We start from the raw sequence: 55,961 nt of genomic DNA on the forward strand, positions 1-55,961 counted from the left end.
TTTCCTGCTCGTCGCCTCGTTGATCAGCACTCAAGTGGTGATGCTGATGGAGCGCGGACGCCCAATGCGAAAGCGGTTGCGTGATTTGAGCTGGGGCGGCGATGCGAGTTCGCTCTTGCTGGTCGCTTGCTCATGACCGGCGCTGTTGGCGCGGTGGTGGGCAGCCTTCGCGACGGTGCTCTGCTCGGCGGGGGTGTGGGGGCAGTCGTCGCGTTGCTGGTGTGGACGGTCGCTGTCGCGTGGGCGCATCGAGAGCCACAAACACCGCCACACCACCGACAGCCACAGCAGTAGCCACCTGCGCCGCCTGACGTCCTCGCGGTCATCAGGGAGACGGGACTGCCCCGGCTTGGGTACGGCGGTGGCAGTGGGCGCGGAGCCCATCCCAGATTGTCCGGGCGATCGCGACGTTCCCAACCGCAGCAAGCGTCCACAGCACGATGAGGAGTGGCGCCAGCGCGTTGGCGTCGACCCGGTCGGCAAGGCCCAGGAGGATCAGCGGAAACGATGCGCGATAACTGACGTAAGGCGTGCCCGTCGAGCGTTACGGCGGTCGTTTAAGCGGCTCGACTGCGATTACACACCCGCGCGGTCCGCGGGTGTCTTGCCGGAATCCACCACTTGGCTGCGATCACTCGGTTGATGGGAGGCAGTTTGTCTCGCGGACGGGCGGTTGGCTGGTGGTCGATGGCGCGCGACGCAGGAGCGCGCAGGTGCGGGCGGTAGCCCGCAGGGTGCCTGCGATAGCACGGCAGGGAAGCACCGGCGATTAGCCGGGGGTGGGTGGGAGCGGGCGTAGCTGTCGCGACGGAGCGGCTGCGTAGCACGCATGGGTCGACTCCAGTACTTACAGGCGGATCAGGTAGACGGTGGGTGGGCGGCCGGTTCGGCCGTGTTGTTGGCTGCCTATGGGGTCGGCCAGGCCGGCGCGTTCCAGGCGCTTGAGGACTCTGCGGGCGGTGCGGAGTTGGACAGCCAGGTGGTCGGCTACGTCTTGGGTGGTGAGGCCGTCGGGGAGGGTGGCGACCAGTTCCCGCATGCGGGCGAGGGTTTGGGTGTTGAGGCCTACTCGGCGGGCGAGGAGGGGGAGGCTTTCGGGGCCGCGGGCGGTGGCGGGTTGGTCGCCGGTGGGTTCGATGACGATCTCGACGTCGTCGGACATCGAGACGACGCCGGCGACGGTGCCGATCGAAGCTGCGCGGCTGACTGCGCGACGGGCGAGGGCTTCGGCTTCGGCCGCCGTACGGCCGACTCCGAAACCGACGTACGCCGTACTGTGCCTGGCTGCGAGGTGGTCGAGCAGGGGCATGCGGGTGAACTGTTCGGTGGCCTGCTCGAGGACGCCGCGGGTGGTGACGACGAGGTGGCGGCCGTCGGGGAGGGCAGCGAGGCTGGCGCCGAGGGTGATCAGGTCGGCTGCCAAGCCCTCGTCCGGTTCCGGCAGGTCGATGATGCCGAGCGCTACCTGGGCGTCGCCGACGTGCTGGCCGGTGGTCGTCAGGACCAGAGCCTGCAAGGTCGAGCGGATCGAGTAGCGCGACGGTGCGAGGCGCACGGACGGCATCTCGTTCTCGATCAGGTGGAAGGCCGAGCCGAGGCAGCTGATCGCGACCTTGGTGTCGTGCTTGTCCCGCGCGTTCCGGTGGAAGGCGACGATGTCGTCCGAGGTGAGGCCGGGGCGGTACGGGAGCACCTGGATCTGGTCGGTCGGCAGCTTGGCCTCGATCAGCGTCTCCATCACCTCGCTGCGCCGCAGGGTGTCGATGGAGAACTGGGTGACGTTGTGGCCGAGCCGGAGCAGCTCGACCAAAGCGCGCAGCAGGGTCGCGCCGTCGTACGAGACGTACATCGCCGGGCGGTCGATCACGCCGGCTTCGGTGGCGATCGTGTACGGGACGACGCCGGTGAACAGGATCGCGTCGACCTTCTCGTGGGACTGCTCGACCACCTCGACCGCTTCGGTCTCGTGGTGGTAGGGCAGCGGGACCAGGGTCGCGCCGCTCGGTGGACCGACCGCGATCACCCGCTGGACCAGGTCCTCCGGGCCGATGACACCGACCGTGAGGGCCATCAGGCCACCGCTGGATTGATCTGCACGACACTCCTTATGGTCGGGCCCTTAACTCGCAGGATAGTGGCTGAGCTCCTCGAGGCAGCGGATCACGACGTCACGCTCGGCGGCGGGCAGGTCCGGGCCGTACGGGTCGTGGGCGGCGTCCTCGGGGATCAGGCCCTCCCAGACCGCGGCCCAGTGCATGCGCTGCACGTAGCCCTCGATCGGCGCGTAGAAGGTCGCGGCAGCGAAGCGGTCCAGCCGGTCGGAGGCAGTCAGGAAGCCGCTGTGGTCGCCTGACGTCCAAGCACGCAGTACGGCGGCCGATAACTCGACCTGTGCAGCGGCAATACCCACCAGAGCGGTGTCGGCGCCCCACATGAACGACGGCCCGTACATCCGGTCCTCACCGGTGATCAGCAGCTTGCCGGTGTCGCGTCCGGCCCAGATGGCGTCCTGACAGCCGATGGCTCGGTCCAGCGTGGCTGTCTTGACGCCGAGCATGGCGTCCAGGCTCAGCAGGTCGCGGATGAGCTCAGGCGAGTACGGGTACCCACCGGCTTCGCCATGCAGATAGAAGCCGACCAGAGGCAGCCCACTCTCGGCGGCCACGCGCTCATGCAACGCAACGGCCTGTGCATGGCCGTCCGGTTGCTCGCCGAGGGCTGCCAGCGGGTAGACCATCACTGCATCGGCTCCGCCCGCGGCAGCCTGCAAAGCCATCGCCACAGTCGCGTCAGCAGCCTCTTGGAGTGTCTCTGCGGCCTCAGCGCGCGGTACGCCGACCCCTGCGACGATCGGGACGTCTGTCGCCTCTCGCCACGTCTCCAGGACCTTGGAGCGGTCCGCAGCGGACAGGTAGAGCCCACGGCCGGTGTGAGCCCACATAGCGACCCCACCGATGGGTTCTGTCGCCATGCGGCCGGCGTAGGCGGTCAGAGCGTCGTACGCGATGACACCGTCGGTGTCCATCGGCGTGACGACGGCAGGGAGCAGCGTGCCGCGGAGTTGCTCGACGAGTGGATGCATCGGACCTCTCAGACGTCGTGGCCGAGGCCTGGGCGCTTTGGTACGTCGATCCAGCCGTCACAGTCGGCGAACACGGTCGGAGCCAGCGGGTCCTCGTGCACCATCAGCGGCCCGACCAGGTCCGCAGCGACGGTCGCACCGGGTACGGCGGCGGCCAGGTGGACGGCGGCCAGGGTGGCCACGCCCAGCTCGGGCATCGAGCCTACCTTCACCGCCAGGCCCGCAGCCTCGGCTACGTTGGCGATCTGCAGGGCTCTGTGCAGCCCACCGACCTTGAGGATCTTGATGTTCAGTACGTCGGCCGCACCGCGCCGGGCGATCTCCAGAGCGTCCTGCAGCGAGTGCATGCTCTCGTCGACCATCAGGCGTACGTCGAGGCGCTCCCGCAGCCGGACGAGTCCCGCCAGGTCCCACCGGGGCAGCGGCTGCTCCAGCAGGGTCAGGCCGGCGTCGGCCATCTTCGCCAGGTACGGCAGTGCGGTCGAGGCGTCGTACCCCTCGTTGGCGTCGAGGCACAGCTCGGCGTCCGCGGGGATGGCCGCGCGGACCGCTCGTACCAGCTCGAGGTCCTTGGCCGGCTCGTGGCCGCCCTTGACCTTCAGGTGCCGAAAGCCCCGGTCGGCGTACTCGGCGGCCTCAGCCGCCATCTCGTCGAGTGTGCCGAGCCCGACGACCCAGGTGGTCTGCACACGGTCCCTGATGCTGCCGCCGAGCAGTGCGTGCACGGGCCAGCCGCTCAGCCGTCCGGCCAGGTCGTACAGGGCGATGTCGAGGCCGGACTTGGCCACGTGCTGCCCACGGAGAACGGAGTCCATCACCAGGTGGGCTCCGGCACGGTCCAGCGGGTCGCGGCCGATCAGCGCGGGGGCGAGGTGCTCCTCGATGGCAGCCTGGACGCCGGCCAGCGTCTCCCCGGTGTACGCCGTCATCGGCGAGGTCTCACCGATGCCGAGCGCGCCGTCCGCGGTGTGCACCTCGACCACGAGGCTGATCAGTTCGGTGCTGATCCCGCTGCTGATCTGGAACGGACGCCGGTACGGCGCACTGACCACGCGGGTCTTGATCGCACTGATCGGCCCTGCCGCGCTGACCGGCTCGGCTGCGCCGGCCGGCACGGCCCCGGGTTCGGCCGGCAACCCGACCGGATGCGGTACGACACTCAAATCCGGCTCCTCAGGGTCGCATTCTGGCGAGAAAGGACTTACGGTCAAGACCGTAAATACCGCGAGCGCTCTCTGTCAACGGAAGGTGGCACCCCGATGCGCCTGGGCCTCTATCTGAACCTCTACGGCACCCCGGACGAGCGGCCGCGACTCGAGGACGCCGTCGAGCAGGCACGACTGGCCGAGCAGGCCGGGTTCGAGTGGATCGTGCTCGGCGAACGGCACCTGCACCGGCCCGGGTACCACGAGATCCTCACCACACTGGCCTACCTGGCCGGCAAGACGGACCGGATCGGCCTGGCGACCTCTGGCATCGTGGCGCCGCTCTACGACCCCGTCGTACTGGCCGAGACGCTTGCGCATGTCGACGTGCTGTCCGGTGGGCGGCTGACCGCTGGGTTCGTGCTCGGGTATCGGCCGGAGGAGTTCGCCCTGTACGGCGTGACTCAGGCGGAGCGGGTCGCGCGGTTCGAGGAGTGCCTGACGATCCTGACTCGGTTGTGGACGTCGGACGAGGTCACGTATGACGGGAAGTTCACGTCGATCAGCGAGGCGTTCCTGTCGCCGCGACCGGTGCAGAGTCCGCGGCCGCGGCTGTGGAACGGTGGGCGGGTTTCCGCCGTACTGGAGCGGACGGCGCGGATGTGTGATGGGTGGACCACGTCGTTCAACGAGTTGGACTCGGATCTGCCGGCGAAGATTGCGGAATATCAGTCGTATCCGGCCGGCGAGGGGACGTTGGGGCGGGAGGTGATCCTTTGCCGGGAGGGGTTCTGTGCGCCGACGTCGCAGGATGCGCGGCTGGTGCTGGAGGAGCCGCTGCGGGATCTGTACGACGCTTACACGGGGTGGAAACGCACGTCCGCGGATGCCAGCCGCTACACGCAGGGCTGGGACGACATCGCCGCCCGCAGCGTGATCGGCTCACCCGTCGAGTGCGCGGAGCGGCTGGCCCACTACGAGCAGATGGGTGCCGACGGCATCATCCTCCGCATCCAGCCCCCCGGCCTCTCCCAAACCGACACCCTCCGCTCGATCGAAGCCTTCGGGGAATTGATCTAACGCACGGACTCAGGCTTTCAGGCCGGACATGGCGATGCTGTCGGTTAGGTAGCGTTGGAGTAGGCCGAAGACCAGGAGGCTGGGGACGACCGTGATGGTGGCGCCGGCCATGATTTGGTTGATGGGGACTGCTTGGGTTTGGAGGGTTGCCAGGCCGACGGTGAGCGTCTGCATCTGGGCGGACTGGCCGATGACGAGTGGCCACAGGAAGTCGTTCCAGTGCCAGAGGAAGACGAAGATGCCTAGGGTGGCCAGGGCGGGGCGGATCAGGGGGAGCACGATCTGGGTGAAGATGCGCCACTCGGGGGCGCCGTCGATCTCGGCGGCTTCGAAGAGTTCGTCGGGGAGTTGGCTGATGAACTGGCGGAGCAGGAACACCGCCTGTGAGTTCGCCAGCGTGGGCACGATGAGTCCCCAGTAGCTGTCCACCCAGTCGAGTCTCGAGACCAGGATGTACGACGGGATCAGGGTCGCCTGGAACGGGACCATCAGCGTGGCCAGGAAGGCCCAGAACATGATCTCGCGGCCGGGGAAGCGCTTCTTCGCGAACGCGTAGCCGGCCATCGCCGCGAACAGCAGGACGAACACCACCGACACCAGCGAGTAGAGCAGCGAGTTGACCGTCCAGCGGGGGATGTCGGAGCTGGACAGCACCCGGGCGAAGTTGTCGAAGGTGAAGCGGGTCGGGTCAAGCGCGTCGGGGAAGGTCCGGCCGCTCGGGGGCGCGAACGCGACCAGCACCATCGCGGCGAACGGCACGATCGTGACGATCGCGGTCAGGGTCAGCAACGTCGGCAAGGTGAGCCGCGCGAACGGGCGCTTGTCCGCCTTGGGCGGTGGGGTGGTGTCCCCGGCGCGTGGTCGTTCCAGCAGGTTCACCATCAGTCGTCCCTCCCGACCAGCCGTCGCTGCACGAGCGAGACGATGAGCACGATCGCGAACAGCACCAGGCCGATCGCGCTGGCGTAGCCGAAGTCGAAGTACTTGAAACCGCTGTCGTACAGGAAGTACACGAGAGAGTAGCTGGACCGGACCGGGCCGCCGCCGGTCATCACGTACATGGCGTCGAAGACCTGGAACGCGCCGATGGTCTCGATCACCAGCACGAAGAACAGCACCGGACGCAGCTGCGGCAGCGTGATGTGGCGGAACCGCTGCCAGGTGCCGGCGCCGTCGATCATCGCGGCTTCCAGGTACGAGCGGGGCACTGCCTGCAAGCCGGCGAGCAGGATCAGCATCGAATAGCCGAATCCCTTCCAGGCCGACGTGACCGCGATCGACGGCAGCACCAGGTTGGACTCGGCCAGGAAGTCGATCGGGCCGATCGAGACCAGCCCGAGGAGTGCGTTGAGCAGGCCGTCCTGGGCGTCGTAGATCCACTTCCAGATCACCGCGGCGAGCACGATGCTGGTCACGTACGGCAGGAAGAAGACGCCGCGGAAGAAGCCGCGGCCCCAGACCACCTGGTGCAGGAGTACGGCGGTGCCGAGGGAGAGCAGGACGGTCAGCGGGACGAAGATGACCGTGTAGGTGAGGGTGACGAGCAGGGCCTGGTGGAACAGGGTGTCCTGCAGCAGCCGGGTGTAGTTGTCCATGGCAATGAACGACCAGCGGCCGCTGAGCCGGTAGTCGGTCAGCGAGAGCAGCCCCGCGCCAACCACCGGCAAGAACCGGAACAACAAGAACAACACCAGCATGGGTGCCACAAACAGCAAACCCACCCAAGGTCGCCGAAGCGACCGCCGCGTGCTGCGCTGAGGAACAGAGCGAACGCGAGAACCGGTGGTCGTGCTCGAGTCGGGCCCGGCCCCGGCGCCCGGGCTCGTGGTTGAGCCCGGGGCCGGGGTCGTGGTGTCGGCCGCGGTGTCTGCTCGGTCCGTGGCCTTGGCTTGGCGGGCCTCGGTCAACGTTGTCTCGACAGGAGGTCGTTGGCCTGCTTGGCGGCGTCGTCGAGGGCCTGTTGGGGGGCCTTCTTGCCGGTGAGCACGGCCTGGATCTCCACGCTCAGCAGTGACATCACCTGGCGGGCGGACTGGTTCGGCTCACCGGGGAAGGCGTACTGCAACTGGTCGGCGAACTTCTGCGCCACCGGATCCGTGGTCTCCGACTTCGCGTCGGTGCGCGCGGTGAAGAAGCCCGACGCCTTGCTGAGCGCCTGCGCCTGCGCGGGCTGGATCATGAACGACACGAACTTCTTCGCCGCGTCCACGTTCTCCGAGGCCGCGTTCACCGCCAGCCCGCCGGGCAGGCCGAACCCGACCTGCTTCTGACCGGTCAGCGGCGTGCCGATGACGACGTTGGCGGCCCCCCAGGTCGCCGCCACCGTCTTGGCGTCGGCCGGCGTGCTGGTGAACGCCATCGCCACCTGCCCCTTGCCGAGCGGCTGGTCGGCGACGAGGTTGCCGTTGGTCAGCGAGCTCTTCGGGATCGCGCCCTGGTCGTACAGGCCCTTCAGGAAGGTCAGCGCCTCCAGGCCCGGCGCCTGGTTGAAGGCGACGGTCTTGCCGTCGTCGTTGAACACCTTGCCCCCTGCCTGCCACAGCAGCGGGTAGAAGTTCAGGTTCAGCGACGCCTCCGGGGACGCGGAGTAGTCCAGGGTCGAGAAGCCGGCCGCCTTGATCTTCGGCGCGGCGGCCTTGATCTCGTCCCAGGTCTCCGGCGGCTTGCTGATCCCCGCCTTGTCCAGGATCGTCTTGTTGAACATCGTCGTGGTCACGGTGTGGTAGATCGGCGCGGCGTACACCTTGCCGTCCACCGTCAGGCCCGGAACCGCGGCCGGCAGGAACTTGTCCTTGTCCGGCTCGACCACGTCGTCGATCGCCTCGAACGAGCCGTTCTTGACGTACTGCGGCAACTGGTCCGGGATCTGCAGTACGACGTCCGGACCCTTCTTGCCCGCGAACGCGGCGGCGAGCTTCTGGTCCCGCTCGTTCCAGGTCTGCGCCTCGATCTTCAGGTCGATGTCGGTGTTCGCGGACTCGAAGTCCTTCTCGACCTTCTGCCAGTACGCGTCACTGGTCGCCTGGTCGGCGATCACCGGATACATCCAGAGCGTGACGCTCTTCTTCTCCGACGAGCCCGAGCTGTCGTCGCCTCCGCAAGAACTGAGAGCGGCGGCCAGCACGAGTGCCGTGAGTGGTGCCGCGATGCGGCGGACGCTGGAATTCATCGCACCCCCTGGGTGTCCGGAAGTCAGGGCCGGAAAGCAGTGGAACCGAATAACGGTCAGGACCGAAAGTAGTCCTGTCGAATTTCGGCTGTCAACGGCTGATATCAACTCGGAACAGCTCGGCGCCGTAGCTGAGCACCAGTTGGTGGTCGTTGCGGACGCCGAGCCGGCGGTGTGCCTTCGAGACGAGCAGTGCCGGGGCCTTGCCCGGTGCGATCCGGAAGATCTTGTTCAGATCGATGCTCACGTACACCGCCTCTCCGGTCGCGACGATGTCCCCGCTGGACGTCGTCGTTCCCAGAACGTAGGACTTGACCACCTTGCCGCAGCGCGGGTCCATCGCGAAGACGGTCTTGCCGGCCACGCCCCAGAGCAGGCCGTCCGGGCCGAACGTCACCGACGACACCGTGATCGCGCCGGGCACGGGCACCGTCTCCCAGAGCTTGCGGGCGCGCCGGACGTCCCAGGCGAACACGGTGCCCTCGGTCCGGCTCGGTGGAGTGGTGGCGAGGCCGCCGGCGATCGACGTCCCGCCGTACACGATGCCGGCGCGCGCGGTCAGGCCGAAGACGCTCTCGTCCTGGACGACGTTGCGGTACTTCTGCGACGTGCCGGTCTTCGGGTCGTAGATCACCAGCGCGCCGCCCAGGCGGTCGCCGTCGGGGATCGTGCCGACCGCGAGCTTGCCGTCCACCTCGACCAGCGCCCGGGCCCGGGTCTGGAAGATGTCCGCCTTGAGGTTGAGCACCTGCTTGGGGTTGTCCGGTGTGCCGGGCGGACCGGGCGAGTACTCCGGGCTGCTCCACGGCCGGCTCAGGTCGTAGGTGTACACCCGGGCGTCGGGATAGGCGCCGATCCAGAGCTTGCCGTCCTTGCCCTCCAGCAGCGCCTCGGTCTGCGAGAAGCGGTTGAACTTGGCCGCGCCGGTGTCGGGGTTGACCACCGAGACTCCGCCGTTCAGGAATCCGCCGGCGTAGAGGTTGTCCTTGCCTCCGGCCACGGACAGGATCTCGATCGGCTCCCGCCGTACCGAGGTCTGGAAGATCTCCGACTTGCCGGTCTGCGGGTTGTAGCGGAACTCCTCGCCCCGCCAGAGCGTGCCGACGATGCTCTTGCCCGGGTAGTCTGGCAGGTCGAGCTCGGCCCAGCCGATCGAGCGGGTGTTCTGGATCCGGCCGGTGAAGGTCAGGCCGGTGCCGGTGAGCGTCTTGGTCGCCGGGTCGTACTTCTTCAGCTCACTGGACTGGATCAGGTAGATCTCGCCGTTGTCGCCGACCGGGGAGACGTCCAGGCCGTGCGCGTTCGGGATCTCGTCCACCCAGGTCCGGCTGGCGATGTCCCAGACGTACATCGGGCCGGGGAAGGCGGTGCTGATCCGGACGTACGCCCGGCCGGCCCGCGTGTTCAGGTCGAACACGGTCTTGTCCGACGGGTCGCCCAGTCCGGGCGGCGCCGGCAGCTCGGTGACCGCGCCCGACGCCACGTCCAGCTCGAGAACGTGGGCGTCCGGCATGGTGCCGCCGTAGATCTTGCCGTTCCAGTAGTCGATGCTCTTGACGTACGTCTGGCCGGCCTTGAGCTGACCGTAGTCGCGGACCGCGCCGGTCGCGTGGTCGAAGCGGAACACCTTGCCGTTGGGGAACGTGCCGCCGTACACGTTGCCCTGCTCGTCGGTGGTGATCCGCTGGATGAAGGTCTCGGTCGCGATCGGGCGGCCGAGGTCCTCGACGGTGTTCCCCGATCCCGGCTTCCACCGGTACAGGTGCCCGTTGTTGTAGGTGCCGGTGTAGATGGTGCCGTCGGGCGCCGCGGCCACGGCGTAGCTGCCGCCGGCTCCGGGGAGCGGGGCGGACACCAGCGGGGTGCCGGTGGCCGGGTCGATGGCGTTCAGGTACGCCGGGTCGCTGCTCGAGACGTTCCAGATCGCGGCCTTCCCGTTCGGGCCGGGCGCGACGGTTCCTCCGATCAGCAGGACGTCGGACAGCGGTGTGCCGAGTGACGTGACAGTCGCCGTGGGCGGTCCGGCCGGTGCCGGCGGCGCCGGTGGATCGGCCTTCGCGGGAGTGGTCAGAGTGGTGACGAGCAGGGCGGCAAGTGCCACCGCGATGAGCGAACGGGCTGATCGCATTCGATTCCTCCGGTGGATGACCTATTTACGGTCCTGTCCGAAAGTAAGCCCCGGCCGCATGCCGAAGTCAACCACTCGGCCGGATTTGCCACTTCTGCCAGCTTTACGGCCTCGACCGTTAAACGGCCGATCGCCGGGCGAGCAGCGTCGCGGTGCAGTCAGAGTTCGCCGGAGGCGAGCGCCGCCAGGCTCGCAGCACCTCGGTACGGCGCTCGGCCTCGGCGGGACAGCGCGGGCGTGGGTAAGCGGTTTCCGGGGCGGCTGAGGGAGTGGTCCGGTTCAGACCGGGGTGACCGCGTCGGCCTCGCGGCCCTTGGGGCCGTCGACGATCTGGAACTCGACCTGCTGGCCGTCCTCCAGGGTCTTGTAGCCGTCGGAGACGATCTTGCTCCAGTGGACGAACACGTCGTCCTGGCCTTCGACGGCAAGGAAGCCGTAGCCCTTGTCGGCGTTGAACCACTTCACGGTGCCGCGCACCATCACGAACTCCTGTGACAACGGGACCCGCTTCACCCGGACCCCTCGGGTAGCGCAGCAAATCTTAGCGGAGGTCGTCCGCGGTACGGCGCACTGTCCGCGGAACCGTGAACGCGGCTGGCGCAGCTCTGCCCCCCTTGTGGTGGGTCAGCCCATCAGAGGGTGGGTTCGCCTACCAGACTGCGGTGGTGGAACCCACACTCTGGTTGGCTGACCCACCGCAGTCCGACCGGCACTGGTGCTCGATTGAGGTCTGCGGTACGTCGGAGACGGTCAGCTCTACGTGTCGCGGCGGGCCCGAACTCGGGTGGTGCACGCGAGGATCAGCGCCATGCTGACCAGGATGGCGCTGAGCCAGAGTGGGGCGCGGTAGTCGGTCAGGGTGATGGCTGCGCCGCCGAGGGCGGGGCCTAGGGCGGCGCCGACGTTGAGGGAGGCGGTGGCCAGGCCGCCCGCGAGGACGGGGGATTCTGGTGCGGCGTAGAGGGCGTACGAGATCACCGTCGAGCCGACTGCGAAGGACAGCAGGCCCTGGACGAAGACCAGCACGACGGTCGTGGGCGCGAGGGACGCGGTCGAACGCGGCCCAGCCGACCAACAAGGTGCTCGCAGCAACGAACACCAGGCGGACGTCACGACGATCGGGCAAAACGTTGCCCCGTTGACCAAAGCCCCAAGGAGCAGCAGTACGACGAGATGCCGTTGTGGACGTAGTCCGTGCGGCGCGGACGGGCTGGTGATCCGGACTGCGGGGACCGCACGCAGGATCGCGATCAGCGCCGGGAGCGAGATGATCGCGACTGCCCAGAACGCAGCCCGCCAACCGAAGTGCTGGCCGAGCACGGCACCCCCTGGTACGCCGGCGATGCAGGCGAGCGTCGTACCCCCGAGCAGTACGGAGGTCGCGCGACCCCTGGCGTCGGGCCTCACCAGGCTGGTCGCGGTGGCGAGCGCGATCGCGAGGAAGCCGGCGTTGGCCAACGCCGCGAGCACGCGGGTGACCAGCAGCACGGTGAAGCTCGAGGTGAGCAGCCGGTGGCGGGGATGGAGACGCCCAGATCGTGGGCGATGTCATCGCCGGCAGTTCGGGTGCGGGACGTGCCACCGAACAACCGGTGGCTACGGTCTACTGGCCTCCGGGCTGGACATGCCGATGAGCCTGGAGAAGGCCCTGGACGAGGTCCACCGAGTTAGCTGCGGTGGGAGGCAGCCAGGCCGATCGCGCCGGCAGCTACCAGCAGGAGAGCGCTGGTCACGCCGAGGTCGTCGGTCTGCAGGACGCCGTTGTCGGTCAGCATCCAGATGGTGGCGGCCCCGGACAGGACGGTGCCCGCGATGATGCCGGGAACGTCCGGTTTCGCCCCCTTCTTCCGCTGCTTCATCCGCGCTCCACTTTGATGCTGCCGAGTTTCATGTCCAGGTCCAGTGTGACAGTTTCCGGGCCGGGCTTGCCGTCGGCGCCGAGGTCCTTGAGGGTCAGCTCGACGTCCTTGCCGCCCTTGTTCTCGTTCAGCCAGACCAGTTCGCCCATCTTGGCGGACAGCTGTCCCTCGATGTCGACGTTCTGCGGCACCTTGACGACGACCTCGCCGACGCCGCCGTGCACCTCGACCTTGGCGCCCTCGGCGAACGTCGCCTTGGTCAGGTCCAGCTTGACCGTCCCGGCGTCGAACACGTACTTCGTGTTGGTCGCCGTGATCGACGACCCGGCCGGCGCGACGTAGTTGGTGTCCGCGACGTTGCGCGGCACCTCCGGGAACACCGTGCTGGCCGCGGCGCCCGCCGCGAGCAGGATGCCCAGCGGCAGCAGCGCCAGCGTCTTGCCCAGGAACCCGCCGATCAGCATCCCGGCGCCCAGGGTGACCAGGCCGATGATCAGCATCGTGGCGGTGGGCGCGCCGGCCGCGTGGGCGATGACGATCGCGATGCCGGTCAGTACGACGATGATCGACTTCACGCCCCGCATGCCCTTGACGGGCGGCTCCGCCGGCTTGGTGGTCGTCGGCGGACGTGACGTGGGCGGCTCGTCGACGTACAGGCCGAGAGGGTCGTCCTCGGTCCACACGGGCTGGACCGGTTCGACGGTGCGGTCCTGGGGCCGCGGTGTGGCCGAGGACGACGGGCCCGCCGGGGGAGCAGACGGGCCGGTCTGGGGAGGCATGTACGTCGACGTGGTCGGCTGACCCATCGGAGCAGTCGGCTGCTGCGGGTTGGGACCTGCCGGTCCGGCCCACTGCGGGCCGGTCCAGTTGCCGTCGGGCGTCCAGTTCGCCTTGTTCTTCTTGAGCCGGCGACGCTGGGACGCGACGAGCCAGATCACCGCGAGCACGATCAACGGCCCGGGCACGAACCGGCCGAAGTCGAACGACGACATCATCGCGATCGCGAAGAACACGCAGACGCCGATCACGACCGGCCACAGCCACGGGTGGTCCGGACGGACCCGGTCGCCGAGCAGACCCTGCGCCGCGGAGCGGTCGCTGCCCTCGTCGGGCATCAGCACCCAAGCGGCGATGTAGAAGATCACCCCGGGACCGCTGAGGATGAGCACCGCCATCACGACGCGGATCAGCACCGGGTCGATGTTCAGCGCGCGGCCGATGCCGCCGCAGACGCCGGCCACCATCCGGTCCGACCGGCTGCGCTGCCAACTCTGCACGTTCTGCAGGTTGCCGCGGTCGAACCCACCGGGTCCACTCGAGTTCTGCTCCATGCCATCGATAGTGGCCCCGCACCCGCGCGGACAACATCGGGGATCCCCCTCTCGCGACCCCGGGTCGGCTCCCGGGGCGCCCGCCGCTCGGGGTTCTCCCCGGTACGACCCTGAGCCCGCCGGCCGGGGGCTGAGGAGACGGCTAGGGACAAGCCTGCTGGTGTCGGCCCGGTCGACATGTGACGATCGAGGGGACATGACTCAGCCAGCCAGCGCCGCGCCCACGGGCGGGTCCTCCACGCCGGGGACCCCTCCCGGGCCGCCGCACGGCCGTGGTGACCAAGACACCGGCCAGTGGCAGTACAAGGGCTGGGGGCCCCAGGGCCCGAGGCAGTACCAGGGCCCCTACGCCGCGTACGCCGGCCAGCAGGCACCGCCGTACGGCCCTCAGCAGCCACCGTACGGCGCTCCGCAAGGCCCACCGTACGAGCAGCCGCCGGTGCGCCGCGCCTACCGCCGTACCGACGGACGTGTGGTCGCTGGGGTCGCGGGCGGTGTGGCGGACCACCTCGGGGTGTCGGACACCGTCGTACGGCTGGTGCTGATCGCGGCCACGGTGTTCGGCGGGTTCGGCGTACTGATATACGCAGCGCTCTGGTTCCTGATGCCGCTGGGCACTCCCGCGATGCCGGCCGCGCCTGGGCTGGCGGCGCACACCCGGGGTGGCCTACGGACCGACCAGCCGCCGCCACAGCCGGTGACCGAGGCCAAGGAGCGGAAGAAAGAGAAGAGCCGCGGCCAGGTGACCGCCCTGGTGGTCGTCGGCATCGGTGTGCTGCTCCTGCTGCAGGTCGCCGGGCTCGGGATCGCCGGGAAGATGTTCTGGCCGCTGGTGTTCGCCGGCACCGGTCTGGCGCTGATCTGGCGGCAGGCCGACGAGAGCCAGAAGAGCGAGTGGGCGCAGTCGGTCCGGGTCCCGATCCTCGGCCTGGTGCTCGGCAAGGGCGGCTGGAAGTCGCTGGTCCGGATCGCCGTCGGCCTGATCCTGATCGGCACCGCGATCACGGTGTTCCTGGTCCAGAACGGCCGGCTCTCGATGGTCGGCGACGTACTGGTCGCGCTGCTGCTCGCCGTGGTCGGGATCGGCGTGATCGCCGGGCCGTGGGTGCACCGGCTGACCCGGGACCTGAACGCGGAGCGGGCAGAGCGCGTCCGGTCGCAGGAGCGCGCCGACATGGCCGCTCACCTGCACGACTCGGTGCTGCAGACGCTGGCCCTGATCCAGAAGCAGGCCAACGACCCGAAGGCCGTCGCACGGCTGGCCCGCTCGCAGGAGCGCGAGCTGCGGACCTGGCTGTACGACGAGGACGACAAGACCGACCAGACCCTCTCCGGCGCCGCCAAGCGGGCTGCAGCCGAGGTCGAGGACTCGCACGGGGTGCCGGTCGAGGTGGTGACGGTCGGGGACTGCGAGCTGACCGAGCCGCTGTCCTCGATGGTCCGCGCCGCGCGCGAGTCGATGGTGAACGCAGCCAAGCACTCCGGTGCGGCCAAGATCGACGTGTTCGTCGAGGTGGACGGCGACCGGGCGGAGATCTTCGTCCGGGACCGGGGCAAGGGATTCGACGTCGACGGCGTGCCGGAGGATCGGCTCGGCCTGCGGCACAGTGTGTTGGGCAGAATGGAACGGCACGGCGGCCGCGCGACGGTGCGGTCCGATCCGGAGACAGGGACCGAAGTGCGACTGGAGATGGACAGATGACCCAGAGGCGCGTTGTCGTCGTCGACGACCACGACATGTTCCGGGCCGGGGTGCGCAGCGAGATCGGCGCCGCGGTCGAGATCGTCGGTGAGGGCGCCGACGTCGACAGCGCCGTGAAGGCGATCGTCGGGACCGAGCCGGACGTCGTGCTGCTCGACGTCCACCTGCCCGGCGGCGGTGGCACCGAGGTGATGAAGCAGGTCCACCAGCGGCACCCGGACGTGAAGTTCCTGGCGCTGTCGGTGTCGGACGCCGCCGAGGACGTGATCGGCGTGATCCGGGCCGGCGCCCGCGGGTACGTCACCAAGAACATCAGCGGCGCCGAGCTGGTCGACGCGATCGGGCGGGTGGCGGACGGCGACGCGGTGTTCTCGCCGCGGCTGGCCGGGTTCGTACTGGACGCGTTCTCCGGTGCGATCGACATCGCCTCGGTGGACGAGGACCTGGACCGGCTGTCGCAGCGTGAGCGTGAGGTGCTGCGGCTGATCGCCCGCGGCTACGCCTACAAGGAGGTCGCCCGCGAGCTCTTCATCTCGGTGAAGACCGTGGAGACCCACGTCTCGTCCGTACTGCGCAAGCTCCAGCTCTCCAACCGGCACGAGCTCACCCGCTGGGCGACCGACCGCCGCCTGGTCTGAGCCCACCGGCCAAGACCACCACGTTGGCGGTCAGCCTCGTCGAGCGGACGTCAGTTCGGCTGCCAGGTGCTCGACGTACGTCGGACCGACTTGGGGAGGCCGGTGGCGCTGGGCGCGCCGAGCGCGACCTCACGCAGGCCGAGTCCGCGTGGTGCGAGGGCGGCGAGCTCCCACAGCCACAAGCCGATCCGGTAGCGGCCGTCGTCTTCACGTTCGAGCGCGCCACCCTGCAGGAGTTCATGGACCAGCCGGTGCGTCGTGGTCAGCGGCAGACCGGACCGGCGGCTGATCTCGGACAGCGTCTGCAGCGGCGTGCGATGGCTGAAGGTGCGGAGCACCGCCAGCAGCCTCGAGCTCACACTCGCCGTCATCCCGGCAGTATGGCGCGCCTTCCACTGAGCGGAAACCGCCCACTTCCGGAGAGCGGAAGACCGACCCGTTCAAGCGCTCGCTAGGGTTGCGCCCATGGACTTCCTGCACGACGTGCTGACCCTGCTGCACCTGGTCGGCTTCGCGGCCCTGTTCGGCGGGTTCTTCACCCAGCTGAAGTCGAAGGCGCCGGTGGTCAACGCGGCGATGCTGCACGGGGCGCTGACCCAGCTGGTCACCGGGGTGCTGCTGGTCGGGCTCGCGTCCGGTGTGAAGGACGACGACTTCACCGTCGACAACACCAAGATCGCGGTCAAGCTGGTCGTCGTGCTGGTGATCAGCGGGCTGGTGTTCGCGCACCGCAAGCGCCCGGCGATCAGCCGCGGCGTCTTCTTCGGGATCGGTGGCCTGACGCTGCTGAACGCGATCATCGCCGTCTTCTGGAACTGACCTACCGGTTGGACGACGTGTACGGCAGCAAGGCCATCTCGCGGGCGTTCTTGATCGCGCGGGCGACCTGCTTCTGCTGCTGCACGCTCAGCCCGGTGACACGCCGGGACCGGATCTTGCCGCGGTCGGAGATGAACTTGCGCAGCAGCGCGATGTCCTTGTAGTCGATGTAGGTGATGCCGTCGCGGTCGAGCGGGTTCTGCTTCGGCTTCCGCTTGCCGGTCGGCGCGGGGCGTCGGGGCATCGGGACCTCCTTGTTGAATGTCGTTTTCAATTAGGATAGCCGCTGTGTCGCGTTGTGGACAGGGCACGGATTCGCCACCCCGGCGAAGGCGCTGCGGGCTTGGCGGCTGTTATACCGTCGAGTGCTATGGAGCGGAATCTCACACCCGAACAGCTCGCGCTCTTCGAGAAGGAGTTCGTGTCGAACCCGCAGTACCGGGTGATGCAGAACGCCGTCACGCAGACGCCGGTGAACACCATCGCCCTCGACCGCCAGGTCGTCACCTCGATCGACCACTCCGTGTCGCATCTGCTCGACGACTGGAAGGTGACGAACCAGAAGAAGAGCGGCCGCTGCTGGCTGTTCGCCGGGCTGAACCTGCTCCGCGTCGGCGCGGCCGGGAAGCTCGGCGTGAAGGACTTCGAGTTCTCCCAGAACTACCTGCTGTTCTGGGACAAGATGGAGCGCTCGAACTTCTTCCTGGAGGCGATCATCGAGACCGCCGGCCGGAACGTCGACGACCGGACCGTGGCGCACCTGCTGTCCGACCCGATCGGCGACGGCGGCCAGTGGAACATGTTCGTCGCGCTGGTCCGCAAGCACGGCCTGGTGCCGAAGTCGGCGATGCCGGAGACCGAGAGCTCCTCCTCGACCGCCCAGCTGAACGACACCCTGCGCAAACTGCTCCGCCAGGGGGCCCGCGACCTGCGCGCGCTGGACGGTGTCGAGACGCGGCGCGACCGCAAGCAGGAGATCCTGACCACCGTGCACCGGGTGCTCAGCATCCACCTCGGCACGCCGCCGCAGAAGTTCCTGTGGCAGTGGAAGGACAGCGACAAGGGCTTCCACCGCGACGGCTGGACGACGCCGGCCGAGTTCGCGGCGGCCTACGTGCAACTGCCGGTGGACGACTACGTCTGCCTGGTGCACGACCCGCGCGCGTCCAGCCCGGTCGGCAAGACCTTCACCGTCGACTTCCTCGGCAACGTCATCGACGCGCCGCCGGTGGTGTACCTGAACGTCGACATCGAGCTGATGAAGCAGCTCACCCAGGACGCGATCGTCGGCGGCGAGCCGGTCTGGTTCGGCTGTGACGTCGGCAAGCAGATGAACGCCGACCTCGGCTACTGGGACGAGAAGCTGTACGACTACGGCTCGGTCTACGACGCCAAGTTCACCCTGGACAAGGCCGACCGGCTGCTGCACCACGAGACGTTGATGACGCACGCGATGCTGTTCACCGGCGTCGACGTCGTGGACGGCAAGCCGCGGCGCTGGCGGGTGGAGAACAGCTGGGGTGACGAGAAGGCGGACAGCGGCTTCTGGACCATGAACGACTCGTGGTTCGGCGAGCACGTCTTCGAGATCGCCGTACGGCGGTCCGCCCTGCCGGCCGAGCTCCAGGCCCGCCTCGACGAGTCGCCGATCGTCCTGCCCGCCTGGGACCCGATGGGCGCCCTAGCGCACTAGTACCAGTCCCAGAGCCTCGGCGGGTCGTTCGAGGGTCGGCAGGTGGCCGGCCCACGGCAGCTCGACGAGCTCGGCGTTCGGCAGCCGCTCGGCCAGGTAGGCCGCGCAGTTGCCGAACCACGCGAAGTCATGTGCGCCCGTGACCAACCTCACGGGCGCAGTGATCTTCTCCGGCTCGACCGGCCACTCCTCGTTGTCGACGTCGCCGGCGGCGAGCTGGACGTCGTACGCCCGCTTCTGCATGGTCCGAAGCAGCTCACGCGCCTCGTCGGAGGCGTCCGGGCCGATGAAGCTCCGCACCATGAGGTCCGTCGCGCCGTCGACGTCGTTCGCCTCCAGCAACTGCTCCTCCTCGCCCCAGACGGCGCGGAGGTCGTCGGTCGGCACCACCCCGTCGGTCGGCGCGCAGAGCAGCACCAAGCGGCTGAACCGCTCCGGGTGCCGACTGGCCGCCTGCTGCACGACATAGCCGCCGTACGACGCTCCGACCGCCTCGACCGTGTCGACGCCGAGCTCGTCGAGCACCGCGATCAGGTCGCCGGCGTCCGAGTACTTGGCCGCGGGCTCGAGCGGTGTCTCGCCGTACCCGCGGAGGTCCAGCGTGATCACCCGGTGGTCCTGGCTCAGCTCGTCGACCTGCCTGGCCCACATCCGGGCATCAGCCACTCCGGCGTGCACCAGGAGCAGCGCCGGCCCGTCCCCAACCACCCAATGAGCAATCGTCATGCCCGAACCATCGCCGCTGACACCACGGATCGCAAACCGATTAGCCGAGGCGGATGACGGTGAAGGCCTCGGCGTGGTGGTTCGCCGGGAGGCCGGCGTCGCGGGCGTTCTGCTGCGACCAGCGCCGCATGTTGGCGGCGAGCGTCTCCGGATCGCGGTGCTGGCTGGCGTGGGACAGCAGCGCGGCGATCTTCTGCTCGATGGTGTCGGTGATGTCGACCCAGTGGTTGCGTTCGGGGTGTTCCATCATCCACAGCTCGCCGACGTCCCAGGCCTCCTCGGTCAGGTCGTCGTACGCGTAGGGGTTGCCGGCGGCGGGGTAGAAGGCGCGGACGGTCGCCTCAGCGGTGGCGAGGTGGTCGGGGTGGGACACCTGCAGGCGTGACCACCAGCGTTCGGGTGACTGGGTGAGCAGGCGCTGCGGACGGACCTGGCGGATCAGCCGGGTGAGGTCGCGGACCAGCTGCGGGCTCGCCTCGACCTGGCCGTCGACGTATCCGAGGAAGTGCAGGTCGCGGACGCCGACGTGCTCGGCGGCCGTCGTCTGCTCGGCCCGGCGTACGGCGGGAATCTCGGCCCGGTCCCGGTCCGGCTCGAAACCACCCGCCTGACCGTCGGTGACGATGCAGTAGTGCACCTCGATCCCGGCCTTGGTCCAGCCGGCGACCGTCCCCGCGCCGCCGAAGTCGATGTCGTCGGGGTGCGCGACCACGACCAGCACTCGCTCGATCTCGCTGTCCGGCCGCGGATTCCCCTCAGGCACGCTCACCTCACAGACCCTAGTCGACGGACGCCGACAGGCGTTCTGCCTTCCAGGTGGCCGCAGGATGCGGTGACGACGAGGTCCGGTGGGATCCGGCTTAGGTCTTGACGACATCGGCGTGGCGACTGCATTGTTGCTTGTGTCGCAATGCTGTGCAGGATACGCAACAGGGAGGCTTCAGGATGGTGGGACGTCGAACTGTCGTCATCGGTGCCGGAGTCGTGGGCGCCGCGCTCGCGGACGAGCTGTCCGCCCTCGGCTGGACCGACATCGTCGTCCTCGACCAGGGCGACCTGCCGGCCACCGGCGGCTCCACCTCGCACGCCCCCGGCCTGGTGTTCCAGGCCAGCGGGTCCAAGGTGCTGACCGACCTCGCGCGCTACACCGTCGAGAAGTTCGTCGGGCTGGAGCACGAGGGTCAGTCGTGCTTCCTCCAGGTCGGCGGCCTGGAGGTCGCGACGACGCCGGAGCGCCTGGCGGAGATCCACCGCCGGCACGGCTGGCTCACCTCCTGGGGCGTCGAGGCGGAGGTGGTCGACGCGGAGCGCTGCGTCGAGCTGCACCCGCTGGTCGACCGTGAGCGGGTGCTCGGCGGGTTGCACTGCCCGACCGACGGCCTGGCCAAGGCGCTGTGGGCGGTCGAGGCCCAGATCGACCGGGCGAAGAGTCGCGGGGTGAAGTTCCTGCCCCGGCACGAGGTCACCGGCATCTCGGTCGAGGACGGGAAGGTCGTGGGGGTCGTCATCGACCATGGTGAGATCCCGGCCGACGTGGTCGTGTGTTGTGCCGGCATCTGGGGACCGAAGGTCGCGGCCCTGGTCGGCATGAACCTGCCGCTGACCCCGCTGGCGCACCAGCTCGCGTGGACCGGCCCGATTCCGGCGCTGGCCGGCCAGACCGAGGAGGCGGTCCGCCCGATCCTTCGTCACCAGGACGCCGACCTCTACTACCGCGACCGGTTCGACCAGCTCGGTATCGGCTTCTACGGCCACCGGCCGATGCCGATCGACGCGAACGACCTGGTGTCGGTCGAGGACGCCGACGTGATGCCGTCCGTCCTCGAGTTCACCCCTGACGACTTCGCCCCGGCCTGGGACGAGACCCAGTCGCTGCTTCCCCCGACCGCCGACGCGAAGATCGAGGAAGGGATCAACGGCGTCTTCTCCTTCACGCCCGACGGCATGCCGCTGCTCGGTGAGTCACCGGAGGTCTCCGGCTTCTGGGTCGCGGAAGCCGTGTGGGTGACGCATTCGGCCGGCGTCGGCCGTGCCGTGGCCGAGTGGCTGGCCAACGGGCACAGCGAGAGCTTCGACCTGCACGAGTGCGACGTGAACCGGTTCGAGGACTACCAGCTCGTGCCGGAGTACATCCTCGAGCGCGACTGCCAGAACTTCGTCGAGGTCTACGACATCCTCCACCCCCTGCAGCCGATGGACTCGCCCCGGGAAGTCCGCACCTCGCCGTACTACGCACGGCAGCAGGAGCTCGGCGCCTTCTTCCTGCCGGCCAACGGCTGGGAGCGCCCGCAGTGGTACGAGGCCAACAAAGGCCTCCTCGACCGCTACCAGGTCCCGCAGCCGAACGACTGGGCCGCGCGGTACTGGTCGCCGATCGTCGGCGCCGAGGCCCAGGCGACGCGCGAAGGGGTCGCGATGTACGACATGACCGCGCTCAAGCGCCTGACGGTCACCGGCCCCGGGGCGACGGCGTTCCTGCAGCGCCTGACGACCGGAAACGTCGACCGGACCGTCGGCTCGGTGATCTACACCCTGCTGCTCGACGTCGACGGCGGTATCCGCAGTGACGTCACCATTGCGCGCCTGGGCCCGAACCACTACCAGGCCGGTGTCAACGGCGCCCTCGACACCGACTGGTTCAACCGCTTCCTGCCCGCGGACGGGTCGGTCGTGGTCACGGACATCACGCCGGGCACGTGCTGCATCGGCCTGTGGGGCCCCAAGGCCCGCGAGGTCCTCAGCGGGCTCACGGATGCGGACCTGACCAATGACGGCCTGAAGTACTTCCGGGCCGCCCGATTCAGCATCGGCAATGTCCCGGTCACCGCGATGCGCCTGTCCTACGTCGGCGAGCTGGGCTGGGAGATCTACACCACGGCCGACCTGGGTCTCCGGCTGTGGGACACCATCTGGGACGCCGGCCAGGATCACGGCCTCATCGCCGCCGGTCGCGGTGCGTTCAACAGCCTCCGGCTGGAGAAGGGGTACCGCTCGTTCGGCGCCGACATGACCTTCGAGCACGACCCGTACGAAGCTGGGGTCGGCTTCGCCGTGAAGCTCGACAAGGGTGACTTCATCGGCCGGGACGCGCTGCTGCGCCGGAAGGAGAACCGGACGCGCACGCTCGCGTGCCTGACCGTCGACGAGCCGGCGGACGTTGTCGTGGGCAAGGAGCCGGTGTTCGCCGACGGCCGCCCGGCCGGCTACGTCACCAGCGCCGCCTTCGGCTACACGATCGGCAAGGGCATCGCCTACGCCTGGTTGCCGGCCGACGTCGCCACCCCCGGAACCCCGGTCGAGATCGGCTACTTCGGCCGCCGGGTCCAGGCCGTCGTCGCCGCCGAGCCGCTGTTCGACCCGACGATGACCCGCCTGCGCGGCTGACCCTCACCCTGCTGGTTCCACGTCTGCAAGGAGCACAGACAGTATGACCATCACCGAGCACAAGACCCTCCCGGAGAGCTTCCTGCCGACGCTGCCGGGATCCGCCTACTCGGACCCCGAGCTCTTTGCCCGCGAGCAGGAGCTCATCTTCGAGCAGCTGTGGTTCTGCGCGATCCGGTCCGGCGACATCGCCACGCCGGGCGCCTTCCGGACGGTCCAGATCGGCCGCGAGAGCATCCTGATCACCCGCTCGCGACGCGGCGAGGCGCGCGCCTTCTTCAACATCTGCCGGCACCGCGGCGCCAAGCTCTGCACCGAGGAGTCCGGGGAGACGCAGCGCGCCTTCCAGTGCCCGTACCACGCCTGGACCTACGACCTCGACGGCAAGCTGGTCGCCGCCCCCAACCTGACCAAGATGCCGGACATCGACCGGGTCGAGTACGGACTCCGCAAGGTCCACGTCCGGGAATGGCTGGGCTACGTGTGGGTCTGCCTGGCGCCGGACGCGCCGTCGTTCGACGAGACGGTCGTCGGCGCGGTCCGGACCCGGCTCGGCGACGTCGAGTCGATCGAGCACTACGGCGTGCAGAACCTCGAGCTGGGCCGCCGGATCACGTACGACGTGAAGGCGAACTGGAAGCTGATCATCGAGAACTTCATGGAGTGCTACCACTGCGCGACCATCCACCCGGAGCTCACCGAGGTGCTGCCGGAGTTCGCCGACGGCTTCGCCGCGCAGTACTTCGTCGGCCACGGCGCACTGTTCGGCGACGAGATCAAGGGGTTCACCGTCGACGGCTCCGAGGGCCTCGACCGGATCCCGGGTGTCTCCGACGACCAGGACCGCCGCTACTACGCGGTCACGATCCGCCCGCAGGTCTTCGTCAACCTGGTTCCGGACCACGTGATCATCCACCGGATGTTCCCGCTCGCCCCCGACCACACGATCGTCGAGTGCGACTGGCTCTACCTGCCCGACGTTGTTGCTGAAGGCAAGGACCTGTCGAAGTCCGTCGAGCTCTTCCACCGGGTGAACCAGCAGGACTTCGACGCCTGTGAGCGCTGCCAGGCCGCCACCGACTCGCGGATGTACGCCGACGGTGGCGTCCTGGTGCCGAGTGAGCACCACATCGCCGAGTTCCACCAGTGGGTCCTCGACTCGCTCAACCCGAACACCTGACGGCCATCCGCGCTCCGGAAGGAAGACGATCGTGACGACGAACGACACCGCGCGGGCGGGCACTGTCCTCGACCGCAGCCTGGCCGACCTCGACCCGGAGATCGCTGCCGCGGTCGGCCTCGAACTGGTCCGCCAGCAGACGACGCTGGAGATGATCGCGTCGGAGAACTTCGCGCCCCGAGCCGTCATGCAGGCTCAGGGCTCGGTGCTGACGAACAAGTACGCCGAGGGCTACCCGGGGCGCCGGTACTACGGCGGCTGCGAGCACGTCGACGTGGTCGAGCAACTCGCCATCGACCGGGTCAAGGCACTGTTCGGCGCCGAGGCGGCCAACGTCCAGCCGCACTCCGGCGCCCAGGCGAACGCGGCCGCGATGTTCGCGCTGCTCGACCCCGGGGACACCATCCTCGGTCTGGATCTGGCCCACGGCGGTCACCTGACGCACGGGATGCGGATCAACTTCTCCGGCAAGCTCTACAACGTCGTGGCCTACCAGGTGTCCGACGACGCCACCCAAGGTCAGCGCGGCCGGATCGACATGGCCGAGGTCGAGCGGCTGGCCGTCGAGCACCGGCCGAAGCTGATCGTGGCCGGCTGGTCGGCGTACCCGCGGCAGCTCGACTTCGCCGAGTTCCGCCGGATCGCGGATCTCGTCGGCGCCTACCTGATGGTGGACATGGCGCACTTCGCCGGGTTGGTCGCGGCCGGGCTGCACCCGAACCCGGTGCCGTACGCCGACGTCGTCACGACCACGACGCACAAGACGCTCGGCGGTCCTCGCGGTGGAGTCGTGCTGAGCAAGGCCGAGCTGGCGAAGAAGATCAACTCGGCGGTCTTCCCCGGCCAGCAGGGCGGTCCGCTCGAGCACGTGATCGCGGCCAAGGCGGTGGCGTTCAAGCTGGCGGCTGCGGAAGAGTTCCGCGACCGCCAGGAGCGCACGCTCGAAGGCGCGCAGCTCCTGGCCCGACGGCTGTCGGCGGCCGACGTCGCCGCCGCCGGGATCTCGGTCCTCACCGGCGGGACCGACGTTCACCTGGTCCTCGTCGACCTGCGCAACAGTGAGCTCGACGGGCAGCAGGCCGAGGACCGGCTGCACTCGATCGGGATCACCGTGAACCGCAACGCGGTGCCCTTCGACCCGCGGCCGCCGATGATCTCGTCGGGCCTGCGGATCGGCACGCCGGCGCTCGCGACCCGTGGGTTCGACGCGGTGGCCTTCGAGGAGGTCGCGGACATCATCGCCGCCGCGCTGACCGGGTCCGGGGATCCGGAGCAGGCCGCCGGGCTGCGTGGCCGGGTCGAGGCGCTCGCGTCCAAGTTCCCGCTGTACCCCCCGCAGGAGGACTGAGATGGCCAAGCCGCTTCCGGAGCACCCCGCCTGGCTGTGGCGGGACCCGAATCCCAAGTCGTCGTACGACGCGATCGTCGTCGGCGGTGGCGGTCACGGCCTCGCCACGGCGTACTACCTGGCGAGCAATCACGGGATGACCAACATCGCCGTCCTCGAGAAGGGCTGGCTCGCGGGCGGCAACATGGCTCGCAACACCACGATCATCCGTTCCAACTACCTGTGGGACGAGAGCGCGGCGATCTACGAGTTCGCGCTGAAGCTGTGGGAGCAACTGCCGGCCGAGCTCGACTACGACTTCCTGTTCAGCCAGCGCGGCGTGCTGAACCTCGCGCACACGCTGCAGGACGTCCGCGACTCGGTACGGCGGGTCGAGGCGAACCGGCTGAACCGGGTGGACGCCGAGTGGCTGGAGCCCGACGAGGTCGCGAAGGTCTGCTCGATCGTCAACGTCTCGCCCGACGTGCGCTATCCGGTCCTGGGCGCGACGTTCCAGCCGCGGGCCGGGATCGCCAAGCACGACCACGTCGCCTGGGCCTTCGCGCGCGCGATCGACGCGATGGGGGTGGACATCATCCAGAACTGCGAGGTCACCGGGTTCGTCAAGGACGGCAACCGGGTCGTCGGGGTCGAGACCACGCGCGGCCGGATCAACGCCGGCACCGTCGGCCTGGTCGCGGCCGGTCACAGCAGCGTGCTCGCCGAGAAGGCGGGCTTCCGGCTGCCGGTCCAGTCGCACCCCTTGCAGGCGCTCGTCTCCGAGCTCTACGAGCCGGTGCACCCGACCGTGGTGATGTCGAACTACGTCCACGTGTACGTCTCGCAGGCGCACAAGGGCGAGCTCGTGATGGGTGCGGGGGTGGACGCCTACAACGGCTACGGCCAGCGCGGCTCGTTCCACGTGATCGAGCGGCAGATGGCGGCTGCGCTGGAGCTGTTCCCGATCTTCGGCCGCGCGCACCTGCTGCGGACCTGGGGCGGCATCGTGGACGTCGCCCCGGACGCCTCGCCGATCATCGGAGCCACCCCGGTGGACAACCTCTACGTCAACGCCGGCTGGGGCACCGGCGGTTTCAAGGCCACGCCGGCGGCCGGCTGGGCGATGGCGCACACGATGGCGACCGGCGAGCCGCACGAGCTGAACCGGCCCTTCGGCCTGGAGCGGTTCACGACCGGTGCGCTGATCGACGAGCACGGCGCGGCCGGCGTCGCCCACTGATCCGAGAGCCCGAGAAGGAGCACCTCCGATGCTGCAGCTGAAGTGCCCGTGGTGCGGACTGCGGGACGAGACCGAGTTCCACTACGGCGGCCAGGCCCACGTCCCGTATCCCGAGGACCCTGGTGCGCTCACCGACGACGAGTGGGCGCAGTACCTGTTCTTCCGGGACAACCCGAAGGGACCCTTCGCCGAGCGGTGGTCGCACAGCGTCGGCTGCCGCCGGTGGTTCAACGTCGTCCGCGACACCCGGACCTACGAGGTCCTGGCCGTGTACACCGCTGCGGATCCGCGTCCCGACCTCACAGCAGGAGGCAGCCGATGAACAGGCAGTCCCACCGGCTTCCGACGGGCGGCCGGATCGACCGGAGCACGGTGCTCACGTTCACCGTCGACGACGTCGAGTACGTCGGGCACCCCGGCGATACCGTCGCGTCCGCGCTGCTCGCGAACGGGCGGGTGCGAGTCGGCGACTCGATCTACCGCAAGCGCCCGCGCGGCATCCTGGCGGCCGGTCCGGAGGAGCCGAACGCGTTGCTCCAGGTGCATGGCGAACAGTCCGAGCCGATGGTGCCGGCGACGGTTCGTGAGCTGGCCGACGGCTTCAGCGCGAGCACCCTGTCCGGACTCGGCGTACTGGATCCTGAGCCTGACACGGCGACGTACGACAAGAAGTTCGTGCACACCGAGGTCCTGGTCGTCGGCGCCGGCCCGGCGGGGCTTGCGGCCGCGCTGTCGGCGGCGCGCTCCGGCGCACGCGTCGTTCTGCTCGACGAACAACCGGAGCTGGGCGGTTCGTTGCTCTCCGCCCGGACCGAACTCGTCGACGGTCAGCCGGCGGACGATTGGCTGGCCGCCACTACCGCGTCGCTGGCCGCCGCGCCGGAGGTCACGGTCCTCACTCGCACGTCGGCGTTCGGCTCGTACGACGACAACTACGTCCTCGCGGTCGAGAACCGGGCGGCAAGCAGCCTGGTCCCGCGGGCTCCTGGTGTGTCGCGCCAGCGCGTGTGGCACATCCGCGCCGGCCAGGTCGTCCTGGCGACCGGCGCCCACGAGCGGCCGTCGGTCTTCGCGGGCAACGACACCCCCGGCGTGCTGCTGGCGGGTGCCGTGCGGACGTACCTCAACCGGTACGCCGTCGCGCCGGGCCGCAAGGCGGTTGTCGCGACCACCAACGACAGCGCGTACGACACGGTCGAGGACCTCGTCGCCGCCGGCGTCGAGGTCGTCGCCGTACTCGATGCTCGCGACGGGCTCTCTGCCCGCGCGGCTGAGATCGCCGACAGCGGAGTGCGCGTCGTTCCGGGCAGCACGGTCGAACGGGCCGAGGGTGACCCGGCCACCGGTCTGCTCGCCAAGGTGGACGTGGGAAGGCTGGGCGAACGGGACGAGGTCGAGTTCGCCGAGACGCTGGACGCCGACCTGCTGGCGGTCTCCGGCGGCTGGAGCCCACTCGTCCACCTGCACAGCCAGCGGCAGGGCACCCTGAGATGGGATGACGCGCTGGCCGCCTTCGTGCCTGGCAATGTGGTGAAGAACCAGCGGGTCGCAGGCTCCGCCCGCGGAACCGTGACGCTCGCCGACTGCCTGCGCGAGGGTGCGATCGCCGGCGCCGAAGCCGCGACGGCGACCGGGTTCGCGGTCGAACCGCTCGCCATCGGTGCGTCGCCCCGCCGGTCCGGCGCCGGCGAGACCCGGCAGCTCTGGCTCATCGCCGGAGTCGGCGGTGAACCCGGCGAGTGGGACGACCACTTCGTGGATCTGCAGCGCGACCAGACGGTCGCGGACGTCTGGCGGGCCACCGGCGCAGGGATGCGCAGCGTGGAGCACGTGAAGCGCTACACCTCGATCGGCACCGGCCAGGACCAGGGCAAGACCTCGGGCATCAACGCGATCGGCGTGATCGCGGCCGCCCTCGGTGGTGAGGGAATCGGCGCCGTGGGTACGACGACCTATCGGGCGCCGTACTCGCCGGTGTCGTTCGCCGCACTCGCCGGCCGGGAGCGTGGCGAACTGTTCGACGCGCAGCGGACCACGCCGATCCACGACTGGCACGTCGAGGCGGGGGCGGAGTTCGAGGTCGTCGGGCAGTGGCTGCGCCCGTGGTACTACCCGCAGCCGGGGGAGGACCTCGAGGCCGCGGTCGAGCGGGAGTGCCGGGCCGCGCGCACCGGCGTCGGCATGATGGACGCCTCCACCCTCGGCAAGATCGAGGTGCAAGGCCCCGACGCCGGCGAGTTCCTGAACCGCATCTACACCAACGCGTTCAAGAAGCTGCCGATCGGCTCGGCCCGGTACGGCGTGATGTGCACGGCCGACGGGATGATGTTCGACGACGGGGTGACGCTGCGGCTCGCCGACGACCGGTACTTCCTCACGACCACGACCGGTGGCGCCGCCGGCGTCCTCGATTGGCTCGAGGAGTGGCTGCAGACCGAGTGGCCGGACCTGCAGGTGTACTGCACCTCGGTGACCGAGCAGTGGTCGACCGTGGCCGTCGTCGGCCCGCGCTCGCGTGACGTCGTCGCCCGGGTGGCGCCCGAGCTGGACGTGTCGAACGAGGCGTTCGGGTTCATGACGTTCCGCGAGACGGTGCTCGCGTCGGGCGTTCCGGCCCGGATCTGCCGGATCTCGTTCTCCGGCGAGCTCGCCTTCGAGATCAACGTGTCCGGCCGGCACGGCCGGGCGGTCTGGGAGGAGGTCTACGCAGCCGGGCTGGACTTCGGCATCACGCCGTACGGCACCGAGACGATGCACGTCCTGCGGGCGGAGAAGGGGTACCCGATCGTCGGCCAGGACACCGACGGCACGGTCACGCCGCAGGACGCGGGGATGGAGTGGGTCGTGTCGAAGGTCAAGGACTTCGTCGGCCGGCGCTCGTACACGCGCGCCGAGAACCAGCGCGCCGATCGCAAGCACCTCGTCGGCCTGCTGCCGGTCGACCGCGCCACGCGGCTGCCCGAAGGAAGCCAGGTGATCGCCAGTGGCGAGCAGGTCGCCGGCGGCTCGGACCCGGTTCCGATGCTCGGCCACGTGACGTCCAGCTACCACAGCGCGGCCCTGGAGCGCCCGTTCGCGCTCGCCCTGGTCAAGGGCGGACGGGATCGCATCGGAGAAGTGCTGGTGTCGCCGGTCGGCGACCGGCTCGTCGAGGTGGAAGTGACCTCGCCCGTGCTCTACGACCCCGAAGGGACGAAGCGAGATGGCTGAACAGAGTGCGCTGCAGGAGCTTCCGTTCTTCAGCATGGTGAGCTTGCGCGTCGATCCGGACTCCGCCGCGGCCCGAGGCATCGAGTGCGTCCTGGAGTCTGCGCTGCCGGGCACCTGCGGGGAGGTCTCCCGGCGCGGCGAGCAGGTGGTGCTGTGGCTGGGGCCTGACGAGTGGCTGATCGTGTCGGAGCCGGCGGTGGCTGACGTTGCCGCCCGCCTCCGCGTCGCCGCGGGCGACGGGCACGTGGCCATCGTCGATGTCTCGGCGAACCGCACGGTGCTGGAGCTCTCCGGGCCGCACGTGCGGGAGGTCCTCGAGAAGGGCTGCCCGGTCGACCTGCATCCCCGAGTGCTGGCCGACGACACGGCGGTCCTCACGACCCTCGCACGGGTTCCCGTCCTGCTCTGGAAGGTCGACCGTACGACGTTCCGGATCCTGCCGCGTACCTCGTTCAGCTCGTACGTCGCCACATGGCTGCTCGACGCCATGCAGGAGTTCGCTGCCTGATGGCGCTCTCGGCGTTCGATCTCTACTCCGTCGGCATCGGGCCCTCCTCGTCGCACACGGTCGGGCCGATGCGGGCTGCGAAGCGGTTCGTGGACGGGCTCGCCGGCTCCGGCCGGCTGGCCGCCGTCCGCCGGGTCCGGGCCGAGCTGTTCGGGTCACTCGGAGCGACCGGACACGGCCACGGTTCGCCGAAGGCCGTCGTCCTCGGCCTCGAGGGCGAGGACCCGGCGACCACGGACACAGCGCGGGCCGACGCCCGGATCGACGAGATCCGCGAGACCGGTTTGCTCCTCCTGAACGGCGCCTGCCGGATCGGGTTCGACGTGGACACCGATCTGGTCATGCACCGGCGCAAGAGCCTGCCGGCCCACCCGAACGGGATGACGTTCGCCGCCTTCGACGAGGACGGCGTCCAGCTCGAGTTCCGGACGTACTACTCCGTCGGCGGCGGCTTCGTCGTCGACGAGGCGGCCACCGGCGCGGACCGCGTCGTCCTCGACGACACCCAGGTCAAGTTCCCGTTCTCCACGGGCGCGGAACTGCTGGCAATCTGCGAGCGCGAGCGGATGTCGATCAGTGATGTGATGCTGGCCAACGAGCAGGCCTGGCGCACCGAGGACGAGATCCGGGCCGGGATGCTGCACCTGTGGTCGGTCATGGTCGAGTGCGTCGAACGCGGCTTCCACCGGGAAGGGGTGCTTCCCGGTGGCCTCCGGGTACCCCGGCGCGCCCCCGGACTGTTCCGGGAGCTGTCCCGCAAGGGGTACGACGATCCGCTGCATGTCGTCGACTGGGTGAACCTCTACGCGCTCGCCGTCAACGAGGAGAACGCGTCCGGCGGGCGCATCGTGACGGCGCCCACCAATGGCGCAGCGGGGATCATCCCGGCGGTCCTGCACTACTACGTCCACTTCGTCCCAGGAGCCGACGAGGACGGCGTCGTACGGTTCCTGCTGACTGCGGCGGCGGTCGGCATCCTGTTCAAGACGAACGCCTCGATCTCCGGGGCGGAGGTCGGCTGCCAGGGCGAGGTCGGCTCGGCCTGCTCGATGGCGGCCGGTGGGCTCGCCGAGGTCCTCGGCGGCACACCGGCGCAGGTGGAGAACGCCGCGGAGGTCGGCATCGAGCACAACCTGGGCCTCACCTGTGACCCCGTCGGCGGCCTGGTCCAGATCCCGTGCATCGAGCGGAACGCGATCGCCTCGATGAAGGCCATCAACGCGGCGCGCCTGGGCGTCAACGGCGACGGCAGCCACAAGGTGAGCCTGGACAAGGCGATCAAGACGATGCGGGACACCGGTCGCGACATGTTGGTCAAGTACAAGGAGACGGCGCGCGGCGGCCTCGCCGTCAACGTGATCGAGTGTTGAGGATCGAACAGGACAACGCGGTCCAGCCCCTTGCCAGGGACTGGACCGCGTTCGGTTGGTTCAGTGGCCGCGCGCGATCCACGCTTCCAGGTCGCCGCTCTCCGCGCCGATGGACGTGTCGCCACCATGGCCGGTGTGGACGACCGTCTCGCTCGGGAGGCTCAGCAGCTTGTCCCGGATCGAGTCGATGATCGTGGGGAAGTCGCTGTACGAGCGCCCGGTCGCACCAGGCCCGCCCTGGAAGAGCGTGTCGCCGGTGAAGACTGCGCCGAGCTCCTTGCTGTAGAAGCAGCAAGCGCCAGGCGCGTGACCGGGAGTGTGCACCGTCCGCAGGCTGATGCCGGCGACCTCGAATTCCTTGCCGTCGGCAAGTTCCTCGTCGGGCGCGGAGTTGTGCACCTGATCCCAGAGCACCCGGTCGTCCGGGTGCAGGTACGAGCGGGCGCCGGTCGCCGTACACAGCTCCTTGGCCGCGTTGACGTGGTCGTTGTGCGCGTGGGTGAGCAGAACGGCGCGCACGGTGCGTCCGGCGACGGCGGCGACGATCGGGTCCGCCGAGTGGGCGGCGTCGATGACGACGCATTCGTTCTCGTCGCCGATCACCCAGACGTTGTTCTCGACGTCCCAGCTGCCGCCGTCGAGGCTGAAAGTGCCCGCGGTCACCACGCGGGTGATTCCGGCTCCGCTCACAGCTCGACCACCGAGCGCAGGACCTCGCCCTTGTGCATCTTCGCGAACGCGTCCTCGACCTCGTCGAGCGCGATCGTCTCGGTGATGAACTCGGCCAGCGGGAACCGGCCCTGCTGCGCCAGATCGACCAGCATCGGGAAGTCGCGGGACGGCAGGCAGTCGCCGTACCAGGACGACTTCAGCGCGCCGCCACGGCCGAAGACCTCCAGCAGCGGCAGGGTGATCTCGCTGTCCGGCGACGGTACGCCGACGAGGACGACCGTGCCGGCCAGGTCGCGGGCGTAGAACGCCTGCTCGTAGGTCTCGGGACGCCCGACCGCCTCGACGACGACATCGGCGCCGAAGCCACCGGTCAGCTTGCGGATCGCCTCGACGGCGTCCTCCTCGCGGGAGTTGACGGTGTGGGTCGCCCCGAACTGCTTGGCCCAGTCGAGCTTGCGGTCGTCGACGTCGACCGCGATGACGGTGGAGGCGCCGGCCAGCGCCGCACCTGCGATGGCGGCGTTCCCGACGCCGCCGCAGCCGATCACGGCGATCGAGTCGCCGCGTCCGACGCCACCGGTGTTCACCGCCGCGCCGAACCCGGCCATGACACCACAGCCGAGGAGACCGGCGGCCGCGGCCGGCGCGTTCGGGTCGACCTTGGTGCACTGCCCGGCCGCGACCAGCGTCTTCTCCAGGAAGGCGCCGATGCCCAGGGCCGGCGACAGCGGGGTGCCGTCGGTCAGCGTCATACTCTGCTTGGCGTTGTGGGTGTCGAAGCAGTACTGCGGCTTGCCTTTCAGACACGCGCGGCACTGGCCGCACACGGCACGCCAGTTGAGGATGACGAAATCGCCCGGAGCGACCTCGGTGACACCCTCGCCGACCGACTCGACCACTCCGGCGGCCTCGTGTCCGAGCAGGTACGGGAACTCGTCGCCGATACCGCCTTCGCGGTAGTGCAGGTCGGTGTGGCAGACGCCGCACGCCTGGACTTTCACCACGGCCTCGCCGGGACCGGGGTCGGGAACGACGATGTCGACGACTTCGACCGGCGCTCCCTTGCTGCGGGCGATGACTCCCTTGACGGTGACGGGCATGGTTCTCCTTGTTCTCGGGGGTTGCTGCGTTCAGCGGAAGACGACAGTCCGGTTGCGGTCCAGGAGGACCCGGTGCTCACTGTGCCAGCGGATCGCGCGCGCCAGCACCTGGGCCTCCACGTCGCGGCCCGCGGCGGTCATGTCGGCGGGGTCGAGCGAGTGGTCGACCCGGGCGACGTCCTGCTCGATGATCGGTCCCTCGTCCAGGTCCGACGTCACGTAGTGCGCGGTGGCGCCGATCAGCTTGACCCCGCGGGTGTGCGCCTGGTGGTACGGCTTGGCGCCCTTGAAGCTCGGCAGGAACGAGTGGTGGATGTTGATCGCCCGGCCCTCGAGCTTGCCGCACAGCTCGTTCGACAGCACCTGCATGTAGCGGGCCAGGACGACGAGGTCGACGTCGAGGGAGTCCACCAGTTCGAGCAGCCGCGCCTCGGCCTCCGGCTTGGTCTCCGGGGTGACCGGCACGTGGAAGAACGGGATCCCGTTGGCGTCGGCGACGGCCTCGAAGTCACGGTGGTTGGAGACGATGCCGGGGATCTCGAGGTTGAGGGCGCCGGTACCGGTGCGGAAGACGAGGTCGTTCAGGCAATGGCCGAAGCGAGAGACCAGCAGCAGGGCGCGGGTCGGCGTGTGCATGTCGTGCAGCTGCCACGCCATCGCGAACTGACTCGCGATCGCGGCGAAGTCCTGGCGCAGCGACTCGACGGTGGCGCCGTCCAGCCGGAACTGGACCCGCATGAAGAAGGTGTCGGTCAGGCGGTCGTCGAACTGCTGGCTGGCGCTGATGTTTCCGCCGTGCTCCATCACGAAGCGGCTGACCGCGAAAACGATGCCGGGCGCCTCCGGGCAGGTCAGCGTGAGGACGTATTCGTGGCCGGCGGGGGGATGAGGCGCCATCGGGGTCTCCTTTGCGTATTACACAACAGCATGAGCAATACGCAACAGACTGCCTTTCGGAGGCGGGCCTGGTCAAGAGGGTGCGGAGCCGTTTTTCGGCCGCCGTTCGCACCGTGCCCAGGCATGCGAGCAGGCCGGGAGGCGGGCCCGTTCCTGGGTCCGTCTCCCGGCCCGCTGCCGGCTGTCGCGGTGCTAGCCGACCGGTGTGCGCGAGGCCGGCGCGGTGCCGTTGGGCGTCGGCGTGAGCGCCTCGTCGTCGTACTCCTCGAGGGTGGGCGCGACCTTCCGGCGTCCTGGGCGCGGAGCCGGGTCAGGCTCGTTGCGGAGCTCCTTCACCAGTGACACGGCAGCGCCGATCATCACGAACATGAAGGGGAAGGCGGCGAGGATACACAGCGTCTGCAGGGCCGAGAGTCCGCCGGCCAGCAGCAGGATGCCGGCCACGGCGCCGGTCATCACTCCCCAGAAGATGGTCACCAGCGTGCGGGGTTCCCGGCAGCCTCGGCAGGACAGCATGGCCATCACGAGCGAGGCGGCGTCCGCGCCGGAGATGAAGAAGAAGGCCACCAGGATCACGACGATCAGCGCGGTCACCGCGAACCAGGGATACTGCCGCAGGAGCTCGAACAGTGCCGTCTCCTGCCCCCGTTCGAGGGCGCCGGCCAGGTCGGTGCCGCCGAGTTGCAGGTTGATCGAGATGCCGCCCAGGATCGAGAACCAGACGAAGGTGACCACGCTCGGCGCCAGCACGACGCCGAAGACGAACTCGCGGATGGTGCGGCCGCGCGAGATGCGCGCGATGAAGGCGCCGACGAACGGCGTCCACGACATCCACCAGGCCCAGTAGAAGATCGTCCAGCCGCCGAGCCAGTCCTGGCCGCCGAACGCGCCGGCCCGGAAGCTCATCGGGACGATCTGGTACAGGTAGTCGCCCGCGGACTCGGTGAACGTGCTGAGGATGAAGACGGTCGGGCCGACCACGAACAGGAAGAACAGCAGCGCGACGGCGAGCACCATGTTCAGGTTCGAGAGGTACTGGACGCCGCGGTGCACCCCGCTGACAGCCGACACGATGAACGCCAGTGTGAGCAGCGCGATGATGCAGATGGCGACCGGCGTCGACTTGGGGACGTCGTAGAGCTGGTTCAGGCCGGAGTTGATCTGCAGGGCGCCGAGACCGAGGGACGTGGCCGAGCCGAACAGGGTGGCCAGGATCGCGAAGCTGTCGATGGCCCGGCCGGCGCCGCCTTCGGAACGCTTGCCGAGCAGCGGGAAGAACGTCGAGCTGATCAGGTTCGCGCGGCCGTGGCGGAAGGAGAAGTACGCCAGCGCCAGTCCGATGACGGCGTACATCGCCCACGGGTGGAACGCCCAGTGGAAGAACGAGTACTGGATGGCGAGCTGCGCGCTCTCCTGGCTGTTGGGCTCGGCCAGCCCCAGCGGTGGGGTGCTCAGGTGCGACAGCGGCTCGGCGACGCCGTAGAACATCAGCCCGATGCCCATGCCGGCGCTGAACATCATGGTGACCCAGCTGACCGTCCTGAACTCGGGCCGCTCGTCGTCACGGCCGAGCCGGATCCGGCCGAACCGGCTGCAGGCGAGGACGACGGCCAGTACGACGAAGCCCGTGCTCGCCAGCACGAACAGCCATCCGAAGCTCTTGATCACCCAGGCAAGCGCATCGCCGGAGACACTGGCCAGCCCTTTGTTGTCGAGGATGCCCCACAGGATGAATGCGAGCGCCAAGGCGGCCGACACCGCCAGGACGAGCCGGTCGACCGGTAGGCGGACGAACCGATCAGGGTGATCCGACGTGGACGGATTCTCGGGGTTGGTTGACATTGCGAAGAGTCCCTTCAGTGGGTTCCACGTGCCCGGGCGCTCTCGACTGTAGGACTGTGTTGTGTGATCCGCAACACCTTGCGGTAAATGAAACAAAAGGTAACCAGGTGGACATGCCGAGGCGCGAGCGGGGCGACGCCGGCCGCTCGTTGGACAAGGGTGTGGTCTAGCCCAGCCAGCCCATGCGGTGGCTGATCCGGCTGCCGGCCAGCTTGAGGTCTTCCTCGGTGCTCTTGATGCGCGCCTTGTCGTAGCGGTAGGCCGGGCCGGATGCGCTCAACGCCCCGACCACCTCTCCGGTGTGGTCGCGGACCGCTGTCGCGGCGGCATTGAGGCCGACCTCGAGCTCCTCGAAGGCGGTGGCCAGGCCGGTCTCCCGGACCTCGGCCAACTGGTCGAGCAGGGCCTTCCGTGAGGTCACGGTGTTCTCGGTGAGCTTCGGCAGGCCGGCTTGGTCCAGGATCGAGTCGCGCTGCTCGTCCGGCATGTAGGCCAGCAGGATCTTCCCGCTGGACGTCGCGTGCAGCGGGGTCAGCTGGCCGACCCAGTTCTGGCTGGCGACGGCCGCCGTACTGCGTGACTGCTGCACGTTGACCGCGTAGTGCTCGCGGACCACGGCGAGGTTGATCGTCTCGTCGAACTGCAGTGCCAGGTCGTCCATGATCGGCTGGGCCTGGCGGGCCATGTCGATGCGGGTCGGGATGGCGCTCGCCAGCCGCAGGATGCCGAAGGCGAGCTGGTACTTGCCGCGATCGGTGTTCTGCTCGACCAGGTCGCGCTCCTCCAGCGCCGCGAGCAGCCGGAAGGCCGTCGACTTGTGGACGCCGATCTCCGCGGCGACCTCGCTCACGCCCGCGTGGCCCTCGCGCGCGAGGATCTCGAGCACTGTGATGGCCCGGTCGACGGACTGCACGCCGCCTTGGCTGTCGCCGCGGCTGGTGCCTCGTCCGGTCGCATTCTGCTCCCCGTTGCTCATAGCGCAACCCTACCCGTTAGGAACTGTTAACCCCAGGACGCCGCCCGTGAATTGTGACCGACCTCGCTCCGGCTCTTGACAGCAGCTGTTCTGGCTTCTCAAACTGTTGCGCATTGCGCGATCAGTTGTGCTATTCGCACCGAGGTGGAGAACATGATCCGAGTCTGTCCGCTCTCCGCACTACCCCCAGGAGAGGCGCTGCGCGTCGATGCCGAGCCGCCCATCGCGGTGTTCCACACCGAGGCGGGCGAGCTCTTCGCCGTCGACGACACCTGCACCCACCAGGACGCGTCGCTCGCCGACGGCTGGCTGGAGGGCTGTGAGATCGAGTGCCCGTTGCACGCGTCGAAGTTCGACCTGCGCACCGGTGCGGTCGACGCGCCGCCGGCCAAGCGGCCGATCCGGACGCACACGGTGCGCGTCGAGGACGAGCACATCTGTGTGGAGCTGTCCGACGCCGAGCCCAACCTCCCTCCGGGCGTGACGTTCGGGGCGAAGTCATGAGGACGATCGTGGTCGTCGGGGCCTCGCTCGCGGGCCTCTACGCGGCGCAAGCGCTGCGGACACAGGGATTCGACGGCGAGGTCGTCGTCATCGGCGACGAAGTGCGCAGGCCCTACGACCGGCCGCCGCTGTCGAAGGAGTTCCTGGCCGGCCGGATCGACGCCGACGTGCTGTTCCTCGAGTCGGCCGACGACGACCTGCAGGCGCGCTGGCTGCTCGGGACGCCCGCGGTGTCGCTGTGCACGAACACCCGGGAGGTGCTCCTGGCCGACGGCGCCCGGATCGCCGCCGACGGAGTCGTCATCGCGACCGGGGCCCGGCCACGGACATTGCCGGGTACGACGACGCCGCCCGGCGTCCACGTGCTGCGGACGATCGACGACGCCGTCGCGCTTCGGTCCGAGTTGCTGCCGGGAGCGCGTCTCGTGGTGATCGGCGCCGGCTTCATCGGCGGTGAGGTCGCCGCGACGGCGAAGGCGCTCGGACTCGACGTCACCGTGGTCGAGGCCATGCCTTCGCCGCTGGCCGGACCACTCGGTGTGGAGGTCGGTGCCGTCGTGAGCGGGTTGCACGAGGCGCACGGCGTCACGCTCCGGTGCGGCGTCGGCGTGCGCGGACTGGCCGGCCGCGAGCGGGTCGAAGGTGTCGAGCTGACGGACGGCACGGTACTGCCCGCTGACGTGGTCGTGGTCGGCATCGGGGCGATTCCGAACGTCGAATGGCTCACCGGCTCTGGCGTTGCCGTCGGCAACGGGATCGAGTGCGACCACCAGGGTCGCACCAGCATCCCCGGCGTCGTGGCAGTCGGCGACTGCGCGGCCTGGCAGGACTTACGGCTCGGTCGTCAGCACCGCGTCGAGCACTGGACCGGAGCCATGGAGCGACCGGCCACCGCCGTCGCGGCTCTGCTCGGCGGAGACGGGGTGAGCGAGCACCGTCCGGTCGGTGTCCCCTACTTCTGGTCCGACCAGTACGACGTACGGATCCAGTTCGCCGGTCACGCCGCGGAAGCCGACTCGGTGACGATCGAGGCCGGAACGGCGGACAGTCATGACGTTCTGGCCGTCTACCGCCGCGGCGACGTCCCCGTCGGTGTCCTGGGCATGAACCAGACCCGCCAGTTCGGTCGGTGGCGGCGGCAGCTCAACACCGCGGTTCCGGTCTGACGTGCTGTCCCACGAGTCTCCGAAAGGCGGGCCGGTGGCCATCGCGAAGAGGATTGACGGACGCAAGGTCGCCAACGACCTGAAAGCACAGCTCGGCACCCGCGTCGCTGCCCTGCACGCACAGGCGATCCGCCCGGGGCTCGGCACCATCCTGGTCGGTGCCGACCCGGCGAGCCACTCGTACGTCGCCGGCAAGCACCGGGACTGTGCCGAGGTCGGGATCGAGTCGATCCGGGTGGAACTGCCCGCGTCGGCGACCCAGGACGAGATCGAGACCGCCGTACGGCGGCTCAACGACGACCCGGCGTGTACAGGGTTCATCGTCCAGCTCCCGTTGCCGCCGCACGTCGACACGCACCGGATCCTCCAGCTGATCGATCCGGGCAAGGATGCCGACGGGTTGCACCCCACCAACCTCGGCAAGCTGGTGCTCGGCATTCCCGGCCCGCTGCCGTGCACGCCCCGGGGCATCATCGAGCTCCTCCGACGGCACGACGTGGAGATCACCGGCCAGCGGTTCTGTGTGATCGGCTGCGGCCTGACCGTGGGCAGGCCACTCGGGCTCATGCTCACGCGCCCGACCGAGCACGCCACGGTGACGCTGTGCCATGAGGCAACGGTCGACATCGCGGCGCACACCCGCGCGTCGGACGTGGTCGTCGCCGCCGCGGGAGTCGCCCACCTGGTCAAGCCGAGCTGGATCAGTCCGGGCGCGACTGTGCTGTCGGTCGGCGTCACGCGGACGATCGAGGGCATCCTCGGCGACGTCCATCCGGAGGTCGACGCGGTGGCCGGCAAGATCAGCCCGGCGACGGGCGGGGTCGGGCCGATGACCCGGGCGATGCTGTTGACGAACATCGTCGAGATCGCCGAGCGGAGCCGATGCGAGCCGTTCGCCAACGGCAGGCGCCGGCCGGTCGCGGAGGTCCTTCGATGACCGGGCTGCGGGTCGTCGAATCGGCGACACAGCCGACCAGGACGAGCGTCGAGCGGTGCCAGGTCCTCGGCGTCCTCAACGTCACGCCCGACTCGTTCTCCGACGGCGGGCGGTTCGTCTCGCTCGCCGCGGCGGTTGCCCGGGGCATCGAGCTCGTCCGGCAGGGTGCGGACATCGTCGACGTCGGAGGCGAGTCGACCCGGCCCGGCGCCGTCCGCGTCGACGAGGCCGAGGAGGCGCGACGAGTGATCCCCGTGATCCACGCGCTCAGTGCCGCGGGTGTCAGGGTGTCGGTGGACACGATGCGCGCGAGCGTCGCCGAGCAGGCACTGGATGCCGGCGCAGTCATGGTCAACGACGTCTCGGGTGGGCTTGCGGACCCTGCGATGTTGCCGTTGATCGCCGCTTCGCGGACGCGATGCGTGCTGATGCACTGGCGGGCCCACTCCGAGGTGATGGATGCGTTCGCCGATTACCACGCCGTCGTCGACGAGGTGGGCGTGGAGTTGTCGATGCGGGTGGACGCGGCCTTCGCGGCGGGAGTCAGGGCGGACAGCATCGTGCTCGATCCTGGGCTCGGTTTCGCCAAGAGCGCAGCGCACAACTGGTCCCTGCTCGCGGGCCTGCCAGTACTCCGCGACCTCGGCTTTCCGCTCCTGATCGGTGCCTCGCGCAAGCGATTCCTGGCCGACTGTGTCGACCACGGCGGACTCGCAGCGGACAGTCCGCTGGATCGCGACGACGCCTCGAGCGCGGTCGCGGCACTCGCTGCGGCGGGCGGAGCGTGGGGTGTCCGGGTGCACGCCGTCGCACCCGCTGCCGCAGCTGTGCGGGTCGCATCCCGCATCGCCGCAGCCGGGACCGGGGGCCGCTGATGGGCCGGCGTACGCGTGCCGACGTACTCGAGAGACTGCTGAATCAGGTGCGCTACGAGGTTCTCCCGACACCAGGGGTCGTTGACGCCGTGTCCGCCGGCCTGCCCAGGGGAGCCACGGTCACGGTGACCGCATCACCGACGAAGGGTCTCGAGGTCACGCTTGAGGTCGCCGAGCGGCTGGCTGCCCTCGGGTACGACGTCGTCCCGCACCTCGCGGCGCGGATGATCACCGGCCCCGGTGAGCTCGCAGAGATCACGGCCAGGCTGCAGTCCGCGGGAGTCACGAAGGTGTTCGTCCCGGCCGGCGACGCCGACCCGCCCGCCGGGGCCTACGACAGCGCGTTGCCGCTGCTGCAAGATCTGGCGACCGCGGGGCATCCGTTCACCGAGGTCGGGATCACCGGCTATCCGGAATCGCACCCGGGCATTCACGACGACCTGACGATCCAGGCCATGTGGGACAAGCGGCAGTACGCCACGCAGGTCGTCAGCAACCTGACCTTCGACCCCGATGTGCTGGCCTCCTGGGTACGGCGGGTTCGCGCCCGCGACGTCCGGCTGCCGATTCTCGTCGGCCTGCCCGGTCCGGTCGAGCGCGCAAAGCTGCTCCGGATCGCGACGAAGATCGGGGTCGGCGAATCGGCCCGATTCCTCGCGAAGCACGGCGGGGTCTTCGCCCGGGTCGCCGCGCCCGGTGGCTACGACCCGATCCGTTTCCTTGACCGCGCGGCCACGACGCTCGGGCGTGCGGACCTGCAGGTGGCCGGCCTGCATCTGTTCACGTTCAACCAGGTTGCCGAGACCGAGGCCTGGCGGGTGGCTCAATTGGCCCGCGTGCGCGGTCGACGTGACCAGACCGGCGTCCGAGCCGCCGGTGTCCCGGGATGGGGGCTCTCATGACCGACAACCTGTCGATCCGGGCGATCGAGGAGCGGCTGCTGACCCGGTGGCCGGAGACGAAGCTCGAGCCGTCCCTGGACCGGATCGTCAACGTGATGCGGTTGCTGGGCGACCCGCAGCGCAGATACCGCAGCGTCCACATCACCGGGACCAACGGCAAGACCAGCACGGCCCGGATGGTCGAGGCGCTCCTGGCCGCGTCGGGTGAACGGACGGGCCGGCTGACCAGCCCGCACCTGACGAGTGTCCGGGAGCGCATCGGCATCGCCGAGGAGGTCATCGACGTCCGGGCGTTCCGGTCCGCGTACAGCGCGGTCGGAAAGCAGGCGGAACTCGTCGACGCGACCATGCGGCATCCGCTGTCGTTCTTCGAGATGACGGTTGCCATGGCCTATCGCGCCTTCGCCGACGCCGCGGTCGACGTCGCGGTGGTCGAGGTGGGCATGGGCGGGCGCTGGGACGCGACCAACGTCATCGACGCCGATGTCGCCGTGGTCCTCCCGGTGGACCTCGACCACACCGACTACCTCGGCCCGACGGCTGCGAGGATCGCTCAGGAGAAGGCGGGCATCATCAAGCCCGGGTCGGTGGCCGTCAGCGCGCGGCAGAGTGCGGAGGTCGCCGAGGTTCTGCGGGCCCGGGCGGACTCCGTGGGTTCCCGCCTCGTTGTTCAGGGCAACGACTTCTCGCTGCTGCGGCGGACGGCCGTCGAAGGCGGCCAGGTGATCTCGGTGCAAGGACTGTACGGGACGTACAGCAACGTCTTCCTGGCACTGCACGGCCGCCACCAGGCTGCCAACGCGGCGTGCGCGATCGCAGCGGCGGAAGCTGCGGCCGGACGGCAACTGGACCATGCTGCCGTGCGCGCCGGTCTCGGCCAGGTGTCCTCGCCGGGTCGCTTCGACGTTCGGCCTGGAGAGCCGCTGGTGATCCTGGACGCCGCGCACAATCCGCACGGAGCGCGCGCCCTGGTCGAGTCGCTGGCCGAGCTCGCACCGTGCCGGACCTTCGCCGTGATCGCGGCGATGGCGGACAAGGACATCGAGGGTGTGCTGCGGGAGCTCGAGTCCGTCGTCGACGTGGTCGTGTGCACCCGGAACTCGAGCCCGCGAAGCATCGCGCCGGCGAAGCTCGCGGCCACCGCCCGGCAGGTCTTCGGCGCGCAACGTATCCATGTCGCGTTCAACGTGGCGACGGCGATCGAGAAGGCGCGTGCGCTCGCGGCGCCGCTGCCCGGGCGCGCCTCGGACGCCCTCGTGCTGGTCACCGGCTCGGTCGTGACCGTCGGCGATGCGAACCGGGTGCTGCCTCCTGGACCACCGATGGGTCAAGCCCTGCCCGGGTGAAGGACACCCATCGGTCCCGGGGTTGGGTGCCGGAGCCCCTTCCGGCACCCAACCCCACCTGTTCGCGGAGGAGACAAGCAGTGAGTGGAAAGCATGCGGACGCCGAGGATCCGCAGGACGACCTGACGGCCGGACCGCCGAAGACCTACGCGGCCGGACTGCCGGCGGTGGCCCACGCGATGCAGTATTCGCTCGAGCAGACGACGGTACGCCGTACTGCGCTGACCCTCCTGAACCTCAACCAGGTGAAAGGATTCGACTGTCCCGGCTGTGCCTGGCCGGAACCACAGCACCGGCACAAGAACGAGTACTGCGAGAACGGCGCCAAGCACATCAACGACGAGGCGACGACCCGCCGCGTCACCCGCGAGTTCTTCGCGCGGCACTCGATCGAGGAACTGGACGGCAAGTCCGACTACTGGCTCAACCAGCAAGGACGGCTCACCGAGCCGATGGTGAAGCGGCCCGGGGCGACGCACTACGAGCCGATTGGCTGGGACGAGGCGTTCGGGATCGTCGCCGGCGAGTTGACCGCTCTCGGCTCACCCGACGAGGCGCTGTTCTACGTGTCCGGCCGGCTCAACAACGAGGCGGCGTTCCTGCTCCAGCTCTTCGCCCGGGCCTTCGGCACCAACAATCTGCCGGACTGCTCGAACATGTGCCACGAGTCCAGCGGCTCCGCGCTCAACGAGACGCTGGGCATCGGCAAGGGCAGCGTGCAGCTCGACGACCTCCACACTGCCGGCCTGGTCTTCGTGGTCGGTCAGAACCCGGGGACCAACCACCCGCGGATGCTCTCGGCGCTCGAGCAGACCAAGCAGAACGGCGGCCGGGTGATCGCCGTGAACACGCTGCCCGAGGCGGGCCTGATGCGGTTCAAGAACCCGCAGAAGCCGAGTGGCGTCGTCGGCCGCGGTACGGCGATCGCCGACCAGTTCGTGCAGATCCGGCCCGGTGGCGACCTCGCGCTGTTCCAGATGCTCAACCGCCGTCTGCTCGAGGCCGACGCGGCCGCGGGCGGCGGCGTACTCGACCGTGACTACATCGCGACGCACACCACCGGCTTCGAGGCGTTCGCCGAGCACGCGCGCACGATCACCTGGGAGCACGCGCTCGAGGCCACCGGTCTCACCCGCGACGAGATCGAGGCGGTGCACGACGCCGTACTCGCGAGCCGGTCCGTCATCGTCTGCTGGGCGATGGGTCTGACGCAGCACAAGCACGGCGTGCCGACGATCCGCGAGGTGGTCAACTTCCTGATGCTGCGCGGCAACATCGGCAGGCCGGGCGCCGGTGTGTGCCCGGTCCGCGGTCACTCCAACGTGCAGGGCGACCGGACGATGGGGATCTGGGAGCGGATGCCGGACACGTTCCTGGACGCGCTCGGCGCCGAGTTCGGCTTCGAGCCGCCGCGCGCGCACGGCCTCGACTCGGTGGACGCGATCCGGGCGATGCGTGATCGCCGGGCCCGGGTGTTCGTGGGCGTCGCCGGGAACTTCGCCCGGGCGACCCCGGACAGCGCGGTCACCGAGGCGGCGCTGCGCAACTGCCGCCTCACCGTGCAGGTGTCCACGAAACTCAACCGGTCGCACACCGTCACCGGCCGGACCGCGCTCATCCTGCCGACGCTGGGGCGCAGCGACCGGGACGTCCAGGCGACCGGCGAGCAGTACATCACCGTCGAGGACTCGATGAGCCAGGTGCATCGGTCGCGCGGCAAGCTGCCACCGGCATCCCCGCACCTGCTCAGCGAGGTCGCGATCGTCACCCGGATCGCGCAGCGCACGCTCGGCGACACGTCCGCGATCCCGTGGGCGAAGTTCGAGGCCGACTACGACCTGATCCGGGACCGGATCGCCCGCGTCGTACCGGGTTTCGAGGACTTCAACGAGCGGATCAAGGCGCCCGGCGGGTTCACGCTGCCGAACCCGGTGAACGCGGGCGTGTACCCGACGCCCAGCGGGAAGGCTGTCTTCACCTGCAACGAGCTCGAGTGGCTGCGGACTCCGCCCGGCCACCTGATCCTGCAGTCGCTGCGCTCGCACGACCAGTGGAACACCATCCCGTACGCGATGAACGACCGCTACCGTGGCATCCACAACGCCCGCCGGATCGTGATGGTCAGCCCCGACGACATCGCCGAGCTCGGGTTCGCCGACCGCGACCTGGTCGACATCGTCAGCGTCTGGCGGGACGGCACCGAGCGGCGGGCCGAGGGGTTCCGGCTCGTCGCCTACCCGGCGGCGCGCGGGTCGGCCGCGGCGTACTACCCGGAGACGAACGTGCTGGTGCCGCTCGACAGCGTCGCCGACATCAGCAACACGCCGACGTCCAAGGGCATCCTGGTCCGCCTCGAGGCCGCCCGGACGCCGGATTCGGGGGCTTGACCACTCCGTCGCGGGATCTGGACCAGCACTTGGGTACTGGGGGCAAGCTGGTCCTGATGGGGGAGGAGGTTTCATGGAGTTGGGTGGGGAGTGCGAACCGCGGGACGTCCGGATGGATGCCGGGCGGCTCGGAGCAGCGGTGGAGCTGGTGCGGTCCCGGAAGGCGGCCGCGCAGTTGTGCGTGGTGCGGGACGGCCGGGTGGTGGTCGACCAGGCGATCGGCTGCGAACCGGACGCGCTGTTCTGGCTCTTCTCCGCGAGCAAGCCGTACGTCGCGATCGTGATCCACCAGCTGGTCGAGTCCGGGCTGCTCCACCTGGACGACGGGGTGGCGGCGTACTGGCCCGAGTTCGGTGAAGCCGGCAAGCGGGACATCACCGTCCGGCAGGTTCTGCAGCATCGCTCCGGCCTGACCACGGTCGGGTCGTACGTCGGCGACGCCCGCGCGATGGCGGACTGGGACCGCTCGCTGGAGCGGATCGAGCAGGCGCGGCCACGCTGGCCGCTCGGCACGGTCGCGCACAGCCCGCTCGCGTTCGGGTTCGTCCTCGCCGAGGTCGCACATCGATGCAGTGGGCAACCATATGCCGAGCTGGTACGGCGTTCCGTCCTCGAGCCGCTCGGGCTCGCCGACACCTACCTCGGGGTGCCGTACGACGAGTCGGACCGCAGTGTGCCGATCCGCGTGTCCGGCGTGGCCGGCCCGTTCGTCCAGTCCGTCGTGAACAGGCGCAGTACGCGCGAGGCCGTCGTACCGGCGGCTGGAATGTCCACCACCGCACGGGATCTGGCTGCGCTGTACCAGGCGCTGTTGCAGGGCGGATCGGGGATCCTGCGGCCGGCGTCGATCGCGGCCGCGGTCGAGCCGAGCAGCGAGGGCGAGGTGGACCGGACCATCGGCACGCCGATCCGGTGGTCGCAGGGGTTCCAGCTCGGCGGGCCGCGGTTCGTCCCGAACGTGGTGACGCCGCTCGGGACGACCAGCAGCCCGCGGACGTTCGGCCACAACGGCAGCAATTGCTGTATCGGCTGGGCGGATCCGGATCGCCGGATCGCCTACGCCTACGTGACCAACCGGATCGGCCGCCGCGAGGTCGACGTCGCCCACCACGCCGCCGTGGCCGACAAGGTGCTGGAAGCGGCGTTCGACTAGGCGAAGACGGGCACCGGCATCCGGTGCTGGATCACCTGGTCGACGAGGCCGTACTCCCGCGCGCCCTCGGCGGTCAGGACGTGGTCCCGATCGGTGTCGTGACGCAGGCGTTCGATCGTTTGCCCGGTGTGCTCGGCGAGGATCGACTCGACCTGACCGCGGACCCGGACCACTTCGTCGGCCTGCAGGATGAGGTCGGGGATGGTGCCCTGACCCCGTGCAGCCGGCTGGTGCAGGACGACCCGCGCGTGCGGGAGTACGGCGCGATGCCCGGGCGCGCCGGCGGCCAGCAGCACGGCGCCGGCCGAGATCGCCTGCCCGACGCACAGCGTCGCGATCGGCGCCTGGATGTACTGCATGGTGTCGTAGATGGCGAGCATCGCGGTCATGTCGCCGCCCTCGCAGTTGATGTAGAGGTTGATCTCCTGGTCCGGCTTGTCCGCCTCAAGGTGCAGCAGCTGCGCGATCAGCGCATTCGCGACGCCGGCGTCGATCGCCGTACCGAGGTAGATGATGCGCTCGCTGAGCAGGTGCGAGTAGACGTCCATGATCCGCTCGCCCCGTGGGGACTGGGCGATGACGTTGGGGATGGTGTAGGTGCTCATCCACGTCCTCGCTTCGCTCCGGGCGCGGATGAGACACGACAGGCGCTGTGCTTGATGATGAACTCGCTCCGCTCGTTCATGCCGCTGCCTTCCGTTGGGGCATCACTTGGTCGAAGGACTCGACGATGTGGTCGATGAAGCCGTACTCGCGGGCCTGTTCGGCGGTGTACCAGTGGTCGTGCAGCGAGTCCTCGTGCACGACGTCGAACGGCTGCCCGGTGTCGTCCGCGATCAGGGCCAGCACGGTGTCGCGGATGTGCCGCAGGTCGTTGGCCTGGATCTCGATCTCGACCGCGGAGCCGCCGATGCCGGCCGATCCCTGGTGCATCAGGACCCTGGCGTGCCGCAGTGCGTACCGCTTGCCCGGCGTACCGGCCGACAGCAGGAACTGTCCCGCGCTGCAGGCCAGTCCGATCGCCAGCGTCGACACGTCACACGGCACCAGCCGCATCACGTCCCGGATCGCCAGCATGGACGGGACCGAGCCGCCGAGCGAGTGGATCCACAGCGCGATGTCCCGGTCCGGGTCCTCGGCCGCGAGCGTGAGGATCTGGGTCGCCAGCAAGGTCCCGTTGTCGTCGTCGAGCGTCCCGTCCAGTACGACGATCCGCTGCCCGAGCAGCCGCTGCCGCGCCGACTCGTTGAACAGCGGTGCTTTGTTGTCTTCAGCCATGCCACAACCCTGACCGGCGACACCGCGCGTACCCCAGCTTTTCTGCTGACGGCAACTCTGCCCACAGCGGAAAAGCCGCACGCCCTAAGGGCGGCGGGCGCGGCCGAGGATGTGGGGGGAGGCGGGGTTGGGGCCGAAGTCGAAGCGGTCGAGGTCTTCGATGGTGAAGCCGGCGGACTCGATGGCGGCGGCGGTGTCGCGGTGCACGTGGCAGCCGCCGCTGAACCAGGACCAGACGGTGGCGTCGGCGATGCGCTGAACGCGGTCGAGCCGGGTGCCCGGCTCGGCGGCGACGTGTTCGTAGAACCGCAGTTCGCCGCCTGGTCGCAGTACGCGGAAGGCTTCTCCTAGGGCCACGGCCTGGTCCGGGACCGAGCACAGCACCAGCGACGTGACGACCGCGTCGACCGAGCCGTCGGCGAGTGGCAGGCGGTCCGCCGTACCGCTCACGACTTCCACCGGGATCGGGGCCGCGATGGCCAGGGCGTCGGCCTTGGTCCGCAGGTACGGCTCCGGCTCGACCGCGACGACGCTGTGCACCTCGGCGGGGTAGTGCGCGAAGTTCCCGCCGTCACCAGCGCCGACCTCGACCACGTGCCCGGCCAACCCGTCCAGCAGCCGTTTTCGGTGCTCCTGCGCCCCCTGCTCGTCGATCGACGGCCGGACCCGCGCATACAGCCGCGCGAACACCGGATGTGACTGCCCCATTGAGCCACCTTACGTGCGCATTTCGAGAACTGTCCGGGGGACCGCCTAAGGTGATGGGTGATGACTACGCTGTTCTCGCCTGATGAGCTCCCGGTGCCGTTGGAGGAGCCCAAGAAGCAACGGACCGATCCGGACTCGCTGCTGGAGGGGCTCAATCCACAGCAACGGGCCGCTGTCGTGCACGCGGGCAAGCCGCTGCTGGTGGTGGCCGGCGCGGGCTCGGGCAAGACCCGGGTGCTGACCCGCCGGATCGCCTACCTGCTGGCGGCCCGCGACGCGCACCCCGGGTCGATCCTGGCGATCACGTTCACCAACAAGGCCGCCGCGGAGATGCGCGAGCGGGTGGTGGACCTGGTCGGGCCGCGGGCGAAGCTGATGTGGGTCTCGACGTTCCATTCCTCCTGCGTGCGGATCCTGCGTCGCGACATCAAGCGGTTCGGGATCAACTCGACGTTCTCGATCTACGACGACACCGACTCGCGGCGGCTGATGACGCTGGTCTGCCGCGAGCTCGACCTGGACGTGAAGCGGTACAACCCGCGCGCCGTGCTGAACTGGATCAGCACCCAGAAGAACGAGCTGATCGACCACGAGACCGCCGCGTCGAAGACCTCGAACCACCTCGAGGAGACCTACGCCGAGTGCTACCGGATCTACCAGGAGCGGCTGGCCCAGGCGAACGCGCTGGACTTCGACGACCTGCTGATGACCACGGTCAACCTGCTGCAGGCCTTCCCCGAGGTCCGGGAGTACTACCGCCGCCGCTTCCGGCACGTGCTCGTCGACGAGTACCAGGACACCAACCACGCGCAGTACACACTGATCCGGGAACTTTGTGGGGAGGATCCACCGGACTCCAACGGCCCGACCGCGCCGCCGGCCGAGCTGATGGTGGTCGGTGACTCCGACCAGTCGATCTACGCGTTCCGGGGCGCGACGATCCGCAACATCCTCGCCTTCGAGGAGGACTTCGCCGGCGCCGAGACGATCCTGCTGGAGCAGAACTACCGCTCCACCCAGACCATCCTGTCCGCGGCCAACGCGGTGATCGCGCGCAACGAGGGCCGCAAGGCGAAGAACCTCTGGTCCGACCAGGGCCAGGGCGAGCAGATCGCGGTGTACGTCGCCGACAACGAGCACGACGAGGCGCAGTTCGTCGCCGACGAGATCGACCGGCTCACCGACGCCGACGGCGTGAAACCGTCCGACGTGGCGGTGTTCTACCGGACCAACGCACAGTCCCGGGTCTTCGAAGAGGTCTTCATCCGCACCGGCCATCCGTACAAGGTGGTCGGCGGCGTCCGGTTCTACGAGCGCAAGGAAGTCCGGGACGCGCTCGCGTACCTGCGCGTGCTGGTGAACCCCGAGGACACGGTCTCCCTGCGCCGGATCCTGAACGAGCCGAAGCGTGGCATCGGCGACCGGGCCGAGGCCGCGATCGAGGCCCTCGCGGCCCGGGACCGGACGTCGTTCGCCCAGGCGCTGCGCCGGGCCCAGGACGCGCCGGCGATGGCGAGCCGCTCGGTGAACGCCGTACAGGCCTTCGTCGACATCCTCGACGAGCTGACCGCGATGGTGGACTCGGGCGCGCCGCCGGACGACATCCTGGACGTCGCGCTGCACCGCTCCGGGTACTACGAGACCCTGCAGAAGTCCCCGGATCCGCAGGACGAGACCCGCCTGGAGAACCTGGACGAGTTCATCTCCGTGGCCCGCGAGTTCGTCGAGGAGCGGACCGCGGCGGGTGAGGCGTCCGACCTGCAGGCGTTCCTGGAGCGGGTGGCACTGGTCGCCGACGCCGACCAGATCCCGGACGCGGCCGACGACGGCGGTGTGGTCACGCTGATGACCCTGCACACCGCGAAGGGCCTGGAGTTCCCGGTGGTGTTCCTGACCGGGATGGAGGACGGCGTCTTCCCGCACTCGCGGTCGCTGACCGACCTGAAGGAGCTCGAGGAGGAGCGCCGGCTCGCGTACGTCGGCATCACCCGGGCCCGGCAGCGGCTGGCGATCTCGCGCGCCGCGGTCCGGTCGGCGTACGGCGCTCCGCAGCACAACCCGCCGTCCCGGTTCCTGGAGGAGATCCCGGCCGAGCTGCTCGACTGGAGACGCGACGAGTCCGCGATCACCCGCTGGTCCGGCACCGGAACGACTCGCGGCAGCGGCATCTCCAGCCGCTACGAGCCACCACGCCGGACGGCCTCCGACAAGCCGGTCATCAGCCTGAACCCAGGCGACCGCGTGGTCCATGACACCTTCGGGATGGGCACTGTCGTGGTCGTCCGCGGCGAGGGCCAGCAGGCGCAGGCGGACATCGACTTCGGGTCCGAAGGTGTCAAGCGGTTGCTGCTTCGTTACGCACCGGTGGAGAAGATCTAAGTCAACTTGTTGGGCGAATTCGTTGCATCTGGGCCGGAGATTGAGACAATCAAGGATCTTCGGCCCTCCCTCCGGAAGTTCGCCCCATGCCCAAGTCGGTAGCAGGTACCAACCGCCGGATCATCCTGGCGGGCGCCAACCCTGGACTGCGGCTGTTCGACGAGTCCGGCAAGGTGACGGCGTACGCGTCGATCTGGACGGTCGACTGGTCGATCCGCGGCGCCGGTACGGCGGTCGTCCTCTGGTTCGACGGGATCGTCCGGGTGGTGTCCGAGGACGTCGACCTGGCCGCCTGGCTGGAGCGTTACTTCGTCCGCTCGTTCCTCGAGGTGCAGGGACTGCCCTGGCACGAGCCCGCGGTCGAGCGCGATCTCGTCCAGGTGTCGATGAACCTGGCCGACGGGCTGAGCGCGAAAGCGGCCGACATCCAGATCGAGATGGGCGGGGTGCTCGACCGCCGGCTGTTCGCCACCGACAACTTCCAGCTGGTCGAGGGCAACCACAGCCTCAGCCTGGTGATCGCGCCGGTCCGGTCCGCGACCGTCTCGATCGGCGGCGCCTCGGTACCCGGCTTCGTCCAGGTCGACGGCTCACCCGACAAGCCCGGATCATCAGCCTTCCTCACAACTGCTGAGGTCTGGCGCCGCTAAGCGCGGTTGAGCGCCCACCAGTTGTCCATCCGCTCGACGGCCTGCCGGCCACCGTCGAGCACCCGCTGCAGCCGGAACAGGTACGCCGCGATCCCCGCCGCCCCCTGCATCCAGCCGACCCCCGGCGGCAGCAGCGGCTCCTCGTTGCGATGCTCGACGAACCGCCAGTACGCCGTGCCGTCTTGGTGGAACGCCCGCTCCACCACTGCATCCCCGAGCCGTACAGCGAACTCCAGGTCGTGCTCGTCGCCGTCGCGGTGCCACGCGTCCAGGAAGACGTCGCCGACTCCCGCCGTACCGCAGCAGCGTCCGTCGTTGTCCCAGAAGCCCGGGTACAGCCGCTCGGGGATGCCGGAGTGCAGCACGCTGTCCAGGCACCGCCGATGCCACACAGCCGGCGTCTCACCGGCCACCTCGTCGACACCGGCGTACTCGAGGGCCCGGAACAGCAGTGAGGTGCCGGCGCCGCCGTGGCACCAGTTGTAGGTGTACTCGTCGCCATGCTGCTCACTCCACGGGATGATGCGCGGCACCCGGAAACCCTTGTCGTCAAGGATCCCGAGGGTGACCAGGTGCTCGGCGCCGCCGCGAGCCGCGGCGACCAGCTCCGGCCGTCCGAACTCGACGCCCGCCACCGCGAGCACCGCCGCGATCCCGGCGAGGCCGTGCGAGAAGTTCGGCATGTCGCCCGCCGGTCCGGAGCAGAAGCGGCGCGGGACGAACGGCCAGTTCGCCGGCTCCTCCTTCTCAGCCAGGAGTAGGTCGGCCGCCCGCTGGGCCAGCGCGTGCGCGTCCTCGCCTCGGCGATCGGCCCAGAGGGCGCCCATGAGTACGGCGGCGGTGCCGAGCGTCGCGTCGTTCGCGACAGCGCCGGGGAGGTACTTGGGTGCCGCGAGGAAGCTCTCCGGCCAGCCGTGGTCCGTGGCCAGCTCGGCGATCCGGTCCAGGGCGGGCCGCGAAACGGGTTCGCCAAGTGCGGTGAGTACGCCGATCGCGCTGACGAGACCGTCGAAGCAGGTGATCGACTGCTCCGCCGGGATCGTCGCGTGGATCCGGTCCGCGATCCCAGCCGCCAGCCCGGCTTCGGCCTCGGTCCAAGGGCGGGTCAGCTTGATCTCCGCGAGCGCGTGCGCGAGGCCGCCGACGCCGCTGTACATGCCCTCGCGGTACTCCTGCGGCTTGTCCCCGCCGGCCGCTTCGGGGATCCACGGGCCGACCGCGTCCCAGTCCACCTGCTGCAGGACCCAGGCCCAGGCGGCTTCGCCGAGTTCGCCGTACGTCATGGTCGGGCGTTCCGGAGCCGGATGCCGCTCCACTCGAGCGTGCTGACGACGACCTCGGCCCAGAAGTCGTGCAGCCGGGGCAGCACGCGCAGCTGGATGCCTGCCTCGTCATGCAGGTCGAACAGGTCGCCGACTCGTTCGGGCGGCGTGAGTGGCCGGACCTCGGTCGTGGCGACCACCGCGGCGTCGAGCTCGGCGAACGGCTCGGCCGGAAGCCGGTAGGCGTACAGCTCGACGGAACGCATCGCGTCCAGCCAGCCGTACTCGACGGCGTGCACGCGGCTGCCGGAACCGGCGCCGATGATGCGGGCCTGGTCGTCAGGGGTGGTGGAGGGGCCCACCCACGCCATCGCACGGGGGCACTGCCTCGGGAACCAGTAGTCGGGAGCCCGGTCGTAGCCGACGGCCCAGACGTACGGAGTGGCCTCGCGCGTCGTGTTGGCGACGTGCGGCCGGAAGACCTCGATGGTCGGGTCTTCGGAGAAGTGCAGAACCTCACCAGTCGCCGGACGCATGACCGGCAGCTTAGTCAGGTTGTCAGGAGTACTGCTTGAGGATTACGGGTTGAGGCCGCAGTGGTCGCGCAGCCACGGCATCGGGTCGGTCGCGTCGCCGCCGTCCGGGTGCACCTCGAAGTGCAGGTGCGGGCCGGTGGTGTTGCCGGTCATCCCGACCGCGCCGACCTGGTCACCGGCGTACACGGTCTCGCCGACCGACACGCTGAACTTCGACATGTGGTTGTACCAGGTGACCGTGCCGTCCTCGTGCCGGACCTGGACCTGACGGCCGTACGGGCCGGCCCAGTCGGCGAAGATCACCACGCCCTTCATCACGGTCGTGATCGGGGTGCCGACCGGCGCGGCGAAGTCGGTGCCGGTGTGAGTGCGGGCCCAGCGGCTGCCGCCCTGGCCGAAGGTCGCGGTGATGCGGTAGTCCGAGATCATCATCTCGCAGCGGGTGGCCGACTCGCGGATCTTCCGCTCGGCCTCGGCGGCGGCGGCTTTGGCCTTCGCCAGCGTCGAGGCGCGCTTCGCGGTCAGGGCCTGGGTGGCGGTGAGCTTCGCGGCCCGGGCCTTGGCCAGCTGGGCGGCCGCGGCCTGCTTCTTGCTCGTGTCGGTGGTGGCCAGCTGGACCCGGGAGGAGTCACGGGTGGCGAGCTGGCGGGCCTGGATGCGTGCGGTGGTGATCCCGGACAGTTGCCCGTTGTCCATGCTGAGAGCGGCGAGGTTCACCGCCGAGTTCGCCTGGGTCGGCGAGGCGAGCGAGCTGTGACTGAACCCCACAGCTCCTGCCGCCGCGGCAAGAGCCGCGGTCAAACCGACGATCTGGGAACTACTCGGTGTGTTTCGCCTGGCAACGCGATGCTTGGCACTGTGTCGACTGGCGCCGGGATTGCGCGCAGCGTTGCCTGGCGTGACGCGGTCTCCCGCGGCACGGTGCTGGGACACAACGTGGCCTTTCGGTCACAGGGGAGGGGCTTGTGGGAGGGCTCCATGACTGGAGGGGCTGGAGCTCTTCCCACCCGTCCGGAGGGCTTTATTCCCGGTCGGGCTCCACGCACGATAACGGATCAGTCACGAGGCGACAAACCCTGCCCCCCACTTTTCCCGGTCTCCTTCACGAAACCTTTGCATGAGCGCCTGCACGTGCATCTGCTGCAACCGCTCGGATAGCTGCCTTGTCAGGCAACCGTGTCCTGCTCGTCCAGGTGGGCCAGCACACCGGTGATCTGGTGTACGACGTCACCGTGGAACGGCAGGGACAGGTGGCCCACGCCGTTCACGCGGACGTTACTGGCCGCCAGGTCCGGATGCCGAATCCGGGCCCGCCGCTGCGGCACGATCAGCTGGTCGACGTCGCTGTAGAACGCGACGAACCTGGTCGTGCAGTCCGGCGCCGGCTCCGCCAGCTCGGTCATCAGGTCGCTGTCCGGCCGCACCTGCCTGACGAGCGGCCAGGGCAGCAACCGGGCGGCCACAGTGCCTTGATGTGGGGTGCCGAGGGTGACGCAGGTGTGCACGCGCTCGTGGCCGCCCAGCCGTTGGACGTAGTACCGCGCGATCAGCCCGCCGAGGCTGTGTCCGACCACGTGCAACTGGTCGGACTCGGACTCCACGCAGATCCGCTCGATCTCCTCGCCCATCAGTTCCGCGGTACGGCGTACGTCCAGCGTCAGCGGTGAGTAGGAGAACGTGTGGATGCTGCTGAACCCGCGACGCATCAGCTGGCGGCGCATCAACGCGAAGACGGTGTGGTTGTCGATGATCCCGTGGGCCAGCAGGATCGGCGTCCCGGCGGCGCGGACGTTGCTGACCAGCAGTCCGCGCTGGGCCGGAGTCAGGCCGGCCAGGTTGAGCCGGTGGGAGGGCGTCCCGGAGCCGCTGACCAGGCCGAGGGGGTACATGGCGAGGTGGGTGGTGAGCCAGCCGATCTCCACGGCCGCGCCCTGCAGCACTCGTGCGGACAGCGCGGACCGTGCGCCGTACCTGAGTCCGCCCAGCGCATCGCGTACGTCGTCCCGCCAGGTGCTCATGGGCGACTCCTCACACAACCAGACCCCCCGATTGGTCCGATCACTTCCAAGGTAACCGGTTCAGTTCCGGCGTGTCGGGGAACACATACCGCCGTGTCTTAACCGTGAGGAATCGAGCGGCTAGCCTGCGAGCATGCCTACGAGCCCTCTGCGTGTCGTCGTCGCCAAGCCCGGCCTGGACGGTCACGACCGCGGTGCGAAGGTGGTCGCCCGGGCGCTGCGGGACGCCGGGATGGAGGTCATCTACACCGGCCTGCACCAGACCCCGGAGCAGATCGTCGAGACCGCCATCGCCGAGGACGCGGACGCGATCGGCCTGTCGGTGCTGTCCGGTGCGCACATGACCCTGTTCAAGCGGGTCCGCGAGCTGCTCACCGAGCGCGAGGCCGACGACATCGTGGTGTTCGGCGGCGGCATCATCCCGGACGCCGACCTGCAGCCGCTGGCCGAGCTCGGCGTGCACAAGATCTTCACTCCCGGCGCCACCACCACCGAGATCGTCGACTGGGTCCGGACCCATGTCGGCGACGCCTCCGCCTCCCCGGCCTGAGGTCCGCCGGGCAGCCTCGGCCGGCCGCGAGGAAAACGCCCGTTCCGCTCCGGAGCGTGATGACGACTGCGTGGAGTCGTACTGAACGAATACCGTTCGTTCAGCAAGGTTACTAACCGGTAATACCGAATCGTTAAGAAAGACCCGGTTGTGCGGGCTGTCGAATCGCGGTCGCATACAGCCATGCGGCTGTCCGTTTCAGAGGCTGTCGAGCGGCAAGGTGTGTGGCTCA

At 69.3% G+C, this 55,961-nt stretch carries 52 protein-coding genes (1 of these 52 running past the window's edge); 25 read left to right on the forward strand and 27 right to left on the reverse strand.

The annotated features are described in order from the left end of the window. Nucleotides 1–136 carry the 3' portion of a hypothetical protein gene (locus ACIBL3_RS34470; RefSeq protein ID WP_396358019.1) on the forward strand. The gene continues 35 nt to the left of window position 1, outside the view, so 136 of the gene's 171 nt are visible here — the last part of the coding sequence; its start codon lies beyond the left edge, outside the window; it ends in the stop codon at nucleotides 134–136. 711 nt (nucleotides 137–847) lie between these two features. Here ACIBL3_RS34470 and ACIBL3_RS34475 read toward each other — a convergent pair. Genes ACIBL3_RS34475 through ACIBL3_RS34485 form a run of 3 tightly spaced genes read right to left on the reverse strand, consistent with a single transcriptional unit; the run spans nucleotide 848 to nucleotide 4,245 of the window. Next, complete coding sequence (locus ACIBL3_RS34475; RefSeq protein ID WP_396358020.1) at nucleotides 848–2,071, reverse strand: helix-turn-helix domain-containing protein; 1,224 nt, start codon at nucleotides 2,069–2,071, stop codon at nucleotides 848–850. Nucleotides 2,072–2,119: 48 nt separating this feature from the next. Then, nucleotides 2,120–3,082 carry a dihydrodipicolinate synthase family protein gene (locus tag ACIBL3_RS34480; RefSeq protein WP_396358021.1) on the reverse strand — a complete coding sequence of 321 codons (963 nt, stop codon included), beginning with the start codon at nucleotides 3,080–3,082 and terminating at the stop codon, nucleotides 2,120–2,122. Between the two features lie 8 nt (nucleotides 3,083–3,090). Continuing rightward, entirely contained in the window at nucleotides 3,091–4,245 is a 1,155-nt protein-coding gene (locus ACIBL3_RS34485) for a mandelate racemase/muconate lactonizing enzyme family protein (protein WP_396358022.1), read from the reverse strand. Nucleotides 4,246–4,341: 96 nt separating this feature from the next. Here ACIBL3_RS34485 and ACIBL3_RS34490 point away from each other — a divergent pair, with 96 nt between their 5' ends. Then, on the forward strand, nucleotides 4,342–5,307 hold the full coding sequence (locus ACIBL3_RS34490; protein WP_396358023.1) for an LLM class flavin-dependent oxidoreductase: 966 nt from the start codon (nucleotides 4,342–4,344) through the stop codon (nucleotides 5,305–5,307). Between the two features lie 9 nt (nucleotides 5,308–5,316). On the opposite strand, the gene ACIBL3_RS34495 is transcribed toward ACIBL3_RS34490, so the two are convergent. The 8 genes from ACIBL3_RS34495 to ACIBL3_RS34530 form a co-directional block, all read right to left on the reverse strand. Further along, nucleotides 5,317–6,189 carry a carbohydrate ABC transporter permease gene (locus ACIBL3_RS34495; protein WP_396358024.1) on the reverse strand — a complete coding sequence of 291 codons (873 nt, stop codon included), beginning with the start codon at nucleotides 6,187–6,189 and terminating at the stop codon, nucleotides 5,317–5,319. Further along, nucleotides 6,189–7,004, reverse strand: a complete 816-nt coding sequence (locus ACIBL3_RS34500) for a carbohydrate ABC transporter permease (protein ID WP_396358025.1) — start codon at nucleotides 7,002–7,004, stop codon at nucleotides 6,189–6,191. The genes ACIBL3_RS34495 and ACIBL3_RS34500 overlap by 1 nt, the downstream gene beginning before the upstream one ends. A gap of 206 nt (nucleotides 7,005–7,210) precedes the next feature. After that, on the reverse strand, nucleotides 7,211–8,476 hold the full coding sequence (locus ACIBL3_RS34505; RefSeq protein ID WP_396358026.1) for an ABC transporter substrate-binding protein: 1,266 nt from the start codon (nucleotides 8,474–8,476) through the stop codon (nucleotides 7,211–7,213). A 91-nt stretch (nucleotides 8,477–8,567) separates the two neighbouring features. Beyond that, nucleotides 8,568–10,604 (reverse strand): hypothetical protein, encoded by a 2,037-nt coding sequence (locus ACIBL3_RS34510; RefSeq protein ID WP_396358027.1) that lies wholly within the window; start codon nucleotides 10,602–10,604, stop codon nucleotides 8,568–8,570. A 279-nt stretch (nucleotides 10,605–10,883) separates the two neighbouring features. Beyond that, nucleotides 10,884–11,084, reverse strand: a complete 201-nt coding sequence (locus ACIBL3_RS34515) for a cold-shock protein (RefSeq protein ID WP_132208951.1) — start codon at nucleotides 11,082–11,084, stop codon at nucleotides 10,884–10,886. Between the two features lie 276 nt (nucleotides 11,085–11,360). Then, entirely contained in the window at nucleotides 11,361–12,113 is a 753-nt protein-coding gene (locus ACIBL3_RS34520) for an MFS transporter (RefSeq protein WP_396358114.1), read from the reverse strand. 158 nt (nucleotides 12,114–12,271) lie between these two features. Next, nucleotides 12,272–12,463, reverse strand: coding sequence for a hypothetical protein (locus ACIBL3_RS34525; protein WP_396358028.1), 192 nt, complete (start codon nucleotides 12,461–12,463; stop codon nucleotides 12,272–12,274). Continuing rightward, the gene (locus tag ACIBL3_RS34530) at nucleotides 12,460–13,794 is read right to left on the reverse strand and encodes a PspC domain-containing protein (protein WP_396358029.1); all 1,335 of its coding nucleotides are present in this window, start codon (nucleotides 13,792–13,794) and stop codon (nucleotides 12,460–12,462) included. Before ACIBL3_RS34530 ends, ACIBL3_RS34525 begins: the two co-directional genes overlap by 4 nt. A gap of 196 nt (nucleotides 13,795–13,990) precedes the next feature. Here ACIBL3_RS34530 and ACIBL3_RS34535 point away from each other — a divergent pair, with 196 nt between their 5' ends. Both ACIBL3_RS34535 and ACIBL3_RS34540 read left to right on the forward strand, forming a co-directional pair. Beyond that, nucleotides 13,991–15,496, forward strand: coding sequence for a PspC domain-containing protein (locus ACIBL3_RS34535; protein WP_396358030.1), 1,506 nt, complete (start codon nucleotides 13,991–13,993; stop codon nucleotides 15,494–15,496). Further along, nucleotides 15,493–16,134, forward strand: a complete 642-nt coding sequence (locus ACIBL3_RS34540; RefSeq protein WP_396358031.1) for a response regulator — start codon at nucleotides 15,493–15,495, stop codon at nucleotides 16,132–16,134. The genes ACIBL3_RS34535 and ACIBL3_RS34540 overlap by 4 nt, the downstream gene beginning before the upstream one ends. Nucleotides 16,135–16,184: 50 nt before the next feature. Here the strand turns inward: ACIBL3_RS34540 and ACIBL3_RS34545 are convergent, their stop codons facing one another. Continuing rightward, nucleotides 16,185–16,505: a helix-turn-helix domain-containing protein gene (locus tag ACIBL3_RS34545; protein ID WP_396358032.1), complete on the reverse strand. Its 321-nt coding sequence runs from the start codon at nucleotides 16,503–16,505 to the stop codon at nucleotides 16,185–16,187. 94 nt (nucleotides 16,506–16,599) lie between these two features. On the opposite strand from ACIBL3_RS34545, the gene ACIBL3_RS34550 reads away from it, so the two are divergent. Continuing rightward, nucleotides 16,600–16,953: a hypothetical protein gene (locus ACIBL3_RS34550; protein WP_396358033.1), complete on the forward strand. Its 354-nt coding sequence runs from the start codon at nucleotides 16,600–16,602 to the stop codon at nucleotides 16,951–16,953. 1 nt (nucleotide 16,954) lies between these two features. Here ACIBL3_RS34550 and rpsR read toward each other — a convergent pair whose 3' ends face one another. Next, entirely contained in the window at nucleotides 16,955–17,197 is a 243-nt protein-coding gene (gene rpsR / locus ACIBL3_RS34555; RefSeq protein WP_396358034.1) for a 30S ribosomal protein S18, read from the reverse strand. Between the two features lie 126 nt (nucleotides 17,198–17,323). Between rpsR and ACIBL3_RS34560 the strand changes: the two genes are divergently transcribed. Then, a complete protein-coding gene (locus ACIBL3_RS34560; protein ID WP_396358035.1) occupies nucleotides 17,324–18,646 on the forward strand; it encodes an aminopeptidase C in 1,323 nt (440 codons plus the stop codon). Here ACIBL3_RS34560 and ACIBL3_RS34565 read toward each other — a convergent pair. Further along, nucleotides 18,635–19,372: an alpha/beta fold hydrolase gene (locus tag ACIBL3_RS34565; RefSeq protein WP_396358036.1), complete on the reverse strand. Its 738-nt coding sequence runs from the start codon at nucleotides 19,370–19,372 to the stop codon at nucleotides 18,635–18,637. The two genes, ACIBL3_RS34560 and ACIBL3_RS34565, sit on opposite strands and share 12 nt — an antisense overlap. 40 nt (nucleotides 19,373–19,412) lie before the next feature. Beyond that, entirely contained in the window at nucleotides 19,413–20,141 is a 729-nt protein-coding gene (locus ACIBL3_RS34570; RefSeq protein ID WP_396358037.1) for a PIG-L deacetylase family protein, read from the reverse strand. A gap of 176 nt (nucleotides 20,142–20,317) precedes the next feature. On the opposite strand from ACIBL3_RS34570, the gene ACIBL3_RS34575 reads away from it, so the two are divergent. From ACIBL3_RS34575 to ACIBL3_RS34610, 8 genes are read left to right on the forward strand one after another with little or no spacing between them, the layout of a single operon-like run. Then, nucleotides 20,318–22,756, forward strand: coding sequence for an FAD-dependent oxidoreductase (locus tag ACIBL3_RS34575; protein WP_396358038.1), 2,439 nt, complete (start codon nucleotides 20,318–20,320; stop codon nucleotides 22,754–22,756). 43 nt (nucleotides 22,757–22,799) lie between these two features. Next, a complete protein-coding gene (locus tag ACIBL3_RS34580) occupies nucleotides 22,800–23,936 on the forward strand; it encodes an aromatic ring-hydroxylating dioxygenase subunit alpha (protein WP_396358039.1) in 1,137 nt (378 codons plus the stop codon). Nucleotides 23,937–23,967: 31 nt separating this feature from the next. Continuing rightward, nucleotides 23,968–25,284, forward strand: a complete 1,317-nt coding sequence (gene glyA, locus ACIBL3_RS34585; RefSeq protein WP_396358040.1) for a serine hydroxymethyltransferase — start codon at nucleotides 23,968–23,970, stop codon at nucleotides 25,282–25,284. Between the two features lies 1 nt (nucleotide 25,285). After that, entirely contained in the window at nucleotides 25,286–26,503 is a 1,218-nt protein-coding gene (locus ACIBL3_RS34590; protein ID WP_396358041.1) for a sarcosine oxidase subunit beta family protein, read from the forward strand. A 28-nt stretch (nucleotides 26,504–26,531) separates the two neighbouring features. Then, complete coding sequence (locus tag ACIBL3_RS34595) at nucleotides 26,532–26,825, forward strand: sarcosine oxidase subunit delta (protein ID WP_396358042.1); 294 nt, start codon at nucleotides 26,532–26,534, stop codon at nucleotides 26,823–26,825. Then, nucleotides 26,822–29,713 carry a 2Fe-2S iron-sulfur cluster-binding protein gene (locus tag ACIBL3_RS34600; protein ID WP_396358043.1) on the forward strand — a complete coding sequence of 964 codons (2,892 nt, stop codon included), beginning with the start codon at nucleotides 26,822–26,824 and terminating at the stop codon, nucleotides 29,711–29,713. Before ACIBL3_RS34595 ends, ACIBL3_RS34600 begins: the two co-directional genes overlap by 4 nt. Next, nucleotides 29,706–30,221, forward strand: a complete 516-nt coding sequence (locus tag ACIBL3_RS34605; protein WP_396358044.1) for a sarcosine oxidase subunit gamma — start codon at nucleotides 29,706–29,708, stop codon at nucleotides 30,219–30,221. Before ACIBL3_RS34600 ends, ACIBL3_RS34605 begins: the two co-directional genes overlap by 8 nt. After that, nucleotides 30,221–31,591, forward strand: a complete 1,371-nt coding sequence (locus ACIBL3_RS34610) for an L-serine ammonia-lyase (protein ID WP_396358045.1) — start codon at nucleotides 30,221–30,223, stop codon at nucleotides 31,589–31,591. Before ACIBL3_RS34605 ends, ACIBL3_RS34610 begins: the two co-directional genes overlap by 1 nt. A 60-nt stretch (nucleotides 31,592–31,651) precedes the next feature. Here the strand turns inward: ACIBL3_RS34610 and ACIBL3_RS34615 are convergent, their stop codons facing one another. The 5 genes from ACIBL3_RS34615 to ACIBL3_RS34635 all read right to left on the reverse strand — a co-directional run bounded on the left by ACIBL3_RS34615 (nucleotide 31,652) and on the right by ACIBL3_RS34635 (nucleotide 37,078). Further along, nucleotides 31,652–32,281 carry an MBL fold metallo-hydrolase gene (locus ACIBL3_RS34615; RefSeq protein ID WP_396358047.1) on the reverse strand — a complete coding sequence of 210 codons (630 nt, stop codon included), beginning with the start codon at nucleotides 32,279–32,281 and terminating at the stop codon, nucleotides 31,652–31,654. Then, the gene (locus tag ACIBL3_RS34620) at nucleotides 32,278–33,363 is read right to left on the reverse strand and encodes an S-(hydroxymethyl)mycothiol dehydrogenase (protein ID WP_396358048.1); all 1,086 of its coding nucleotides are present in this window, start codon (nucleotides 33,361–33,363) and stop codon (nucleotides 32,278–32,280) included. Before ACIBL3_RS34620 ends, ACIBL3_RS34615 begins: the two co-directional genes overlap by 4 nt. A 30-nt stretch (nucleotides 33,364–33,393) precedes the next feature. Then, nucleotides 33,394–34,260 (reverse strand): formyltetrahydrofolate deformylase, encoded by an 867-nt coding sequence (purU, locus tag ACIBL3_RS34625; protein ID WP_396358049.1) that lies wholly within the window; start codon nucleotides 34,258–34,260, stop codon nucleotides 33,394–33,396. A gap of 192 nt (nucleotides 34,261–34,452) precedes the next feature. Beyond that, complete coding sequence (locus ACIBL3_RS34630) at nucleotides 34,453–36,102, reverse strand: BCCT family transporter (RefSeq protein WP_396358050.1); 1,650 nt, start codon at nucleotides 36,100–36,102, stop codon at nucleotides 34,453–34,455. Between the two features lie 166 nt (nucleotides 36,103–36,268). Continuing rightward, on the reverse strand, nucleotides 36,269–37,078 hold the full coding sequence (locus tag ACIBL3_RS34635) for an IclR family transcriptional regulator (protein WP_396358051.1): 810 nt from the start codon (nucleotides 37,076–37,078) through the stop codon (nucleotides 36,269–36,271). A 153-nt stretch (nucleotides 37,079–37,231) separates the two neighbouring features. On the opposite strand from ACIBL3_RS34635, the gene ACIBL3_RS34640 reads away from it, so the two are divergent. From ACIBL3_RS34640 to ACIBL3_RS34675, 8 genes are all read left to right on the forward strand, one after another. Continuing rightward, nucleotides 37,232–37,582 carry a bifunctional 3-phenylpropionate/cinnamic acid dioxygenase ferredoxin subunit gene (locus ACIBL3_RS34640; RefSeq protein WP_396358052.1) on the forward strand — a complete coding sequence of 117 codons (351 nt, stop codon included), beginning with the start codon at nucleotides 37,232–37,234 and terminating at the stop codon, nucleotides 37,580–37,582. Then, a complete protein-coding gene (locus ACIBL3_RS34645) occupies nucleotides 37,579–38,748 on the forward strand; it encodes an NAD(P)/FAD-dependent oxidoreductase (protein WP_396358053.1) in 1,170 nt (389 codons plus the stop codon). Before ACIBL3_RS34640 ends, ACIBL3_RS34645 begins: the two co-directional genes overlap by 4 nt. A 34-nt stretch (nucleotides 38,749–38,782) precedes the next feature. Then, nucleotides 38,783–39,685, forward strand: coding sequence for a bifunctional methylenetetrahydrofolate dehydrogenase/methenyltetrahydrofolate cyclohydrolase (locus ACIBL3_RS34650; protein ID WP_396358054.1), 903 nt, complete (start codon nucleotides 38,783–38,785; stop codon nucleotides 39,683–39,685). Further along, nucleotides 39,682–40,560 (forward strand): dihydropteroate synthase, encoded by an 879-nt coding sequence (gene folP, locus ACIBL3_RS34655; RefSeq protein WP_396358055.1) that lies wholly within the window; start codon nucleotides 39,682–39,684, stop codon nucleotides 40,558–40,560. Before ACIBL3_RS34650 ends, folP begins: the two co-directional genes overlap by 4 nt. Further along, nucleotides 40,560–41,462 carry a methylenetetrahydrofolate reductase gene (locus tag ACIBL3_RS34660; RefSeq protein ID WP_396358057.1) on the forward strand — a complete coding sequence of 301 codons (903 nt, stop codon included), beginning with the start codon at nucleotides 40,560–40,562 and terminating at the stop codon, nucleotides 41,460–41,462. Before folP ends, ACIBL3_RS34660 begins: the two co-directional genes overlap by 1 nt. Further along, a complete protein-coding gene (locus ACIBL3_RS34665; protein WP_396358059.1) occupies nucleotides 41,459–42,808 on the forward strand; it encodes a bifunctional folylpolyglutamate synthase/dihydrofolate synthase in 1,350 nt (449 codons plus the stop codon). The genes ACIBL3_RS34660 and ACIBL3_RS34665 overlap by 4 nt, the downstream gene beginning before the upstream one ends. An 80-nt stretch (nucleotides 42,809–42,888) precedes the next feature. Then, nucleotides 42,889–45,195 carry an FdhF/YdeP family oxidoreductase gene (locus ACIBL3_RS34670; RefSeq protein WP_396358061.1) on the forward strand — a complete coding sequence of 769 codons (2,307 nt, stop codon included), beginning with the start codon at nucleotides 42,889–42,891 and terminating at the stop codon, nucleotides 45,193–45,195. 73 nt (nucleotides 45,196–45,268) lie between these two features. Beyond that, complete coding sequence (locus ACIBL3_RS34675) at nucleotides 45,269–46,348, forward strand: serine hydrolase domain-containing protein (protein ID WP_396358063.1); 1,080 nt, start codon at nucleotides 45,269–45,271, stop codon at nucleotides 46,346–46,348. Here the strand turns inward: ACIBL3_RS34675 and ACIBL3_RS34680 are convergent. The 3 genes from ACIBL3_RS34680 to ACIBL3_RS34690 form a co-directional block, all read right to left on the reverse strand. Continuing rightward, a complete protein-coding gene (locus tag ACIBL3_RS34680) occupies nucleotides 46,345–46,953 on the reverse strand; it encodes a ClpP family protease (RefSeq protein ID WP_396358065.1) in 609 nt (202 codons plus the stop codon). The two genes, ACIBL3_RS34675 and ACIBL3_RS34680, sit on opposite strands and share 4 nt — an antisense overlap. A gap of 76 nt (nucleotides 46,954–47,029) precedes the next feature. Further along, a complete protein-coding gene (locus tag ACIBL3_RS34685) occupies nucleotides 47,030–47,626 on the reverse strand; it encodes a ClpP family protease (RefSeq protein ID WP_396358067.1) in 597 nt (198 codons plus the stop codon). 84 nt (nucleotides 47,627–47,710) lie between these two features. After that, nucleotides 47,711–48,334 carry a class I SAM-dependent methyltransferase gene (locus ACIBL3_RS34690; protein WP_396358069.1) on the reverse strand — a complete coding sequence of 208 codons (624 nt, stop codon included), beginning with the start codon at nucleotides 48,332–48,334 and terminating at the stop codon, nucleotides 47,711–47,713. Between the two features lie 60 nt (nucleotides 48,335–48,394). On the opposite strand from ACIBL3_RS34690, the gene pcrA reads away from it, so the two are divergent. Together pcrA and ACIBL3_RS34700 are read left to right on the forward strand one after the other, a co-directional pair. After that, nucleotides 48,395–50,713 carry a DNA helicase PcrA gene (gene pcrA / locus ACIBL3_RS34695; protein ID WP_396358071.1) on the forward strand — a complete coding sequence of 773 codons (2,319 nt, stop codon included), beginning with the start codon at nucleotides 48,395–48,397 and terminating at the stop codon, nucleotides 50,711–50,713. Nucleotides 50,714–50,799: 86 nt separating this feature from the next. After that, a complete protein-coding gene (locus tag ACIBL3_RS34700) occupies nucleotides 50,800–51,363 on the forward strand; it encodes a hypothetical protein (protein ID WP_396358073.1) in 564 nt (187 codons plus the stop codon). On the opposite strand, the gene ACIBL3_RS34705 is transcribed toward ACIBL3_RS34700, so the two are convergent. From ACIBL3_RS34705 to ACIBL3_RS34720, 4 genes are all read right to left on the reverse strand, one after another. After that, the gene (locus tag ACIBL3_RS34705; RefSeq protein ID WP_396358075.1) at nucleotides 51,360–52,679 is read right to left on the reverse strand and encodes a lanthionine synthetase LanC family protein; all 1,320 of its coding nucleotides are present in this window, start codon (nucleotides 52,677–52,679) and stop codon (nucleotides 51,360–51,362) included. The two genes, ACIBL3_RS34700 and ACIBL3_RS34705, sit on opposite strands and share 4 nt — an antisense overlap. Beyond that, nucleotides 52,643–53,161, reverse strand: coding sequence for a DUF6886 family protein (locus ACIBL3_RS34710; protein WP_396358077.1), 519 nt, complete (start codon nucleotides 53,159–53,161; stop codon nucleotides 52,643–52,645). Before ACIBL3_RS34710 ends, ACIBL3_RS34705 begins: the two co-directional genes overlap by 37 nt. Before the next feature lie 42 nt (nucleotides 53,162–53,203). After that, on the reverse strand, nucleotides 53,204–53,929 hold the full coding sequence (locus tag ACIBL3_RS34715) for a M23 family metallopeptidase (RefSeq protein ID WP_396358079.1): 726 nt from the start codon (nucleotides 53,927–53,929) through the stop codon (nucleotides 53,204–53,206). A gap of 398 nt (nucleotides 53,930–54,327) precedes the next feature. Continuing rightward, nucleotides 54,328–55,179, reverse strand: a complete 852-nt coding sequence (locus ACIBL3_RS34720) for an esterase/lipase family protein (protein ID WP_396358081.1) — start codon at nucleotides 55,177–55,179, stop codon at nucleotides 54,328–54,330. Between the two features lie 133 nt (nucleotides 55,180–55,312). On the opposite strand from ACIBL3_RS34720, the gene ACIBL3_RS34725 reads away from it, so the two are divergent. Then, a complete protein-coding gene (locus tag ACIBL3_RS34725) occupies nucleotides 55,313–55,729 on the forward strand; it encodes a cobalamin B12-binding domain-containing protein (protein ID WP_396358083.1) in 417 nt (138 codons plus the stop codon). Nucleotides 55,730–55,961 lie beyond the last annotated feature (232 nt).

Source organism: Kribbella sp. NPDC050124, from assembly GCF_044460355.1.
Taxonomy (GTDB): domain Bacteria; phylum Actinomycetota; class Actinomycetes; order Propionibacteriales; family Kribbellaceae; genus Kribbella.

Bases quoted from the DNA above. Each gene is read 5' to 3' on its own strand.
- ACIBL3_RS34475 (WP_396358020.1), bottom strand. From the start codon at position 2,071: ATGGCCCTCACGGTCGGTGTCATCGGCCCGGAGGACCTGGTCCAGCGG.
- ACIBL3_RS34480 (WP_396358021.1), bottom strand. From the start codon at position 3,082: ATGCATCCACTCGTCGAGCAACTCCGCGGCACGCTGCTCCCTGCCGTC.
- ACIBL3_RS34490 (WP_396358023.1), top strand. From the start codon at position 4,342: ATGCGCCTGGGCCTCTATCTGAACCTCTACGGCACCCCGGACGAGCGG.
- ACIBL3_RS34495 (WP_396358024.1), bottom strand. From the start codon at position 6,189: ATGGTGAACCTGCTGGAACGACCACGCGCCGGGGACACCACCCCACCG.
- ACIBL3_RS34500 (WP_396358025.1), bottom strand. From the start codon at position 7,004: ATGCTGGTGTTGTTCTTGTTGTTCCGGTTCTTGCCGGTGGTTGGCGCG.
- ACIBL3_RS34505 (WP_396358026.1), bottom strand. From the start codon at position 8,476: ATGAATTCCAGCGTCCGCCGCATCGCGGCACCACTCACGGCACTCGTG.
- ACIBL3_RS34510 (WP_396358027.1), bottom strand. From the start codon at position 10,604: ATGCGATCAGCCCGTTCGCTCATCGCGGTGGCACTTGCCGCCCTGCTC.
- ACIBL3_RS34515 (WP_132208951.1), bottom strand. From the start codon at position 11,084: ATGGTGCGCGGCACCGTGAAGTGGTTCAACGCCGACAAGGGCTACGGC.
- ACIBL3_RS34525 (WP_396358028.1), bottom strand. From the start codon at position 12,463: ATGAAGCAGCGGAAGAAGGGGGCGAAACCGGACGTTCCCGGCATCATC.
- ACIBL3_RS34530 (WP_396358029.1), bottom strand. From the start codon at position 13,794: ATGGAGCAGAACTCGAGTGGACCCGGTGGGTTCGACCGCGGCAACCTG.
- ACIBL3_RS34535 (WP_396358030.1), top strand. From the start codon at position 13,991: ATGACTCAGCCAGCCAGCGCCGCGCCCACGGGCGGGTCCTCCACGCCG.
- ACIBL3_RS34540 (WP_396358031.1), top strand. From the start codon at position 15,493: ATGACCCAGAGGCGCGTTGTCGTCGTCGACGACCACGACATGTTCCGG.
- ACIBL3_RS34545 (WP_396358032.1), bottom strand. From the start codon at position 16,505: ATGACGGCGAGTGTGAGCTCGAGGCTGCTGGCGGTGCTCCGCACCTTC.
- ACIBL3_RS34550 (WP_396358033.1), top strand. From the start codon at position 16,600: ATGGACTTCCTGCACGACGTGCTGACCCTGCTGCACCTGGTCGGCTTC.
- rpsR (WP_396358034.1), bottom strand. From the start codon at position 17,197: ATGCCCCGACGCCCCGCGCCGACCGGCAAGCGGAAGCCGAAGCAGAAC.
- ACIBL3_RS34560 (WP_396358035.1), top strand. From the start codon at position 17,324: ATGGAGCGGAATCTCACACCCGAACAGCTCGCGCTCTTCGAGAAGGAG.
- ACIBL3_RS34565 (WP_396358036.1), bottom strand. From the start codon at position 19,372: ATGACGATTGCTCATTGGGTGGTTGGGGACGGGCCGGCGCTGCTCCTG.
- ACIBL3_RS34575 (WP_396358038.1), top strand. From the start codon at position 20,318: ATGGTGGGACGTCGAACTGTCGTCATCGGTGCCGGAGTCGTGGGCGCC.
- ACIBL3_RS34580 (WP_396358039.1), top strand. From the start codon at position 22,800: ATGACCATCACCGAGCACAAGACCCTCCCGGAGAGCTTCCTGCCGACG.
- ACIBL3_RS34590 (WP_396358041.1), top strand. From the start codon at position 25,286: ATGGCCAAGCCGCTTCCGGAGCACCCCGCCTGGCTGTGGCGGGACCCG.
- ACIBL3_RS34595 (WP_396358042.1), top strand. From the start codon at position 26,532: ATGCTGCAGCTGAAGTGCCCGTGGTGCGGACTGCGGGACGAGACCGAG.
- ACIBL3_RS34600 (WP_396358043.1), top strand. From the start codon at position 26,822: ATGAACAGGCAGTCCCACCGGCTTCCGACGGGCGGCCGGATCGACCGG.
- ACIBL3_RS34605 (WP_396358044.1), top strand. From the start codon at position 29,706: ATGGCTGAACAGAGTGCGCTGCAGGAGCTTCCGTTCTTCAGCATGGTG.
- ACIBL3_RS34610 (WP_396358045.1), top strand. From the start codon at position 30,221: ATGGCGCTCTCGGCGTTCGATCTCTACTCCGTCGGCATCGGGCCCTCC.
- ACIBL3_RS34620 (WP_396358048.1), bottom strand. From the start codon at position 33,363: ATGCCCGTCACCGTCAAGGGAGTCATCGCCCGCAGCAAGGGAGCGCCG.
- purU (WP_396358049.1), bottom strand. From the start codon at position 34,260: ATGGCGCCTCATCCCCCCGCCGGCCACGAATACGTCCTCACGCTGACC.
- ACIBL3_RS34630 (WP_396358050.1), bottom strand. From the start codon at position 36,102: ATGTCAACCAACCCCGAGAATCCGTCCACGTCGGATCACCCTGATCGG.
- ACIBL3_RS34635 (WP_396358051.1), bottom strand. From the start codon at position 37,078: ATGAGCAACGGGGAGCAGAATGCGACCGGACGAGGCACCAGCCGCGGC.
- ACIBL3_RS34640 (WP_396358052.1), top strand. From the start codon at position 37,232: ATGATCCGAGTCTGTCCGCTCTCCGCACTACCCCCAGGAGAGGCGCTG.
- ACIBL3_RS34645 (WP_396358053.1), top strand. From the start codon at position 37,579: ATGAGGACGATCGTGGTCGTCGGGGCCTCGCTCGCGGGCCTCTACGCG.
- folP (WP_396358055.1), top strand. From the start codon at position 39,682: ATGACCGGGCTGCGGGTCGTCGAATCGGCGACACAGCCGACCAGGACG.
- ACIBL3_RS34660 (WP_396358057.1), top strand. From the start codon at position 40,560: ATGGGCCGGCGTACGCGTGCCGACGTACTCGAGAGACTGCTGAATCAG.
- ACIBL3_RS34665 (WP_396358059.1), top strand. From the start codon at position 41,459: ATGACCGACAACCTGTCGATCCGGGCGATCGAGGAGCGGCTGCTGACC.
- ACIBL3_RS34675 (WP_396358063.1), top strand. From the start codon at position 45,269: ATGGAGTTGGGTGGGGAGTGCGAACCGCGGGACGTCCGGATGGATGCC.
- ACIBL3_RS34680 (WP_396358065.1), bottom strand. From the start codon at position 46,953: ATGAGCACCTACACCATCCCCAACGTCATCGCCCAGTCCCCACGGGGC.
- ACIBL3_RS34685 (WP_396358067.1), bottom strand. From the start codon at position 47,626: ATGGCTGAAGACAACAAAGCACCGCTGTTCAACGAGTCGGCGCGGCAG.
- ACIBL3_RS34690 (WP_396358069.1), bottom strand. From the start codon at position 48,334: ATGGGGCAGTCACATCCGGTGTTCGCGCGGCTGTATGCGCGGGTCCGG.
- pcrA (WP_396358071.1), top strand. From the start codon at position 48,395: ATGACTACGCTGTTCTCGCCTGATGAGCTCCCGGTGCCGTTGGAGGAG.
- ACIBL3_RS34700 (WP_396358073.1), top strand. From the start codon at position 50,800: ATGCCCAAGTCGGTAGCAGGTACCAACCGCCGGATCATCCTGGCGGGC.
- ACIBL3_RS34710 (WP_396358077.1), bottom strand. From the start codon at position 53,161: ATGCGTCCGGCGACTGGTGAGGTTCTGCACTTCTCCGAAGACCCGACC.
- ACIBL3_RS34720 (WP_396358081.1), bottom strand. From the start codon at position 55,179: ATGAGCACCTGGCGGGACGACGTACGCGATGCGCTGGGCGGACTCAGG.
- ACIBL3_RS34725 (WP_396358083.1), top strand. From the start codon at position 55,313: ATGCCTACGAGCCCTCTGCGTGTCGTCGTCGCCAAGCCCGGCCTGGAC.